Origin of the sequence: Streptomyces sp. NBC_01549, assembly GCF_026339955.1 — a bacterium.
Taxonomy (GTDB): Bacteria; Actinomycetota; Actinomycetes; order Streptomycetales; family Streptomycetaceae; genus Streptomyces.
The window spans coordinates 3812438-3869858 of record NZ_JAPEPW010000001.1 but is presented as its reverse complement, the minus strand read 5'-3'; the positions used below and the strand labels follow the sequence as shown (position 1 = coordinate 3869858).

Below are 57421 nucleotides of genomic sequence, written 5' to 3'. Positions count from 1 at the left end.
GATGTTCGATGAGGAGCGGACCTCGCAGGAGAAGTACGCGCCGGACCTGATCAAGGACCCGGCGATCCGCGCGATCTCGCGTCAGTTCATCTCGTGGACCGTGCTCTCGCTCGCGTTGCCGCCGCTGATCGGCGGTCTGGCGACGATGTCCTGGTGGGGCGCGTTCACGGGTTTCTTCTGGGGCTCGCTCGTCCGGGTGGCGCTGTTGCACCACGTCACCTGGTCGATCAACTCGATCTGTCACGCGGTGGGCAAGCGGCCCTTCAAGTCGCGGGACCGCTCCGGCAACGTGTGGTGGCTGGCCGTGCTCTCCTGCGGTGAGTCCTGGCACAACCTGCACCACGCCGATCCGACCTCGGCGCGGCACGGCGTACAGCGCGGCCAGGTCGACTCCTCGGCGCGGATCATTCGCTGGTGCGAGCAGCTCGGCTGGGCGTACGACGTGCGCTGGCCGTCACGCTCGCGTATCGATTCGAAGCGCAACACGGACGCCTCGGCCTCCCAGCGCAAGACGGAAGCCGCTGACGCGGCATGATTGACGGTGTGGCCACCGACTCCAGCAGCACCCCGAGCAGCAGTGAAAAGCCGCGGCGTGCGCGCCGCACCCGCATGACCGGTGCGGAGCGCCGTCAGCAGCTGCTGGAGATCGGTCGCACCCTGTTCGCGGCGAAGGGCTTCGAGGGGACGTCGGTGGAGGAGATCGCGGCGAAGGCCGGGGTCTCCAAGCCGGTGGTCTACGAGCACTTCGGCGGCAAGGAGGGGCTGTACGCGGTGGTGGTGGACCGCGAGATGCGCCGTCTGCTGGACATGGTGACCGGCTCTCTCACCGCCGGTCACCCTCGTGAGCTGTGCGAACAGGCGGCGTTCGCTCTTTTGGACTACATCGAGGAGTACACGGACGGCTTCCGGATCCTGGTCCGTGACTCGCCCATTCCCCAGTCGACGGGTTCCTTCGCGTCGCTGATCTCGGACATCGCCACCCAGGTGGAGGACATCCTGGGGCGTGAGTTCAAGCTGCGCGGCTTCGACCCGAAGCTGGCTCCCCTGTACGCCCAGGCGCTGGTGGGCATGGTCGCTCTGACGGGTCAGTGGTGGCTGGATGTCCGCAAGCCCCGCAAGGCGGAGGTGGCGGCCCATCTGGTGAACCTGGCCTGGCACGGCCTGGACGGCCTGGAGCCGAAGCCGCGGCTGATAGGGCATCGCAAGTCCTAGGACTCGAGCTGCTCCACGGATCCGAGCTGCTCCACGGATCCGAGTGGCTCCAGGAACTCCAGTCGGTTGCCGACGGGGTCCTCGGAGTAGAAGCGGCGGTGGCCGGGCAGGTCGTCGTCCCAGATAACCTCGGCATTGTGGGACTGGAGGCGGGCGGCGAACGCCTCGGCGCCGGTGACGCGCAAGCCGGGGTGGGCCTTCTTCGCGGGCCGGAAGTCCTTCTCGATCCCCATGTGCAGTCGCACGGTCCCCGCCTGGAACCAGCAGCCGCCGCGGGCGGCGAGGACGGGGGGCTTGCGGATCTCGGTCATACCGAGAATCCCGACGTAGTAGCCGCGCAGGAGGTCCTCCGAGCCGGGCGGGGCCGCGAGCTGGACGTGGTCGATGGCGGCGAGCATCCCCTCACGCTCCCTTGTGTGCCACGGCGAACAGGCGGCGGAAGGGCAGCACCGTGCCGTAGGGGGCTGTCGGATAGGCGTCGCGGAGCAGGTCGCGGTACTCGGTGACGAAGTCGTCCCGGGCCTCCGGGTCGTCGGCCAGGGCCGTCAGTACCGGGCGCAGACCCGTGCCCTTCACCCAGTCCAGGACCGGATCCTCACCCGTGAGGATCTGCTCGTACGTCGTCTCCCAGACGTCCACCGCGCAGCCGAGGCGGGCCAGCCGGTCCAGGTAGACCAGTGGGTCGTGGACGGAGTCCTCGTGCCGCAGGACGTCCGCGAGGCGCTCCTTCCAGCGGGCGGAGGCGGCGAGCTCGCGCATCAGGGCGTGCAGGGGCGCGTCGATGTTGTTGGGGACCTGGAAGGCGAAGGTGCCGCCGGGGGCAAGCGCGGCCACCCAGTCGCGGAACCGCTCCACGTGCCCCGGTACCCACTGCAGCGCCGCGTTGGACACGATCAGGTCATACGTCTGCGTCGGCGCCCAGGTCGTCGCGTCCGCGTGGGCGAAGTCGAGGCGTCCGCCGCCGGCCGTGGGGCCCGCGTACGGCTCGGTCCTGGCGAGCATCTCGGGTGAGTTGTCGTAGCCGGTGATGCGCGCGGTGCGCCAGCGGTCGGCGAGGAGGACGGTCACGTTGCCCGGGCCGCATCCGAGGTCGGCGATGCGGGGAGGGGTGCCGGGGAGGTCGGGGACCCGGGCGAGGAGGTCGGTGAACGGGCGGGCGCGGTGGCCGGCGTGGCGCAGGTACTGGGCGGGATCCCAGGTGGAAGTGGTCATGTCCGTTACTTTCCCCTCACGCTTATCTTGATGTCAAGAGACTTGATATCAAGAGACTTCATGTCGACACAACCACTACACTGATCGTCATGGAGGACGAGGTCGATCGGCTGGTCGCAGCGTGGCGCCGGGAGCGCCCTGACCTCGACGTGGAACCGCTCGAGGTACTCAGCCGGGTGAGCAGGCTCGCCCGGCACCTGGACCGCGCCCGACGGCTGGCGTTCTCCGAGCACAGCCTGGAGCCCTGGGAGTTCGACGTGCTGACCGCGCTGCGGCGCGCGGGCTCCCCCTACCAGCTCTCCCCCGGCCAGCTGCTCACGCAGACGCTCGTCACCTCCGGCACGATGACCAACCGCATCGACCGGTTGACGAAGAAGGGCCTGGTGGAGCGCCTCCCGGACCCGAGCGACCGCCGGGGCGTGCTCGTGCGCCTCACGGACGAGGGACGCGACCGGGCCGACCAGGCGCTCGCCGGACTCCTCGACCAGGAGCGCGCGATCCTGGCCGAACTCAGCAAGGCGCAGCGCGGTGAACTCGCGTCCCTGCTACGCCAGCTGACCGCCCCGTTCGACAACATCCCCGGCTAGGTCGACGGGCCCGACCCCGGCCCGGCGGGCGAGCGCGACCGCGGCGAGCGTCGAGTGGACGCCCAACTTCCCCAGCACGTTCTGCATATGGGTGCGCACGGTGTGCGGGGAGAGGAACAGCCTCTCCGCGACGGCCTTCCTCCCCAGCCCCGCGACCATGCACCGCAGCACCTCCCGCTCGCGCGGCGTGAGCGACTCGACCAGCCGCTCGCTCTCGGTGCGGTGCTTGCGCGCGGCGGTCAACTCCCGCAGGACGCCGGTGAGCAGGGCGGGCGGCAGATGCGTCTCGTCGCGCAGCACACCCCGTATGACGGTCAGGAGCCGCGACAGGGAACAGTCCTTGGCGACCCACCCCGAGGCGCCGGCCTGCAGCGCGAGGGCGGCCCGGCGCGGATCGTCCTTCTCCGCGAGCACGACGATGCGCACGCTCGGTTGCCCCGAACGAACGCCCGCGACCAGCGAGATGCCGTCGACGAGCCCGTCCTCGTTGCCCTCCTGGACCGGTACGGCGGGACGGGCGCCGGGCAGATTGCCGCCCAGATCGGCGTCGACGAGCAGCACGTCGAATCTGCGGCCCTCCGCGGACGCCCGCTCCAGGCAGCGCAGCGCGGCCGGGCCGCTGCCGGCGGCGGACACGTCGACGTCGGGCTCGGCGGCCAGGGCGGCGGCGAGCGACTCGGCGAAGATGCGGTGATCGTCGACGACCAGAACACGGATGCGAACCACTGAAACCCCCACTGGTCGGGGGACGGACCGGCGCAGGTACGACACCCGAAGTGATCCCGAGCCCGCTCGAACTCGGAAGACGGGGTGCCGCAGCCGCACGGCCGCCGCCGTGCTGAAACTGCTACCCCCACTTCGGGCGTCGTACCCGACTGTCTCGCCCCCTGATCAGCACCGGCCCCCACCGGCACTGTTCACAGGGTACGACCGGGGGCGGGCAGCGGAAGGCAATTTGCAGAACTGATTGGCCAGCGCGTTTATGGTGAGCCGTATGTTTCGTATGGAGACAGGAGACGACAAAGACCGGCGTGATCTGCTCCGCCGGCGGCTGCGCGACACCAACACGCAGGCGTCTCCGGTCCTCCGTGCCCTGCGCGGCACCCCTGCCGAACGGGAACTTCCGCTCCACGTCTGGGTCTTGGACGCCGACGGGGTGCTCGCGGGCGGGCTCGTCGGTCACACCTGGACGACGTGGCTGCATGTGACGTACCTGTGGGTGGACGACGTCCACCGCGGTGCGGGCCTCGGCGCCCGCCTCCTCGCCGAGGCCGAGCGTCTCGCTCACGAGGAGCGCGGCTGCCGCAACTCCCGCCTGGAGACCTGGGACTTCCAAGCACCCGAGTTCTACAAGAAACAGGGCTACACGGTGGTGTGCGTGATCCCCGACTATCCGCCGGGGGTCACGGAGTACACCTTGACGAAACGGTTGAGCTGACCGAGGGGTTCCTCGCGGGACGTCAGCTCAGGCGGCGGGCTCCTGCCGACGGCACCGCCGGGAAGACCCGAGGAGCCCGGTAACCGGCGGAGCCGAACGCCTCGGTCACCGCCTTCGTCACCGTGTCCACATCGGCGGACTCCACCAGCACGATCGCCGAGCCACCGAACCCGCCCCCCGTCATCCGCGCCCCCAGCGCCCCCGCGGCGTTCGCCGTGGCAACCACCAGGTCCAGCTCTTCGCAGGAGATCCGCAGGTCGTCCCGGAGCGAGGCGTGCCCGTCCGTGAGGACCGGCCCGATCGCCCGGACGTCCCCGGCGTCCAGCAGGGTGATGACCCGATCGACCCGGTGATCGTCCGAGACGACGTGGCGAACGTATCGGCGTACACGCTCGTCCGAGAGGCGCGCGAGCGCGGCGTCGAGCTCCTCGTACGCGACATCCCGCAGATGCGAGACCCCGAGCTGCCGCGCGCCCTCTTCGCATCCTTCACGCCGCTCGGCGTACGCCCCGTCGCCCAGCGCGTGCTTCACCCGCGTGTCGACGACCAGCAGCGCCAGCCCCTGAGAGGCCAGATCGAAGGGGACCTGACGGATGGACAGGTCACGGCAGTCGAGGTGCAGGGCGTGCCCCTCGGTGCAGCACGCGGACGCCGTCTGGTCCATGATCCCGCAGGGCACGCCGACGAAGTCGTTCTCGGCGCGCTGGGCGAGGCGGGCCAGTTCGGGCCCGGTGAGGCCGAGTTCGTACAGGTCGTTGAGGGCGAGCGCCGTCACGACCTCCAGAGCGGCGGAGGAGGACAGGCCCGCCCCCGTCGGCACGGTCGAGGCGAGGTGCACATCCGCGCCCGTCACCGCGTGCCCCGCCTCGCGCAGCGCCCACACCACGCCCGCCGGGTAGGCGGCCCAGCTGGTGTTGGTCAGCGGCACCAGCTCGTCGACGTGCAGTTCGACGACCGGACCCTCGATGTCGGCGGAGTGCAGTCGCAGCACCCCGTCCGTGCGTCGCGACACCGCCGCCACCGCCGTGTGCGGCAGGGCGAGCGGCATCACGAACCCCTCGTTGAAGTCCGTGTACTCGCCGATCAGGTTGACCCGCCCGGGCGCCGCCCAGACGCCTTCCGGTGCGGTCCCGTACAGCTCCTCGAACCCCTCGCGTACGCCCACCGAATTACCTACCGCTCCCTGTTCTGAGCGAACGCCCACGCGTCCGCGACGATCCCCGCGAGATCCGCGCGGGACGGGTTCCAGCCGAGCCGCTCGCGCGCGGTCGCCGCCGAGGCGACGAGCACGGCCGGGTCTCCGGCCCGGCGCGGGGCCATGACCTCGGGGATCGGGTGTCCCGTGACCTGGCGGACGGTCTCGATGACCTCGCGGACGGAGAAGCCGTTGCCGTTGCCGAGGTTGCAGATGAGGTGTTCACCGGCGGTGGCCGCCTCGACGGCCAGCAGATGCGCCTCCGCCAGGTCCGCCACATGGATGTAGTCGCGGACGCAGGTGCCGTCCGGCGTCGGGTAGTCGTCGCCGAAGACGGAGATCGCCTCCCGCCGTCCCTGCGCGACCTGGAGGACGAGCGGGATGAGGTGCGACTCGGGGTCGTGGCGCTCGCCCTGCGCCCCGTAGGCGCCGGCCACGTTGAAGTAGCGCAGCGACACCGCGCCCAGTCCGTGGGCCGCCGCCTCGCCGGTGATCATGTGGTCGACGGCGAGCTTGGAGGCGCCGTAGGGGTTGGTGGGCTTCGTCGGCGCGGACTCGACGATCGGGCTCTGCTCCGGCTCGCCGTACGTGGCCGCCGTGGAGGAGAAGACCAGCTTGCGCACGCCCGCCTCGCGCATCGCCGCGAGCAGCGCCATGCTGCCGCCGACGTTGTTGTCCCAGTACTTCTCGGGCTTCACGACGGACTCGCCGACCTGCGAGAACGCGGCGAAGTGGAGCACGGCGTCGTAGGAGGAGTCCAGCCACTTGGCGGCGTCGCGGATGTCGCCCTCGATGAAGGCGGCCCCGGCGGGCACGCCCTCGCGGAAGCCCGTCGACAGGTTGTCGAGGACCGTCACCTCGTGACCGGCCTCGATCAGGTGCTGCGCGACCACGCTGCCGACATAGCCCGCGCCACCCGTGACCAGGTACTTCCCACTCATGAACTCGCTACCTCTCGCAGTCGCTGGGCCGCGGATTCCGGCGGCACGTCGTTGATGAACACGTTCATGCCGGACTCGGAACCCGCGAGGAACTTCAGCTTGCCGGAAGTGCGGCGAATGGTGAAAAGCTCGAGGTGAAGCGCGAAGTCGTCCCTGCTCACGCCCTCGAACTCCTCCAGCGCGCCGAACGGCGCCTGGTGCCAGGCGGCGATGTACGGCGTCGGAGGCTCGCCCTCACCTTCTTTCCCACCACCCGGCCCATCGAAGATCCGGTCGAAGCGTCTCAAGAGTTCCAGATAGACCTGGGGGAACTCTGTGCGCGCCTCCTCGTCGAGCCCGAGCAGGTCGGGCACGCGCCGCTTGGGGTAGAGGTGGACCTCGTAGGGCCAGTGCGCGGCGTACGGCACGAAGGCGACCCACTGCTCGGTCTCCAGGACGATCCGGTCGCCCTCGGCGAGTTCGCGTGCGACGACGTCGTCGAAGAGGTTCTCGCCGCCGGTGGCCTCCTTGTGCGCGGCCAGCGAGCGCAGCATCAGGGCCGTACGCGGGGTGGTGAACGGGTAGCCGTAGATCTGCCCGTGCGGGTGGCCGAGGGTGACACCGATCTCGGCACCGCGGTTCTCGAAACAGAAGACCTGTTCGACGGAGGAGAGGTGGGACAGCTCCGCCGTGCGGTCCGTCCACGCCTCCAGGACGAGCCCCGCCTGCTCCTCGGTGAGGTCGGCGAAGGAGGAGTCGTGGTCGGAGGTGAAGCAGACGACCTCGCAGCGCCCGGAGTCGCCGGCGAGCGAGGGGAAACGATTCTCGAAGACGACGACGTCGTACGAGGAGTCCGGGATCTCGCTCAGCCGGTCGCCCTGCGAGGGGCACAGGGGGCACTCGTTCGCCGGGGGGTGGTAGGTGCGCCCCTGGCGGTGCGAGGCGATCGCGACCGAGTCGCCGAGCAGCGGGTCGCGGCGCACCTGGGAGCTGGTGACGGTGGGTTCCAGCGGGCGGCGGTCCACCGCGTCGCGCACCTTGTCGTCGCGCGCGTCGTAGTAGATCAGCTCACGACCGTCGGCGAGCCGGGTCGAGGTCTTCTTCACCGCTGGACTCCTCATCCACACCACACCCAACCATCAAACATAACCGAACACAACAAACCACAAAGCAACAGGAACGTCAATGCCTGCGGGGATTTGGGGGGTCTCGGTGAAGCTTGGGCAGCGTCGTGGGACTCATGGGGCAGGGATACCGGCATGCATGCCCCCACATACCTCGCCGCAGGGCTCCGGCTCCCCACGAACGGGCTCGACTACACGATCCTCGGCATCTACTTCGTGGTCGTGCTCGGCATCGGCTTCGCCGCCAAGGCCTCGGTCAAGACCAGCCTCGACTTCTTCCTCTCCGGCCGCTCACTGCCCGCCTGGATCACCGGCCTCGCCTTCATCTCCGCCAACCTCGGCGCGACCGAGATCCTGGGGATGGCCGCGAACAGCGCGCAGTACGGCGTCTACACCGTGCACTGGTACTGGATCGGCGCCATCCCCGCCATGGTGTTCCTGGGCCTGGTGATGATGCCGTTCTACTACGGCTCGAAGGTCCGCTCGGTCCCGGAGTTCCTGCTCCTGCGCTTCGACAAGGCCGCACACCTGCTGAGTTCGATCCTGTTCGCCTTCGCCGCGATCCTGATCGCGGGCGTCAACCTGTACTCACTGGCGATCGTGGTCGAGGCGCTGCTCGGCTGGCCGCAGTGGGTGGCGATCGTGATCGCCGGGTTCTTCGTCCTGGCGTACATCACGCTCGGCGGTCTGTCCTCGGCGATCTACAACGAGGTGCTGCAGTTCTTCGTGATCCTCGCGGCCCTGATCCCGATCGCCGCGCTCGGCCTGAAGCGGGTCGGCGGCTGGGACGGTCTGACCCACTCGCTCGACAAGACGCACGGCAGCGACTTCACCACCGCCTGGGGCGGTACGGGCATCGGGCATGTGAACCCGCTGGGCGCGAACTGGCTGACCATCGTCCTCGGCCTCGGCTTCGTCCTCTCCTTCGGCTACTGGACGACGAACTTCGCGGAGGTGCAGCGCGCGCTCTCGGCGAAGAACCTGTCGGCGGCCCAGCGCACCCCGCTCATCGCGGCGTTCCCCAAGATCTTCATCGTCTTCCTGGTGATGATCCCGGGCCTGGTGGCGGCCGTCCTGGTGCCCAGGATCGGCACGGGCGGCTCGAACCTCCAGTACAACGACGCGGTCCCATACCTGATGCAGGAACTGCTGCCCAACGGCGTGCTGGGCATCGCGGTGACCGGGCTCCTGGCGGCCTTCATGGCGGGCATGGCGGCCAACGTCTCGTCGTTCAACACGGTGTTCACGTCGGACATCTGGCGGAGGTACGTCGTGACCGACCGGGAGGACTCCTACTACGTCCGCTTCGGCCGTCTGATCACGGTGATCGGCGTGCTGGCGTCGATCGGCACGGCGTTCCTGGCGTCGTCCTTCTCCAACATCATGGCCTACCTGCAGACCCTCTTCTCCTTCTTCAACGTGCCGATGTTCGTGGCCTTCATCGTCGGCATGTTCTGGAAGCGCGCGTCCGCGAAGTCGGGCTTCTGGGGCCTGCTGGCAGGCACGACGGCAGCGATGGTCAACTACTTCGTCATCTACAAGCAGGGGATCATCGCCATCCCCTCCGACCAGGGCGCCAACTTCGTCTCGGCGATCGCGGGCTTCGTGGCCGGCGCGGTGGTGATGGTCGCGGTCTCCCTCTTCACGGCCCCCAAACCGGCGGAGGACCTCCAAGGCCTGGTCTACGGCACCGTCTCCCCCGGCATGGCCGAGCCGCCAGCCGCCGGCGACGACGCGTGGTACCGCAGGCCGGCGCTGCTGGGCTGGGGCGCGCTGATCCTGGCGGCGGCCTGCTACATCCCGTTCTCGTTCTGACGAAGGAGGCCTGAGCAACCATGTCCGACCACGACTCCGACCACTACTCCGATCGCGACGTCCAACGCGAGGTCACGGAGCTGGAGCACCAGTCCGCGACCGCGACCCGCCTCTTCGACATCCGCACCATCATCGGCGGCCTGTTCGTCGTCTACGGCGTCATCGTCACCCTCGCGGGCCTGACCGTCTCCGACGCCGAACTCGCCAAGGCCCAAGGCGTCAACATCAACCTCTGGACCGGCCTGGGCATGCTGGCCCTGGGCATTTTCTTCTTGCTGTGGCTGTGGCTACGGCCGCTGGCTCCGCCGGTGCCACTGCCGGAGGAGAAGCCTCCGTCGGAGTAGCTGGTGTGGGGCGGGGCTGGAGTGCGCGGGGGCCTCCGGCCCCATGCGGCTACGCGGGCCCTTCGGGGATGAAGAGGTCTCCTCAGACCCCGTCGTCATCGAACAGTTCGGTAGCTTCGGTCACGTGGATGGCTCGTTCCGACCAGGCCTTGAGCTGGTCCAGGTCGGAGCACGCACGCACGCGAAGCCGGACGGAGTCGGGAACTTCGATGTCTCGCCACTTCAAGATGTTCAAGATCACCTCGCTCCAATCCTCGACGCGCGTCTCCTCCCTCACCTTCTGCGCGACCGGGTTCTTGAAGAAGTAGTTCACCGGCATCATCAGCTCCTTCCAGATCTTCTTCGCCTGTGCATCGACCAGGCCTGACTCGACAAGCTCCGCGAGCACCACCGCGCTGTCGGGATCCACCGTCTCCAGAACCGTCGCGAGTGGCCCCAGTATCGCAGCGGCATTCGCCCCCTTACCATGCGTAATCGCCGAAAACACCGCCAGGGTGACGTCCCGCGCCGCCTCCGTCTCGTCCGCGATCACCGGCACGTTGTCGGGCCCGAGGACCAGCGGCCGCACGACCAGCGAGGACCACCCCGGCAGACCGAACCGGATGGGCTGGGCTGCCCACCGGGCGGTGGACCGGCTTTGGGTCATGACGATCAGCACCGGCTCACAGCGGTACTTCTCGTAGAGGTACGAGAGGTAGTACGGCCAGCTCCCGCGCTTCCTCTCGTCCTTCTTGCCCTGCGACTCCAGCACGAGCAGAAAGTCACCCTCATCGGTGTCCATCCGGACCAGACTGTCCACGCGGCGCTCGACCGGCTCGATCTCGGTTAAGTCCGTGTTGACCACGGCGATTGCGCGCGGCTCCGGAAACGGCACGTGCAACAGCCGCCGGAAGCTTCGGATCATCCCCTCCGTGTCCTTCTGGCAGATCTGATGCAGCGCCTCATGCGACGAGCTGACCATCGGCCCTCCTTTCTGTACGACGTGATCAACGAGCTACGCCGCGGCCAGGTCACACCACACGTACTTGCCGCGCCGCCCGTTCCTGGTCAGCGGCTGCCACGACCACTCGTCGGCGCAGGCCCGGACCAGGGCGAGGCCGCGGCCCTCCTCGGCGTCGGTGAGCCGGTCCAATGGCAGGGACGGCTCGGGAGGCTGCGGGTCCGCGTCCCAGGCTCCGATGCGCAGGGTCCCGGCCCGCCACTGCACCCGTAGCGCCGCCTGTCCCTTCGTATGCCGTACGGCGTTGGAGACCAGCTCGGCCGCGATCAGCTCGGCGACGTCGGTGAGGCGGATCAGGCCGTGCAGGGTGAGGATCAGGCGGACGGTACGGCGACTGACGGTGACGGCGCGGAGGTCGTGGGGGATGTACATCATGTACTCCCAGGGTTCGGCGACGGTTTCGGGCATGGGTGAACTCCGTTCGTGGGGAGGGGAGTTGAGAATGCCGGGCGGTGGCATTGACGCAGCCGTCATGGCGTGACGGAGCGGTGCGCTTCCGGCGCCCCGGGGTTTCGCAGTGTGTGCGTCGCGTCACTGACGGTAGGTCCCTAAATTAGGACCCCGCAAGTCGTTGCCGTAATCTTCCCCCTGAACGAGTCACTGCTTCCGAGCAGTTGGGGGCGAGGAGGAAGCGATGCCACGCCGACGGCAGCCCACCGCACGCCAGGTACGTCTGGGATCTGAACTGCGCAAACTGCGTGAAGCCGCGGGCTTGAAGGCCCGCGAGGCCGCCGCACTGCTCGGGGCCGACTCCGTCCAGATGAGCCAGATCGAGTCCGCCATCGCGGGTGTGAGCGAGACCCGCGTCCGTCGCCTTGCCGCGCACTACGCCTGCACGGACGAGGAGTTGATCACGGCACTGGTCGCCATGGCCACCGACCGGACGAGCGGCTGGTGGGAGGAGTACCGGGGCGTGCTTCCTGCCTCCTACCTGGACCTGTCCGAGTTGGAGCACCACGCCACGTTCCGTCACGATGTGGCGGTCACCCATGTACCAGGGCTCTTCCAGACCGAGGCCTACGCACGCGCCCTCTTCTCCTACATGAACCCCCAGTTCCCCGAGGGCGAGTTGGAGCATCGGGTGAGCCACAGGATGAAGCGGAAGGTCATCATCGAGGGCCCCGGCCCCATTCCGTACGAGACCGTGATCCACGAAGCGGCACTCCGCATCCGCGTGGCCGGCCGAGCGGCTTCACGGGCTCAACTGGCCCGCATCCTGGAGCTGTCCGCAGCGGAACATGTGACCGTACGGGTGATCCCCTTCGACCTCGACGACTTCCCCGGAGCCGGAAGCGCGATGGTGCACCTGGGCGGAGCCGTGTCCTGCCTGGACACCGTGGTGCGCGACGCTCCGCACGGCACGGCCTTCATCGACTCACAAGCCCAACTGGACCACTTCCGAAAGCTTTTCCGTAGGGTGAAGGAAGCGTCGCTCACCCCCGAGCAGTCACGTGACCTCATCCACCAGTTGGCCAAGGAAGTGTGAGGAACAGCCATGACCATCCCCACTCACTGGCAGAAGTCGTCCTTCTCCGGCGGCGGTGAAGGCAACGACTGCCTCGAACTCGCCACCACCTCCACCTGCACCCCCACCACCATCCACCTCCGCGAAAGCGACACCCCCGCCACCCACCTCACCACCACCCCCACTCCCCTCTCCCACCTCCTCCACCACATAAAGACCGGCAGGCTCGGCACGCCCCTCGTCTGATCGTCGGGCCGTCCGGTCGCCCGGGTTTCGATCCGCGCGGAGAATGAGGAGTCGGCGAGGTGGCGATGATGCCGACGTGGCGACTGCGGGACTTCCGCGACGACGATCTCGACCGTGCCATCCAGATCTGGGACCAGGACCGGCAGACGGACGACTCCCCTCCGGTGTTCCCCGTCTCCGAGGTCATGGCCGTGGCCCGGGCCGGCGGCCCCGCGGTGGTCGCGGTGGTCGGCGACGACCTGGTGGGCATGGCGGTGGCACAGGTCCAGGGTGAACGGGCCTGGATCACGCTGGTGGCGCTCGCGGGGAACTGGCGCAGCCGGGGCATCGGCAGCGCCCTGATCGCCGAGCTGGAGCGGCGCCTGCGCACGCAGGGGATCCGTCGGATCGGTGCGCTGCTCGCCCCCGGGGCCACCGGAACCGCGGCGCTGGAGAACTCCGGCTACCGGACCCGGGCCGGTCTGGTCTTCTACGAGAAGGTCGAGCACCTCGGCGCGAGCGACGCGGGTCTGCTCGCGGAGCTGGGCGGGCGGGTGCAGCCGGGCGGGCTGTGGGCCGCCCTCGCGGGGATGGAGCGGGAGAAGGAGACCATCGAGCGGCGGATCGTGCTGCCGCTGGCCGAGCCCGCGCTGGCCGACCGGTACGGGGTGACGCCGCCGAAGGCGGTCATCCTCTTCGGGCCGCCGGGCACCGGCAAGACCAGCTTCGCGAGGGCCGTCGCCTCCCGGCTGGAGTGGCCGTTCGTGGAGCTCTTCCCGTCCCGGCTCGCGGCGGGCTCCGCCGGGGGCCTGGCCGCCTCGCTCCGGGACACGTTCCACGAGCTGGCCGGGCTGGAGACGGTGCTCCTGTTCATCGACGAGGTCGAGGAGATCGCCGGCGTACGGTCCGGTGTGGCCGTCGACCCCGGCCACGGGGTCACCAACGAGCTGCTCAAGCTGATCCCCGGCTTCCGCGACCACGACGACCGTCTGCTGATCTGCGCCACCAACTCCGTCCGCTCCCTGGATCCGGCGTTCCTGCGCCCCGGCCGGTTCGACTACGTCATCCCGGTCGGCCCCCCCGACGAAGCCGCCCGGGAGGCGATCTGGCGGCGCTACCTGGGCCGCGCCGCCGACGGGGTCCGGCTGCACCGGCTGGTGGAGGCCAGCGAGATGTTCACCCCCGCGGACATCGAGTTCGCCGCCCGCAAGGGCGCCCAGGCCGCCTTCGAACGGGAGGTCACCGACCGCCGGGGCACCCCGGCCGACACCGAGGACTACCTCGCCGCCATCGCCGACACCCGTCCCTCACTCACCGAACAGGCGCTCACCGAGTTCAGGGAGGACATCGAGCGTCACGTGCGCATGTGATGCCGGGTACTCCCGAGCCCGGTCGGCGCCCGTGACGTCGCCGTCCGCCTCAGCCGGCGTCCTCCACGGCGCCCCCGTGAGGCGTCGGCACCGGCCCCGCCCGGTCCAGCAGCCCCGTACGCGCGGCCAGGGCGGCAGCCTCCAGCCGCGACCCCACCCCCAGCTTCATCAGCACCCGCTGGACATGGGTCCGGGCGGTCGACGGGGCTATCCCCATACCGGCCGCGATGAGCCTCGTGTCCTCCCCGTCGGCGACCCTCACCAGGACCTCCACCTCGCGCGGAGTGAGCATCTGCAGAAGCCGCTGGCCCTCGTCGTCCGGTTGGGCGGCGGGGTTCAACAACTCGCTGAAGGCCCCCTGGAGCAGGGCGGGGGCCACCGCGGCCTCGCCCGCCCTCGCCTTCATGATGGCGCGCTCGACTCCCTCTATGCGCTCGTCATGACGTACGTAGCCGGACGCGCCCGCGGCGAACGCGGCGGCGATGCCGCGCGGGTTCGGGACCGGGCCCAGAACCAGGACCGCCACCTGCGGACGCTCCCGTTTGATCCTTGTCACCGGGTCGAAGATTCCCGGCTCGGCGGGTGTCGCCGTGCCTATCAGGCACACCTCCGGTGCCCTGGTGATCACCAGCTCCGCCGCTCCCGCGGCGGGCGCCGCCGCGGCGAGCACCCGGTGCCCCCGCAGTTTCAACGCCGAGGCCAACGCCTCGGCGAGCAGTCGGTGGTCGTCGACCACCATGAGCCGCACTCCCATCGAGCAACCCCCCAGTCCCCCCAAGCATCCCCACTGGTTCCCCGTGGATTAGGAGCCCCCCGGCTCTCCATCCCCCGGAAGCTACACGCTTGTTCGACGTTGCGCTCCCCCTACAGGTGAGAAGTGCCCCGGAATATCGAAATTCCTCGCATTCGGGAGTGATGAGGGGTAAACGAACGGCCCCGTCCCTGAGCTGGGACAGGCCCATGGTCAACAGAAGTTGACCTACTGCGTGCCGAACCGACCTACTTCGGCGGTGGTGGGGGCGGCGGCTGGCTCATGGCGTGTCTACCTCGGATGCGGATGCGGATGCGTTAGGGACGGAGATGCGGGAGAAGGAGATGGCGAACGGGGCGAAGGTGGCGTGAGCGCGCGTCACTTGCCGTAGGCCAGCATCAACTTCTCCTTCGACTGGTCGTTGCCCGTCAGCCGGGTGGTGGAGAGGTAGAAGCGCCCGTCCACATAGTCGACCGCCTTCGAGAAGAAGCCGTTCTCGACCGACGCCGTGCCCTGTGGGTTCTGCAGCAGCTTGGTGGGCTTGTGGTCGCTTCCGGTGGTGGGGATCGACACGATCTGCCCACCGGCGTCATACGACGGCTCGACGTACGCGATCAGCCGCGTGCCGTCCATCTTCAGCGGCAGCATCGACTCGGCGGCCGGGGACTTGACGCGCCACTTCTCCTTGCCGGTCGACAGGTCGAAGGCGACGATCTCGTTGGCGCCGGTCTTCGCGTCGGTCGGCAGATACAGCGTGCTCGCGTCGGCGGCGGTGCCGAAACAGCCCGTCAGATCGCGGTCGAGGATGGCGAAACCGCACTCGGGACTGAAGGTGTCACTGCTCTTGAGCTGCGAGCGGACGGCACCGTTGTCCTTGAACGTGGTGACGTTGACCTTCTTCTCGTCCCTGTTGGTCATGTAGATGATGACGGGGTCGACGGAGTACGTGCGTTCGACCGTCCAGCCCTTGGGGATCTTCGTGGTCCACTTGGCCTTGCCGGTGGCCGGGTCCAGCTCCTGCACCTCGTCGTGCTCGGTGGTGGTCGCGGCACCGCAGGAGGCGACGGTCAGCAGCTTGGCGCCGCCCGCGAACGCGGTCGGGTAGCAGGCCTGGCCGTAGTTCTCCTTGTCCCAGAGCTTCTTGCCGCTGGTGATGTCGTACGCCGTGCCGGACTGCGAGCGGCCGACCATCAGCGTCTTGCCGGTGACCGACAGTTCGATGGTGAGCGTGCTGTCGAAGAGCGCGCCGTCGGCGACCTTGCCGCTCCAGCCCCTGGTACCGGCGTCGAGGTCTATCTGCTGGAGCTGGTTGCACTTGGCGTTGTCGCCTGCGCCGCTCTTGTACGCGACGACGACCTTGTCGTCGGACGTCTTCTGCGGGGTGACCGCACAGATCGGCTGCGGGAACGTGATCGGGGCCCAGGCGGGCTTGCCGTCTTTGACGTCGTACGCGAACACCTGCTTGTACGCGGCCTTCACCGCCGCCTTGTCGGTGATCCACAGGCCGGGGGCGTCGGCGCCGGAACCGGGCGCGTCGGGCGCCTGCTTGTACCAGAGCACCTTCGCCTCACCGGCCTGACGGCCCGCGTTGAGGTTCTCGGGGTCCCCGCCGCCGTTGCCGCTGCCGTCACCGGGGTTGACCGGGTCGGCGGAGGCCTTCCCGCCCTTGCTGTCCTGGGCGACCGGCTTCTTGCCGTCGCCGCCCTCGCCGCTGACGGCCCAGACGGCGGCGCCGACGACGAGCAGCGCGGCCACGGCGGCGCCGATGACCACGGCCGGGCGGCCCTTGAAGGGGTTCCTGGAACCGCCGGGAGGCGGTGGAGGGGTCCCCGGGCCGCCGGGGCCGCCCGGGTACTGCGCCTGGCCCGGATGGCCGTACCCGGAGCCGTATCCAGGCTGCTGACCGTACGGACCGGGCTGGGCATACGGACCGGGCTGCTGACCGTACGCAGGTTGCTGACCGTACGGACCGGGCTGGGCGTACGGACCGGGCTGCTGCGGATATCCGTAGCCGGGCGCCGGCGGACCCGCGGGCGGAGGGGGCGTGCCCTGAGACGTGTCGGGGGGTGCGCCGAACCCGCCCTGCGCCGGTGGCGCCGGTGGAACCGGTGGCGTCGACGGCGTCGGTGGCTGGTCCTGCGGCGCTCCGAAGCCGTCCTGCGGCGGCTCACTCGGCGGCTGACTCATCAGCGCGTTCCCCCTCGTTCACTGATGTGGCGCGCCACCGGCGGCGCGGTCGGCGGCGCCGATTTCGCGCCACACCGGTGGTTCTCAGACTGTTCTCAGACGGACCTTTCTATCACTCAGGAGACCTCGCACAAGGGGCCGGTTCTCCCCCTGTTCCCAAGGGAGGACCGGCCCGTGATGCCCTCGTTACGCGCCTTCCCGCCCCCTTCACGGGACGCGCGCGCCGCCCGCCGGAGGCTTACGCGTCTTCCGCGAGCTCCAGCCAGCGCAGCTCCAGTTCCTCGCGCTCACCGATCAACTGACGCAGTTCGGCGTCGAGTTTGGCGACCTTCTCGAAGTCCGTCGCGTTGTCGGCGATTTGGGCGTGGAGCTTGCTCTCCTTCTCGGAGACCTTGTCGAGCTGACGCTCGATCTTCTGCAGCTCCTTCTTCGCGGCGCGGGCGTCGGCGGCGGAGGCGGTCTTGGCGGACGGCGCGGGCGCGGCGGCGAGTACGGCGGCCGCGGCGACCTCCTCCATGCGCTTGCGCCGCTCCAGGTACTCGTCGATCCCGCGCGGCAGCATCCGCAGGGTGCGGTCGCCGAGAAGCGCGAACACGTTGTCCGTGGTGCGCTCGATGAAGAACCGGTCGTGGGAGATCACGACCATCGAGCCGGGCCAGCCGTCGAGCAGGTCCTCCAGCTGGGTCAGCGTCTCGATGTCGAGGTCGTTGGTGGGCTCGTCGAGGAAGAGGACGTTGGGCTCGTCCATGAGCAGCCGCAGCAACTGCAGCCGTCGCCGCTCACCACCGCTGAGGTCCCCGACGGGCGTCCACTGCTTCTCCTTGTTGAAGCCGAACGTCTCGCAGAGCTGCCCCGCGGTCAGCTCGCGCCCCGTGCCGAGGTCGACCCGGTCGCGGACGGCCTGCACGGCCTGCAGCACCCGCCAGGTCGGGTCGAGTTCGGCGACCTCCTGCGACAGATAGGCGAGCTTGACGGTCTTGCCGGTGCTGATCCGCCCGGCGACGGGCTGCGTCTCCCCCTCGCTGCGGGCGGCCTCGGCCATGGCCCGCAGAAGAGACGTCTTGCCGGCTCCGTTCACACCCACGAGCCCGACCCGGTCACCCGGCCCGAGCTGCCAGGTCAGGTGCTTGAGCAGGACCTTCGGGCCCGCCTGCACCGTCACGTCCTCGAGGTCGAAGACCGTCTTGCCGAGCCGCGAGCTGGCGAACTTCATCAGCTCGCTCTTGTCGCGGGGCGGCGGCACGTCCGCGATCAGTTCGTTGGCGGCCTCGACGCGGAAGCGCGGCTTGGAGGTGCGGGCGGGGGCGCCGCGCCGCAGCCAGGCCAGCTCCTTGCGCACGAGGTTCTGCCGCTTGACCTCTTCAGTGGCCGCGATGCGCTCACGCTCCGCGCGCGCGAAGACGTAGTCGGAGTACCCGCCCTCGTACTCGTACACCGAGCCCTTCTGCACGTCCCACATGCGGGTGCAGACCTGGTCGAGGAACCACCGGTCGTGGGTCACGCACACCAGCGCCGACCGTCGCTCCCGCAGGTGCTGGGCGAGCCAGGCGATGCCCTCCACGTCCAGATGGTTGGTGGGCTCGTCGAGGATGATCAGGTCCTGCTCCTCGATGAGCAGCTTGGCGAGCGCGATACGGCGGCGCTCACCGCCGGAGAGCGGCGCGATGACCGTGTCGAGCCCCTGCGGGAACCCCGGCAGGTCCAGCCCGCCGAACAGTCCCGTCAGTACGTCCCTGATCTTGGCGTTGCCCGCCCACTCGTGGTCGGCGAGGTCCCGGATGACCTCGTGCCGGACGGTGGCGGTCGGGTCGAGGGAGTCGTGCTGCGTCAGCACCCCCAGATGCAGGCCGCCGGAGTGCGTGACGCGGCCGGTGTCGGCCTCCTCCAGCTTGGCGAGCATGCGGATGAGGGTGGTCTTGCCGTCGCCGTTCCGCCCGACCACACCGATCCGGTCGCCCTCGCTGACGCCGAGGGAGACTCCGTCGAGCAGGGCACGGGTGCCGTACACCTTGCTGACGGACTCGACATTGACCAGGTTGACGGCCATTTCTCTCCTGAACAAGGGGGACGATCGACCCTCAAGGGTAGTCCGGCTCCATCACCCCCCGAGCCACACCTCCCGCCCCACCGGCTTCAGGCGTTCGTATGAGCTTCAGCTACTGGCACGACCGTCGCGCCGGGGGCGGGGCCGTCGGTGATCCGTACCGTGCGGCAGGTGCCGGAGGCGCGCAGCGCGTCGGCGACCGACCGCGCGGACTCGGCGTCCGCCGCGAGGAACGCCGTGGTCGGACCGGATCCGGAGACCAGGGCCGCGAGCGCACCGGCGTCCCGCCCCGCGGCGAGCGTGTCGGCGAGGGCCGGGAAGAGGGAGAGGGCGGCGGGCTGGAGGTCGTTGGAGACGGCGCGGGCGAGGGCTCCGGCGTCTCCCTTCGCCAGCGCGTCGAACAGTTCCTGCGAGGCGACCGGCTCCGGGATCCGTACGCCCTCGTTCATCCGGTCGAACTCCCGGAAGACCGCCGGGGTCGACAGCCCGCGCTCGGCGATCGCGAAGACCCAGTGGAAGGTCCCGCCGACCTCGAGCGTCCGCAACTGCTCGCCCCGTCCGACGCCCAGCGCCGCCCCGCCCACCAGGCTGAACGGCACGTCGCTGCCCAACTCGGCGCAGATGTCGAGGAGTTCCTCGCGGGAGGCGTTCGTCCCCCACAGGGCGTCGCAGGCGAGCAGCGCGCCGGCGCCGTCGGCGCTGCCGCCCGCCATGCCGCCCGCGACGGGGATGTCCTTGGCGATGTGGAGGTGGACCCTCGGTTCGATGCCGTGGCGGCGGGCGAGTTCGAGGGCCGCGCGGGCCGCCAGGTTCGTGGTGTCGAGGGGGACCTGGTCGGCGTCCGGGCCCTCGCAGGTGATGCGCAGCTCGTCCGCGGGCGTCACGGTGACCTCGTCGTACAGCCCTACTGCGAGGAAGACGTTGGCCAGGTCGTGGAAGCCGTCGGGGCGGGCGGCGCCGACGGCGAGCTGGACGTTGACCTTGGCGGGGACGCGAACGGTGACGGTGTCCTTCTTCGTCTTCGGCTCCGTCACGGCTGAGCGCTCTCCTTGTTCTCGGCCTTGTTCTCGGCCTTGTTCTCGGCGATTCGGGCGAACTCCTCCACCGTCAGCGACTCCCCGCGGGCCTGCGGCGAGACCCCGGCGGCGACGAGCGCCACCTCGGCGGCGGCCGCGGAACCGGCCCACCCGGCGAGGGCGGCGCGCAGCGTCTTGCGCCGCTGGGCGAAGGCGGCGTCGACGACCGCGAAGACCTCGCGCTTGGAGGCCGTGGTCTTGATGGGCTCCGCGCGCCTGACCAGCGACACGAGGCCACTGTCGACGTTCGGCGCGGGCCAGAAGACGTTCCGCCCGATGGAGCCGGCCCGCTTCACGTCGGCGTACCAGTTGGCCTTGACGCTCGGCACGCCGTACACCTTCGAGCCGGGGTCCGCGGCGAGCCGGTCGGCGACCTCGGCCTGCACCATCACCAGCGTGCGCTCGATGGTCGGGAAGGTGTCGAGCATGTGCAGCAGCACGGGTACGGCGACGTTGTACGGAAGGTTCGCGACGAGAGCGGTGGGGGCGGGGCCCGGAAGCTCGTCCACGTGCATGGCGTCGGAGTGCACGAGTGCGAAGCGGTCGGCGCGGGTCGGCATACGGGCGGCGATGGTCGCGGGGAGCGCCCCCGCGAGCACGTCGTCGATCTCCACCGCGACGACCCGGTCGGCCGCCTCCAGCAGCGCGAGGGTGAGCGAACCGAGGCCGGGGCCGACCTCGACAACCACGTCGTCGTCCCGTACGCCGGCGGTGCGCACGATGCGGCGCACGGTGTTGGCGTCGATCACAAAGTTCTGGCCGCGCTGCTTGGTGGGCCGCACACCGAGGGCACCCGCGAGCTCGCGGACGTCGGCGGGGCCCAGGAGGGCGTCGGGGGTGGGGCTGTTCACGCACCAAGACTACGGGGGTGCGGGCCGCGCCCCGCAGGGGCGCGGGGCGTTGCTGAATATGCGGCTTCGCCGCGTGGGCGCGAGCAACCCCCGCCGGCCCGCGGCCGACGTGCCCGTCAGTCGTGGAGGTGGGCTCCGCAGTGCGGCCAGGGGCTCGCGCCCCGTCGCATGTACAGCTTCTTCGCCCGGCGGGTCTGCTCCGCGGCCGACGCGTCCTGAGGCCGCCCGGTACCGCCGAGTGCGTGCCAGGTGTGCTTGTCGAACTGGTACAGGCCGCCATAGGTACCGGAGGGATCCACGGCATCGGCCCGACCGCCGGACTCACACGTCGCGAGCCCGGCCCAGTTCAGACGGTCCGCGCCCTGCGCGGAATCGGGCCGCGGCATCGTACCGACCCGCACCACCTGCTCCCGGGGCTCCCGCACCACCTCGTCCCCGAGCATCCGCGGCTTCTGCCCGACCCCGTTGACGGTCCGCAGCAGGTAGGTGACCCGCCGGGCCCCGGGCTCCCCGGCCCGGTCGACGACCTCGCTGCCACGGAACAGCAAGGGGTCGGTCACCCGTGTCGTCGGGAAGGGGATCAGCTCCTCGCGGACCTCCCTGGTACCGGTGATCCGCATGACGCTGACCGTCTGTCCGTCCCGGGGGAAGCTCTCGGGCGGGACGGACGTCGTGTCCTGGCCGTGGAGGGTGATCCCGGCCTCCTCGACGGCCTCGCCCACGGTCGCCGCGTTCGTCCGGATCGTCCGCGCCCGCCCGTCCACCATGATCGTCACCGTCCGCTCGGTGCGGACGTCGAGGGCGAGACCCTCCCGGCCGATGCGCCGGGAGCGTGAGGTCGACAGATACGCCCCCTCGGCGCGCACCCCGAGCTGCTGGAGTGCCCCGTCCACCGTGTGCGCCGTCGTCCACACCTCGTGCGGCTGTCCGTCGAGGGTGAGCCGCACGGGCCGCCCGTGGTGGACCGCGATCTCGTCGCCGCTGCTCAGCGCGGTGCCGGGGGCGGGCGCGACGACGTCGTGCTCGCCGACCCGTACGCCCTCCTCGGCGAGCAGTTCGGTCACGTCGTCGGCGAAGGTGTGCAGCGTGCGCGTCTTCCCGTCGACGCTGAGCTCGATGGCTTTGTCGCTGGCGACGAAGGCGGAGGCGCCACCGGCGAGGAAGGCGACGACCAGCGCCTGGGGCAGCAGCCGACGCAGCGGGTCGGGACGCTCGGCGGCGCGCCGACGCCGGGCGGCGCGCCGGGCAGCGGCCCGCCCGCCGGGCCGGGGCTCCCCCGCCGGATCCCCGAACACCCGCGTCTGCATCTGCGTCTGCACCAACGTCGGCGTCTGCCGGGGCAGTATCGGCTCGGTCGGCGCCTGGGATGCCGCCAGTGCCTCGTACGCAGGCCGGTAGGTGTCCATGTAGCCGCCGCGGTCCGGGCTTGGGGCACCGTACGGCGGCTGCTCGTGGCCCTCGAACGACGTTCCAGTCAGGCCATACATCTCGTACTGCGACTTGGGCGACTTGGGCGAGTTGCTCACGACGACATGCTCCTGGGGATCCAGATCGGGCGACCAGAACCTAGCGGAGCGGTCGTCACTCTCCCAAGCAACGCGGCTACGCTGTGTCGCGACACTGCCCTGAGGTGGGACCTCGGGAAATGGCCGGAAGCGTTATCCCTCAGTAACCGAAGGCGCGCGCCGTGTTCGCCGCGAGCGCCGTTGCCAGCGCGTCCTCGTCGATGCCCCGCACGGCCGCCATGGCGCGAACCGTGACCGGAATGAGATACGGCGCGTTAGGCCGTCCGCGGTACGGGGCGGGGGTCAGGAAGGGGGCGTCGGTCTCGACGAGGACGAGCTCCAGGGGGGCCACGGCCAGCGCGTCGCGCAGTGGCTGGGCGTTCTTGAAGGTCATGTTTCCGGCGAAGGACATGTAGTACCCGGCGTGGGCGCAGATTTCGGCCATCGCCGCGTCGCCGGAGTAGCAGTGGAAGACGGTCCGCTCGGGCGCGCCCTCCTCCTTCAGGACGCGCAGCACGTCGGCGTGGGCGTCGCGGTCGTGGATGACCAGGGCTTTTCCGTGCCGCTTGGCGATCTCTATGTGGGCGCGGAAGGAGCGCTCCTGGGCGGCCTTGCCTTCGGGGCCCGTACGGAAGTAGTCGAGCCCGGTCTCGCCGACGCCCTTGACCTGGGGAAGGGCGGCGAGGCGGTCGATCTCGGCCAGGGCCTCGTCCAGGGCGCCGTCGCCGCCGGGCTTCCGTGCGCCCTGGCGGGACCAGCCGTCGGGGTCGCCGTGCACGATACGGGGTGCCTCGTTGGGGTGCAGGGCGACGGTGGCGTGGACGGCCTCGTGCGCGGCGGCGGTCTCGGCCGCCCAGCGGGAGCCCTTCAGGTCGCAGCCGACCTGCACGACCGTGGTCACGCCGACCGAGGCGGCCTTGGCGAGGCCTTCGTCGACAGTGCCGGACTGCATGTCGAGGTGGGTGTGCGAGTCGGCGACGGGGACGCGCAGTGGATCGGGGAGCGGTGGCGCTTCGGTCTTGTCGGAGGGCATGCCCCGATCCTACGAAAGGAGGGCATGCCCCCGATCCCGCGAAGGGTGCGGGCCGGACCTCACCCGAGCGAGGTCACCGCGCTCCCGCTCCCGCGATCAGCCCGCCTTGCGGTGGTGGAAGGGGTGCAGCAGGTCCGAGAGGTGCCAGTGGTGGGGCTCCCCGGGCACGGCCGGCTGGCCGACGGCCTCGTCGTGGACCTGTTCGTCGCGGGCCTGCTCGGGGTGGGCGGCCACCGGGCGGTGCGCATGCTGGTGCATGGAGTTCTGCACGGAGGACACCTGTCCGGCACGCATGATGCGCACCACGTGTCCGTCGCAGTTCTGGCAGGAGGGCCGGCTCAGCGGCGACGGCACGACATGGCCGTCCGCCACGTACGTCACGAACTCGCCGCCCTCGGCGTCGCGGTGGTGCTCTATCTCGAACGACTGCTCCCAGCCGTGCCCGCAGCGCATGCAAGCGAAGGAATACGACTCGTTGACGACGGCGGTCGCCGCGCTGCGGTTGCCGGTCTGCCCTGCGATCTCACTCATGCCAGCTCCTGCTGTTCCGCTGGACAAGCGCCCCCGGTCGGCGGGGGCGAGGGACGGGTACGTCCCTTCAACCAGTGGACGCTTCTCCGCGCGGGAACGCATCAGGCCTGTCGACTATTGGAGTCGTTTTGGCCTTTCCTTGTCGGAATGCCTCAAAGACACGGCCTGAGCTTTGCTTTCCGTGCCGGCCCTTTGCTCTTCTATGGGGCGCTGTGCGCCGCGTTCTTTGCCGCGACCACCGCATCGAAGACATCGCGCTTGGGAATCCCCGCCTCGGCCGCGACCGCCGCGATAGCCTCCTTGCGGCGCTCTCCCGCCTCTTCGCGCACCCGCACCCTGCGCACCAGTTCGGCCGCGTCCAGTTCCTCGGCACCCTTGTCCGGCGCGCCCTCGACCACCACCGTGATCTCCCCGCGTACGCCCTCGGCGGCCCAGGCCGCCAGCTCGCCCAGCGGGCCGCGCTTGATCTCCTCGTACGTCTTGGTCAGCTCGCGGCAGACGGCGGCCCGCCGCCCGTCGCCGAAGACCTCGGCCATCGCGGCGAGGGTGTCGTCGAGGCGGTGGGGGGCCTCGAAGTAGACCATCGTGCGGCGCTCGCCCTCGACCTCCCGCAGCCGGGACAACCGCTCGCCCGCCTTCCTCGGCAGGAACCCCTCGAAGCAGAAGCGGTCGACGGGCAGCCCGGACAGCGCGAGCGCGGTGAGCACGGCGGACGGGCCGGGTACGGCGGTGACCTTGATGTCCTTCTCGACGGCCGCGGCGACCAGCCGGTACCCGGGGTCGGAGACGGACGGCATCCCGGCGTCGGTCACCAGCAGCACGCGCGCCCCGCCGGCCAGCGCCTCGACGAGTTCGGGCGTGCGGGCGGCCTCGTTCCCCTCGAAGTACGACACCACGCGCCCGGTGGGCTGAACGCCCAGCGCCTGGGTGAGCCGGCGCAGCCTGCGGGTGTCCTCGGCTGCGACGACGTCCGCGCCCGCCAGCTCCTGGGCGAGCCGGGGCGGGGCGTCGGCCACGTCGCCGATGGGGGTGCCGGCCAAAACAAGGGTTCCTGTCACACTTCCATCCTCGCAGGGGCATTCGGCGGCAGCCGCATCCACCCATTAGGCCCGTGCACGGGACTCCCACAGACCTGTTCCCTACGATGGCGCGGTGACCAGTACCGCGTCCTCCACGGACACCCGGCAGGGCCAGGCAGCCGAAGAACGGCGGCCGTCGTGGCAGCAGCGGCTGCGCCGCTTCGGATATACCGCGCCGCCCAGAAGCGATGTGCGTGATCGGCTCGTGCCGCCGTACGCCGAGCCCAGTCCCAGGATCTGGGCGGCGTTCGGGATGCGTCAGGAGGTCGCTGAGCGCATCACGCGCTGGTCGGGCTGGGGCGGCCCGCTGCTCGTGACCCTGATGGCGGGGCTGATGCGGTTCTGGAACCTGGGCAGCCCGAAGGCGGTGATATTCGACGAGACCTACTACGCCAAGGACGCCTGGGCGCTGATCCACCGCGGGTACGAGGTCAACTGGGACAAGAACGCCAACGACCTGATCCTGCAGAACAACGGGCACGTCGGCATCCCCTCCGACGCCGCCTACGTGGTGCATCCCCCGGTCGGCAAGTACGTCATCGGGCTCGGCGAATGGATGTTCGGCTTCAATCCGTTCGGCTGGCGTTTCATGACGGCGCTGCTCGGCACCCTGTCGGTGCTGCTGCTGTGCCGGATCGGGCGCCGGATGTTCCGCTCGACGTTCCTGGGCTGTCTGGCCGGCGCGCTGATGGCGGTGGACGGGCTGCACTTCGTGATGAGCCGCACCTCGCTGCTCGACGGTGTGCTGATGTTCTTCGTGCTGGCGGCCTTCGGCTGTCTGATCGTGGACCGCGACCGCGCGCGTGCCCGACTGGCGGCCGCCCTGCCCCCGGACGCGGACGGCGTCGTACGCCCCGACGCGCACGTCGCCGAGACCACCCGGCTCGGCTGGCGCCCCTGGCGCTGGACGGCCGGTCTGATGCTGGGCCTGGCCCTCGGCACCAAGTGGAGCGGCCTGTACATCCTCTTCGCGTTCTGTCTGATGGCGGTCCTGTGGGACGTCGGCGCGCGCCGGGTCGCGGGCGCCCGTCACCCGTATCTGGCGGCCCTCAAGCACGACACCGGCATCACGTTCCTCGCGACGGTCCCGGTGGCGATCGCCACGTACTTCATCTCCTGGACCGGCTGGATCCTCTCCCCCGCCAACGGCAAGGGCGGCTACTTCCGCAACTGGGCGGCGACCGACGGCAAGGGCGGCAGCTGGACCTTCCTGCCCGACTGGCTGCGCAGCCTGTGGCACTACGAGCACGAGGTGTACGAGTTCCACGTCGGCCTCTCGTCCCCGCACACCTACCAGTCGAACCCGTGGAGCTGGCTCGTCCTGGGCCGCCCGGTCTCGTACTTCTACGAGTCCCCGCTGCCCGGCAAGGACGGCTGCCCGGTCGACGCGGGCGGCAAGTGCGCCCGCGAGGTCCTGGCCCTGGGCACGCCCCTCCTCTGGTGGGCCGCCTGCTTCGCGATCGTCTACGTCCTGTGGCGCTGGGCGTTCCGCCGTGACTGGCGGGCGGGCGCGATCACCTGCGGCATCGCGGCCGGCTACCTGCCCTGGTTCATGTACCAGGAGCGGACGATCTTCTTCTTCTACGCGATCATCTTCGTCCCGTTCCTGTGCCTGGCGGTCGCCATGATGATCGGCGCGATCCTCGGCCCACCCGGCTCCACGGAACGCCGCCGCGTCATCGGCGCCGCGAGCGCGGGCGTCCTGGTCCTCCTGATCGCCTGGAACTTCATCTACTTCTGGCCCCTGTACACGGGCACGTCGATCCCGATAGAGCAATGGCGCTCCCGGATGTGGCTGGACACCTGGGTCTAGCGCGGCGGACGGACAACGACGGCGACGTCGGCGCGGCGGAAAGCCGCGCCGACGTCGCCGTCGCCGTTGTCGGTGGTCGTCGGGCGGTCAGCCCACCGGGTGGACGCCGTAGTCGCCGAGGAGGTCGGCGTAGACGTCGACAGAGGTGGAGCCCGCGTTGTACAGGTCGATCTCGCCGTCGGCGCCCACCTTGACCAGCGCGCGGTTGGCCACGGTGTGTCCGCTCGTGAAGTCGAGGGAGTGCACGCCGGGGCGGGAGGTGCCGTCGGCGTAGGCGACGAGGTAGCCGGTGCCGGACGGCGAGGGCACCGTGAGATTGAGATCGACGGCGCTCACCCCGCTCGCAGGGACCCCGTGCGCACCGGTGACCTTGAGCTTCAGCGTGGCGTGGGCACCGAGCTTGGCGATCTTTCCGCTTCCGGCGCCAGTGTGGGTGTTGAGGATCCGCACCGGGCTGACCGGCTGGAACTGCGAACCGCTCGCGGTGGGGCCGTACCAGCCGACGAGGTCCGCGACCAGGTTCGCCGACGACCTGCTGGTGTTGCGCAGGACGACCTTGCCGTCCATCAGCGGGAGCACGATCTGGGCGGAGGCGGTCTGCCCGGTGGTCCAGTACGGGCCCGTCACGCTGGAGCCGGAGTCGCCGTGGGTGGAGACGGTGAGGCTGCCGGACGCCTTGGTGGTGGTCGCCGCGACGTTGAGCACCACGGCGCTCACCCCGGCCGGGACGCCGTGGGTGCCGGCGGCCGTCAGCGTGACCGAGTGGCCACCGGCGACCGGGCCGGTGACGCCGCCGGTGCCGCCCCGTGTGTCAAGCAGCCGGACCGGCGTGGCCGGGTGGTAGGTGTCGGCGAACTGGGCGTGCGATTGAAGGCCGACGGTGGCTACGTTGACGGTCACCGCGCCGGAGCTGCCGTTGTAGATGTCGACCGAACGGGTCGGGGTGACCTTGACGGTCGCCTCATTGGTGGCCGGCCGGCCGGGCTCGAAGTTGATGCTGGAGGTGCCCGGGCGGGTGGTTCCGTCGGTGTAGAGGGTCAGGGAGCCGCTCGCCTTGGCCTCGCTGGTGACGATCTGCAGCTGAGCCGCGTCCACGCCGTCGGAGTCGGCCCGCACGGTGGCCGCCGAGAGCTTCAGGACGCCGTGCGCGGCGATCGTCTTCTCGGTGTCGAACTGCGGGGTCATGGCCACGAAGGCGTCCGCGGCGTGGAAGGTCGCCTTGGCGGTGGTGGTCCGGCCGAGCTGGTCCGTCTGCGTCAGCGTGGCGGTGTACGTGCCGGGTGCGGGGTACTGGTGCGGCACCTCCTGCGCCCCGTTGGCCAGGTTCTGCTCGCCGCCGTCGCCGAACGTCAGGGACCGGTACGCGACCTCCCACACGTCCGCCGGTTCCGGAACGGTGAACCGCGCGTACCCCGCGTTGACCTCCCCGTCGCTCGTGGTCTCCGCAACGCCGGACAGCGACGCGGCGGGCGGTGTGGCCGTAGCCGCTACGACCGGGACGAACTGCCCTGTCCGGCTCGACCCGTCGGTATCGGTCACCGTGATGCTCGGGGTGTACCTGCCCGGCGTGGTGTAGGTGTGGGTGACCGGGGCGCCCGCGGCGCCGGTGACCGGGGCGCCGCCGTCGCCGAAGTCGACCGAGTACGTGAATGCCTCGCCCCACGAACTGGTGGCGCCATCCGTCCTCAGCGAGGTGACGAACGGTGCGAGCCCGCTCGTCGGCGACGGCGTGTCGCCGACCCGGAGGTAGATGGTGTCCTGCCGCTCGATGGCGCCCCGGTCGGGGCGGGTGCTCGCGCTGATGCCGGTGTCGGTGACGAGCGGGTCGTCGACGCGCGAGGCGCCGTTGATGTCGGTGGTGAGCTCGCCGGGTGCGTCGGCGTCGGCCGAGTCGATGAGAACGGAGTGTTCGTACGGTGCCGTCAGGGACGGCGCGTTGAGCCCGTCGATGTCGTGGGCCCCCTGCCCGGTCGCGTCCCGCAGCGCCGCTGTGGTGGCGTAGGAAGCGCCCGCCCAGGAGTACTCGGGGCGCGGCCGGGTGGCACCGGGCGCACCGTTCGCCGCCACGTTGTAGTCACCGGTGACCTGGGCCGCCGAGTCGGCCGACACCGTGTAGAGCGGAGCGGTGGGTGCCGGGCACATGGCGCTCTGCTGCGCCGGCGTGGAGGCGACCACGTTGTTCTCCACCGTCCCGGAGCTCCCGCCGTCCAGCGAGATTCCGGGGGCGCAGGGCGCGATGACCGTATTGCTCGTCACGTTCGCGCCGGACGTCCCCGTCACCGCGATCCCGCCCAGCCGCGGGGTGGTCACCACGTTGGTCGTCGCGGTGACCCGCGCCGCTCCTGGCTCCACCCGTACGCCGTAGGCGTATCCGTCGCCGATCCAGTTCCGCGACACGGTCACGTCCGAGGACGCGCCGTCCACGGTCACCGCGGTCCCTGCGCCGAGAGCCCGCACCGCGGGGCGGGGGAACGACAGCCGGTCGAGGTCGACGCCTTCGGAGCCCGTCACCGCCACCCCGTCTCCGCCTCGATACCAGACCCCCAGGTATTCGACCCGTACGTCGTGCACCGCCTTGAGCGTCAGCGCCGGCGCGGAGCCGGTGGACGAGAGCTCCGCCCACGAGCCGCCCGCTCTGATGGGCGCCCCGGTGAACGTGATCGGGGCGTCCTTGGTGCCCGACCTGGTCAAGGTCACCGACTCCGAGTACGTCTGATCGTCCACCGACTCGATCCGGACCGTCTGCCCCGGTTCCACCACGTCCGCCGCCGCCTGCACGGTGCAGAAAGGCGCGCTCTGTGTGCCCGCGCCCGTGTCGCTGCACGCCACGTCGTGGTTCACGTACAACGTCCCGGCCGAACCCGGATCCGCCGACGCCCTGCCGGTACCCCCGCCGCTCATCACCCCCGCCACGATGAGCACGGCCACGGACACCCCGACAGCGGGGCGAGGTCTATGCATGAGGTCTCCACGAAGCGTTCGCGGTGAGGGCGGTGAGCCCCTGGGCGGCGAGCTGGGGGTGCAGTGCTGAGGTGCAGTGCTGAGTCGTCGACCGACGTCGACCGGCCGAGCGCGCGACGAGAATGTCGGTTGAGGGCGAACGGTCCCTGGAGGTCCACCAGTTGGCCGTCGCAGGTCGTTCACTACAGCGCTGACACGCAGCCGTCATCGTGTCAGCCCCACTCTCAAGAAACGGCCATGATCCACTCTTGCCTTGCCCAAGGACCGTCTGTCCAGGGCGCGTTGGGGCGGACCCGTTCATCCCGGTCACAGCGGGTCGGTCCCCGTGGCCCACCTCTCCGGCCACGAGCAGATCGCACCAGTCCGTCCTGGTCATTGACCGGCGTTCACGGATGCGACCGGGTATCCGGTCTAACGATTCGGAGAATCTCCGCCCCATGTGTCACTCCTCCCGCATACAGTGCCCTGCAGACCGGCTTTTCTGAACGCGTTCAGAAGTTCGGGGAGGGGTCCACGGGGAGGGTTTCGCGCGATGCGCAAGGGGGCAAAGGTCGCCGTCATCGGCAGTGTGTTCGCCGTGATGGTGGGGGGTGCCGGATACGGCGCTTTCAATGTGATGTCGGCGCTCGACGGGAGCGGCGGCTCGGGGACCGGCGGGCCCGCGGCCGTGAAGACCGGGCCGCCGAGCAGCGCGGAGGTCAAGGAGGCCTCGTCGAAGTTCTTCGCGGCCTGGGAGCAGGGAGATACCACCAAGGCCGCCGCGTACACCAACTTCGCCCAGAAGGCGCGGGAGTTGCTGGCCGGCTACCGCGACGACGCGCACGTCACCGGCGTGAAGATCACGCCGGGGACCGCGACGGGGGCCACCGTGCCGTTCTCCGTCAAGGCGACGGTGTCGTTCGAGGGGAAGTCCAAGCCCTTCGCGTACGACTCCCGGCTGACCGTCGTACGCGGGGAGACCACCGGAAAGGCGCTGGTCGACTGGAAGCCGTCCGTCGTGCATCCCGAGCTGCAGGACGGCGACACCCTGGTGACGGGCGCGTCGGCGAACCCGCCCATCGAGGCCGTGGACCGGAACAACGTTGTCCTGACGAAGGAGAAGTACCCCTCGCTGGGTCCGATCCTGGACGCGCTGCGGGAGAAGTACGGCGACACGGCGGGCGGTACGGCCGGGGTCGAGCTGGCGATCCACCACGCGGCCGAGGGCGCGGGGGACACCGCCCTGGTGACCCTCACCAAGGGCAAGGCCGGCAAGCTGCACACCACCCTCAGCGCGAGCGTGCAGGCGGCGGCGGAGAAGGCGGTCGCCCGGTACGCCGAGTCGTCCGTGGTGGCGGTGCAGCCGAGCAGCGGTGAGGTGCTGGCGGTCGCCAACCACCGTGTGGACGGATTCAACGCGGCCTTCCAGGGCACCCTGGCCCCCGGCTCCACCATGAAGATCATCACCTCGGCGATGCTCATCGACAACGGTGTGACCACCATGAACGGCTCGGCACCCTGCCCGCAGACCGCGACCTGGCAGAGCGAGACCTTCCACAACCTCACCGGCCTCGCGCCGAACGAGAAGGCGAGCCTCGCCAACAGCTTCATGCGGTCCTGCAACACGGCCTTCGTGAAACTGATCGACGAGAAGCCGCTCACGGACGAGTCCCTCACCACCGAGGCACAGACGCGGTTCGGCCTCGGCCAGAACAACTGGAAGACCGGCATCCCCTCCTTTGACGGCAGGGTCCCCGCCTCCGGCGGCCCGAACCGCGCGGCGAACGCGATCGGCCAGGGCCAGGTCCAGATGAGCCCGCTGAACATGGCGTCGGTCACGGCGACGGCGATGACGGGTACCTTCCGGCAGCCGGTCATCGTCTCACCCAAGCTCGACGACCGGGAGCTGGCGACGGCGAAGGGCCTGCCCAGCGGTACGTCCGCGCAGCTGCGCGCGATGATGAATCTCACCGCGACCAGCGGCACCGCCGCCCAGGTGATGGCGGGGCTCAGGGGCGACATCGGCGCCAAGACCGGCTCCGCCGAGGTCGACGCCCAGTCCAAGTCGAACAGCTGGTTCACCGGTTATCGGAACAACATCGCGGCCGCCGCGATGACCCAGCAAGGCGGTCACGGCGTGGACGCGGCCGGTCCGATCGTCGCAGCTGTGCTACGAACGGGCGGCTGAAGTCACCCTTGTCGGAGCGGGACCCTAGGGTGGGGGCTCTCGTTGAGGAGCATGAGGGTACCGGGGGACTTGGGGAACAGGCGGAGGATCAAGAGCTGTGGGGAACAGAAGGCGCGTCGCCGAGCGACGAAAGACGAAGCCCGCCGTGGTCGGCGGCCTGATCGCGGTGGTCGTGGGCGGCGGGGCGTTCGGCGCCTACAGCCTGTTCGGCGGCGGTGCGTCGGCCGAGGACCGGACGTCGGACACCGCCGCCCACAAGTCCGTGAAGACCGGTCCGCCGTCGGCCGCCGAGGTCACGGCGCTGTCCACCCGGTTCCTGACCGCCTGGCAGAGCGGTGACGTCACGAAGGCGGCCGCCGCCACCGACGACTCGGCGGCCGCGAAGACCTTGCTGACCGGCTACGGCAAGGACGCCCACATCACCGGCGTCAAGCTCACGCCGGGCACGGCGTCCGGAGCCTCCGTCCCGTTCTCCGTCAAGGCCACCGTCACCTACAAGGGCAAGAGCAAGCCCCTCGCCTACGCGTCGAAGCTGACCGTCGTGCGCCGCGCCAAGGACGGTGCGGCGCTGGTCGGCTGGAAGGCGTCGGTCGTACACCCCGACCTCCAGGACGGCGACCGGCTGCTCACCGGTCCGGCGGGCACACCCCCCATCACCGCCCTCGACCGCGACGGCGGCGAGATCACCACGGCCAAGTACCCGTCGCTGGGCACGGTGCTGGACGGGCTGCGCGAGAAGTACGGCAAGACCGCCGGCGGCAAGGCGGGCATCGAACTGCGGGTGGTCCGCAAGGCCGCCACCAAGGGCACCCAGAAGACCCCCGACAAGACGCTGGTGACCCTCAGCGAGGGCACCCCGGGGACCGTGAAGACCACGCTCAGCCCCACCCTCCAGGCGGACGCCGAGCAGCAGGTCGCCAAGAAGGACAAGGCGTCGGTGGTCCTGATGCGCCCCTCGACGGGTGAGATCCTCGCGGTCGCCAACACGAGCCACGGCTTCAACACGGCCTTCCAGGGTTCCCTGGCCCCCGGCTCCACCATGAAGATCATCACGTCGTCGCTGCTCATCGACAAGGGGCTCGCCTCGGCCGACAAGCAGCACCCCTGCCCCAAGACGGTGACGTACGGCGGCTGGAAGTTCCACAACGACGACGACTTCGAGATCAAGGGCGGCACGTTCAAGGCGAGCTTCGCGCGCTCCTGCAACACCGCCTTCATCAGCCAGGCCAAGAAGCTGTCGAACTCCGACCTGACGAACCAGGCCCAGCAGTACTTCGGCCTGTCCATGAACAACTGGGCCATCGGCGTCCCGACCTTCGACGGCTCGGTCCCGGTCCAGTCGGCGGCCCAGATGGCGGCCTCGCTGATCGGCCAGGGCGGGGTCCGCATGAACCCGCTGAACATGGCCTCGGTCGCCTCCACGGTCAAGTCGGGCGTCTTCCACCAGCCGTACCTGGTGTCTCCGACGGTCGACCACCGCAAGCTGGCGACGGCCTCCCACACCCTCCCCGCCGCCACCCTCTCCCAGCTCCGCGAACTCATGCGGTACACGGCGGCGTACGGCACCGCCGCCGAGGCGATGTCCGGCCTCGGCGGCGACTACGGCGCGAAGACCGGCTCCGCGGAGGTCGACGGCCAGAAGAAGCCCAACGGCTGGTTCACCGCGTGGAAGGGCGACCTGGCCGCGGCGGGCGTCGTCCAGCAGGGCGGCCACGGCGGCGACACGGCGGGCCCGATCGTGGCGGCACTGCTGAAGGCGGGAAGCTAGGGCCTGTCCGGGCCAGGAGCCAGAGCCTGTCCGGGCGGGGACCGGGCGGCCTCGCGTCCTCGGGCGTCGGCCCCTACGAGACCCCGCACCCGGCGCACCGCAACTCGCTCGCATGCCTTCTACACCGACCGATAGCGTGCCGCGTATGACGACCGACGCCACCGCCGAAGAGTCCGGAGCCCACCCCCGTTTCGCCGAGGCTCTGGAGGAGCTGGGTCTCGCTGATCTGCTGCCGCGCGTCCGCCGCTTCCCGGACGCGACCCGTACCGCCGCCGAGGCCGCCGCCGCGATCGGGTGCGAGCTGAGCCAGATCTGCAAGTCGTTGATCTTCGCGGCGGACGGGGTGCCGGTGCTGGTGCTGATGGACGGGGCGTCGCGCGTGGATGTAGAGCTCGTGCGGCAAGAGCTCGGGGTCGAGAAGGTGACGCGGGCCAAGACCGAGGTCGTACGGGAGACGACCGGGTACGCGATCGGCGGGGTGCCGCCCTTCGGTCACCGTACGAGGACGCGGGTGCTCGCGGACCGTTCGCTGCTCGACCACGACGTGGTGTGGGCCGCGGCCGGCACCCCGTACACCGTGTTCCCCATGGACCCCAAGACGCTGGTCGCGCACGCGGGCGGCACGCTGGTGGACGTGCGCGAGCAGCACCTGTGACCCCCCTGGTCACCACGGCGGTCCTGCTCGCCGCGGTCACCCACGCCTGCTGGAACGCGATCGCGCACCGCATCACCGACAAGCTCGTCGGGTTCGCGCTGATCGCGGGCGGCGGGATGCTGATCGGGCTGGCGCTGATGCCGTTCGTGGCGGTGCCGGCGGCCGGTGCGTGGCCGTATCTGCTCGTGTCGGCCGTGATCCATGTCCTGTACTACGGCCTGCTGATGCGCTCCTTCCGGCTGGGCGACTTCGGGCAGGCCTACCCGATCGCCCGCGGGAGCGCCCCGTTGGTCGTCACCGTGCTGGCGGCCGTGTTCGCGCACGAGGTGCCGGACGCGTGGGCGGCGGCGGGGGTCGCGGTGTCGTGCGCGGGGCTGATGGGGGTCGCCCTGTGGGGGATGCGCGGGCGGCGCCCCAACTGGGCCGCCATCGGCGCGGCGTTGGCCACCGGCCTGTCGATCGCCGCGTACACCGTCGTGGACGGGCTCGGCGTACGGGCCTCCGGTTCCTCCCTCGGGTACATCGCCTGGCTGATGGCGATACAGGGGGTCGTGATCCCGGCGTACGCCGCCCACCGCCTGCGTTCCCGGTTCGTCGCCGTCCTACGGCCCTTCGCCGCCCTGGGGCTGCTCGGTTCGGTGCTGTCCGTGGCGGCGTACGCGCTGGTGCTATGGGCCCAGACGCGCGCGGAACTGGCCCCCATCGCCGCGCTGCGCGAGTCCTCGGTCATCGTCGGCGCGGCGATCGGGGCGTTGTTCTTCAAGGAGAGGTTCGGGGCGCCCCGGATCGCGGCGGCGGGGCTGTTGGTGGTGGGGATCGGGCTGATGCTGCACGCGGGGTAGGCCGGTCGGCGGCTGGTCAGCGAGCCACCGGAGCCGCCGCCGTGTACGTACGGCGCAGGAAGCGGATCAGGGCCTTGGAGTCGAACTGGACGACCGCGACGCCGCCGTGGGCGGAGTGGAACTCCATGACCGCCTGCACGCGACCGCACGGCCACACGCTCACCTCTCCGCTGCTGACCGGGACCCGCAGCCCCTGCTCCAGCAGTTCGCGGGCGAAGGCCCACTCATGGTGGCCGGGCAGCGTGACGTGTACCTGGCGGGGGTCGTCCTCGGGGTCGTAGCGGAGGGCGACGGGGACGGCCTGGTGCTCGTCCTCCGGCGAATCGGCCGAGTCGGTGACGATGTGGGCGCGTGCGTACTGTTCGACGGCGGACATGAACCGGCTCCTCACGCTGCGTTACCTGTGCGGAATCTATGAAACCGTCACCTATCCAATGTCGCACATTCCGGAGATTTCGCCCGTGGACCTCGCCTGTCGATCGGGCTTCCAGACCTGTTGACCGGGTTCCCGGACCAGCCCGCACCATGCATCGGCGCCTCACCACCCTCAGCCGTCACCACCCCGCCGCCTTCGCCACTATTCAAGGGCACCTCGCTCTTGCAAGCCGTTCGCAACAAGGCACTATCATCGAACGGTGCATGTGCCTGACGGATTCATCAACGCCCCGGTCTCCGCGGCCACCGGAGTAGTCGCCGCCGGTGCCGTCGCCGTGAGCCTGCGCGGCGCCCGCCGCGAGCTCGACGAGAAGACCGCACCGCTCGCCGGCCTGGTCGCCGCCTTCATCTTCGCCGTGCAGATGCTGAACTTCCCGGTCGCGGCCGGGACCAGCGGACATCTGCTCGGCGGCGCGCTCGCGGCGATACTCGTCGGCCCCTTCACCGGGGTCCTCTGCGTCTCCGTGGTCCTGCTGATGCAGGGCATCCTCTTCGCCGACGGCGGCCTGACCGCACTCGGCGTGAACATCACGGACATGGCGATCGTCACGACGGTCGTCTCGTACGCCGTCTTCCGGGGCCTGCTGAAGGTCCTGCCGCGCAAGAAGCGCTCCGTCACCGTGGCGGCCTTCGTCTCCGCGCTCCTTTCCGTCCCGGGTGCCGCCGTCGCCTTCACCCTCATCTACGCCCTCGGCGGCACCACCGACGTCCCGATCAGCAAGGTCGCCACCGCAATGATCGGCGTGCACGTCCTCATCGGCATCGGCGAGGCCACGATCACCGCTCTCACGGTCGGCGCGGTCATCGCCGTACGACCGGACCTCGTCTACGGGGCGCGCGGTCTGCAGCAGCGGCTGAAGCTGCGCGTCGGCGGCGAACTGGTCGACGCGCCCGCACCCGCCGTTCCCGTGGCCGCCCGGACCTCCCGCCGCAAGGTGTGGGCGGTCGGCCTCGTGGCCTCTCTCGTCCTCGCGGGCTTCGTCAGCTTCTACGCGTCCGCGAGCCCCGACGGCCTGGAGAAGGTCGCCAAGGACCAGGGCATCGACAAGAACACCAAGAAGCACCACACCGAGGACTCCCCGCTCGCCGGGTACGGCGTCAAGGACATCTCCGACGCCCGGATCTCCGGCGGCCTCGCAGGTGTGATCGGCGTCGGGGTGACCGTCGTCGCGGGCACGGGGATCTTCTGGACGGTACGCAGGCGCCGCAGCGCCGACGTCTCCCCCTCGCAGGTGGCCTGAGGTGGGCGCGGGTCACGCACACCGGCTCTACCGGCACGGGCACTCCCCCGTGCACGCCCTGCCGCCGCACACCAAACTCGCCGCGGCCTTCGCCTTCGTCGTCGTGGTCGTCTCCACCCCGCGCGAGGCGATGTGGGCCTTCGCGCTGTACGCCGCGCTCCTGGCGACGGTGGCGTACCAGGCCCGGGTACCGGCCGGCTTCCTCCTCAAGCGGCTGCTGATCGAGATCCCGTTCGTCGCCTTCGCCGTGCTCATGCCGTTCGTGGCGGAGGGCGAACGGGTGGACGTCCTCGGTCTGTCGCTCAGCGTGAACGGCCTGTGGGGCGCCTGGAACGTCCTCGCCAAGGGCACCCTGGGCGTCGCCGCCTCCGTACTCCTCGCCTCGACGACCGAACTGCGCGAACTGCTGCTGGGACTCCAGCGGTTGAAGCTGCCCCCGCTCCTCGTGCAGATCGCCTCCTTCATGATCCGCTACGGCGATGTCATCACGGACGAGATGCGGCGGATGCGGATCGCGCGGGAGTCGCGGGGCTTCGAGGCCCGGGGTGTGCGGCACTGGGGCGTCCTCGCGAAGTCGGCGGGCGCCCTGTTCATCCGCTCCTACGAGCGCGGCGAGCGCGTCCATCTCGCCATGGTGAGCCGGGGGTACGCCGGTTCGATGCCGGTCATCGACGAGGTGACCGCGTCCCGGGCGCAGTGGTCGTACGCCCTCGCCCTCCCGTTCGCCGCCCTTGTCGTCTGCCTGCTGGGATGGACCCTGTGACCCCCTCTCTGGAAGTGGCCGGACTGGCCTTCGCCTACCCCGACGGGCACCAGGCCCTCTTCGGCGTGGACTTCACCATCGGCCGGGGCGAGCGCGTCGCGCTGCTCGGCCCGAACGGCGCCGGCAAGACCACCCTCGTCCTCCATCTCAACGGCATCCTGACCGGCGGCGCCGGAACCGTGACAGTGGCCGGACTCCCGGTCGGCAAGCGGCACATGGCGGAGATCCGGCGCAAGGTCGGCATCGTCTTCCAGGACCCGGACGACCAGCTCTTCATGCCGACCGTGCGCGAGGACGTGGCCTTCGGGCCCGCGGCCGCCGGACTGAAGGGCGCCGAGCTGGAGGAGCGCGTCCATGCGACCCTGGAGCGGGTCGGCATGGCGGACTTCGCCGACCGTCCCCCGCACCATCTGTCGTTCGGGCAGCGACGCCGGGTGGCCGTCGCGACCGTCCTCGCTATGGAGCCGGAGATCCTCGTCCTCGACGAGCCGTCCTCCAACCTCGACCCGGCCTCACGCCGCGAACTCGCCGACATCCTACGGTCGTTGGACGTCACCGTCCTCATGGTCACGCACGACCTGCCCTACGCCCTCGAACTGTGCCCCCGGGCGCTCATCCTGAGCGACGGCGCGATCGCCGCGGACGGGAGGACCGGCGAACTGCTCTCCGACGACGAGCTGATGCGCACCCACCGCCTGGAGCTGCCCTTCGGTTTCGACCCGCGCTCGACAGCTGCGCGTACTCCGTGACAATGGGCGCGTGACGAAACAAGGGGACCAAGAGGACTTCGGATCGGCCGGGTCGCTGTTCCTCGACGACCAGCTGTGCTTCGCGCTGTACGCGGCCCAGCGCGCGGTGACCGCCGCGTACCGGCCGCTGCTGGAGGAGCTCGGCGTCACCTACCCGCAGTACCTCGTCCTGCTGTTCCTCTGGGAGCGCGGCGAGACCACGGTCAAGGAGCTGGCGGGCGCGCTGCGGCTGGACTACGGCACGGTGTCGCCGCTGCTCAAGCGCCTGGAGTCGGCCGGTCTGGTCCGCCGTGAGCGCTCCGCGCGCGACGAACGGTCGGTGCTGGTGGCGGTCACCGGGCGCGGTGAGGCGCTGCGGGAGCGCGCGGCGGGCGTACCGCGGGCTCTGCGTGCGGCGACCGGGCTGAGCGAGGACGACGTGGCCAGGATGCGCCAGGAGCTGTGGGGGCTGGCCGAGCGGGCGGAGGGTGCGGCGGGGCGCGGGCACTGACCTGCCCACCCGGGGCGGGACGGGGCCCGCCGGGCGGGAAAGACCGGGAAAGACCGGGACAGGCCGGGGCGGGATCGGGGTTACCGACGGTTTCTACCCCCTGGTGATCAACCTCTCGTACTGGCGGGTACCTTGTGCACGATGTACTTGCACACTCCCGTGTTCTGTACGCGCGCGCTTCTCTGCGTTCCGTTCGTCTCCATAGTCCGTTCGCCCTGGGGGAGGTCCCGCCATGATCGATGGCACCGCTCTTGATGACACCGTCGTCGACACGCGCCCGACGAAGATCATGTACGTCGCCGAGGCCACCGCGCACGGCGGCCGGGACGGCTATGTCACCAGCCAGGACGGCCAGATCGAGCTGAAGGTCGCGATGCCGCCCGCGCTCGGCGGTGACGGCAACGGCACCAACCCCGAGCAGCTCTTCGCCGCCGGGTACAGCGCCTGCTTCCACAACGCGCTGGTGCTGGTGGGCCGCCGCGCCGGACTGGACCTGACCGGCTCCACCGTCGCCGCGAAGGTCGGCATCGGGCCCAACAAACAGCGCGGCTACGGTCTCGCGGTCGCCCTGAGCGTCTCGCTGCCCGTCCTCGACCAGGGCGTCGCGACCAAGCTCGTGGACGCGGCGCACGAGGTCTGCCCGTACTCGAACGCGACCCGGAACAACATCGAGGTCACGATCCTGCTCGGTTAGGAATCGAGCCTTCCGCGTGTGTGTTGCATCCACTGTTGACGGTGGCCGGGCGACAGGGAGTACGGACGTGAACGTGAACGGCACAGTCGCCGAGGGCTTCGAGCCGGTCAGGGAAGCGTTCGTACGCAACTTCGACGCACTCGGGGAACGGGGCGCGGCGGTCTCCGTGTACCGGCACGGGCGCAAGGTCGTCGACCTGTGGGGCGGCGCGCGGGACGTGGACGGTACGACGGACTCGGCGCCCTGGGAGCACGACACCGCCCACGTCATGCACTCCGCGACCAAGGGCGTCGGGGCCGCCGTACTCCTGATGCTGCACGAGCGCGGCAAGCTGGACCTGGACGCACCGGTCGGGCAGTACTGGCCCGAGTTCAAGGCCCGGGGCAAGGAGCGGCTCCTGGTGCGGCATGTGCTGTCGCACCAGGCGGGCGTGCCCGTGGTCGACGTGCCGCTGACCCCGGCCGAGGCCGCGGACCCGGACCGTACGGCCGCGTCGATCGCGGCGCAGACCCCCCTCTGGGAGCCGGGCACGGACCACGGCTACCACCCCCACACCTTCGGCTGGATGCTCTGCGAACTCGTCCGCCGTGTCACCGGCGGCCGGGGCGTGAGCGAGTTCATCGCGACGGAGATCTCCGCCCCGCTCGGCCTGGACCTCTGGGTCGGACTGCCGCAGGCCGAGGCCCACCGGGTGGGCCGCGCGGGCCGAGTCGATCCGCCCGAGCCCTCCAGCGCCCTGCGCACCCGCCCGAAGCGGTCGGTGGCCGAGGCCTACAAGGACCCGGACTCGACGACCGTCCGCGCCTTCGCCGCGATCACCCCGCCGCCCGACGACAACGACCCCGCCTACCGCGCGGCGGCCCTCCCCGCCTCCAACGGCATCGCCACGGCCGACGGCCTCGCCCGTTTCTACGCCGCCCTGATCGGCGAGCTGGACGGCACCCGCCTGTTCGCCCCGGCCACGGTCGAGCTGGCCCGCGCCGAGGAGTCAGCGGGACCGGACCGCACCCTGATCGTCAACACCCGTTTCAGCCTCGGCTACATGCTCCACGGCACCGCCTCCCCGCTGCTGGGCCCGGCCTCGTTCGGCCACCCCGGCCGCGGCGGCCCACTGGGCTTCGCGGACCCCGAGTCGGGCATCGCCTTCGGCTACGTCACGAACGGCTTCCGCAAGACGGTGACGGCCGATCCACGGGCGCAGGCGCTGGTGCGGGCGGTACGGGCGGCACTGCCGTCGTAACCGGTCCACGGACGGCCGGCCGTCGGTAGCCGGTCCACGCGTGGCACTGTCCTCGTAGCCGGTCCACGGGCGGCTGTCCTCGTAGCCGACCGGGCCGGGGCCGTGCCAGGACTCCCCCACGGTCCTGGCGCCGCCCCTTCCGGACCGCCCGTCCCTCGCCGCGCGGCGATCACCAGAATGCGGGGCCGACGTCCCGTCTGTCGTTGGCGGACAGTCCCCACTTACTTGGCGGAGAGTCCACGGCCTTCCGCGCGTGCCGCGCGGTCCTCTGCCGCCGCCCGCGCGCGCAGTTCGCTCGGCGGGACGCCATGGGCGGTGCGAAAGGCCCGCGTGAACTCGGCGGCGCGAGGGAAGCCCCAGCGGGCGGCGACGGTATGGACCGGCATCGCGCGCAGTGCCGGGTCGGCGAGATCGCGGCGGGCGTTCTCCAGCCGCTGATCGCGGATGTAGGAGGCCACGGTGAGGCCCTCGGCCTGGAAGAGGCGGTACAGATGGCTGCGCGAGATGTGGTGCGCGGCGGCGATCCGGGCGGGGGTCAGCTCCTGGTCGCCCAGATGCCGGCGGATGAACGCCTTGATGCGCAGGGTCAGCGTCCGGCCATGGGTCTCCGGCGGCAGCAGACGGTCGGCGTCCAGAGCGTGCGCGAAGACGGCCGTGACCAGATCGGTCAGGACCGTTCCCAGCCGGGGCGCGTCCGACGGCTGGTACGAACCGGTGTCCGAGGCCAACTGGACGAGGAACTGCGCCAGGAGCGCGCCGAGCCCCTCGCTGCCCGAGATCCGGCCGCCGATCACCTGGTCGGCCCGGTTCGCGGGCAGCGCCACCAGCGACCGCGGGATCTCGACTCCCACGAGGCTGACCGGGTCGGCGCCGGTGTGTATCTCGTACGACCGTGAGGAACAGTTGGTGTGGATGTCGTTGACCCGGTAGGCGGCCTGCTGTCTGTCCCAGGCGGCCGCTCCCTCTCCCCGCAGCAGGAGGGAGAGGTGGTACACCTCGGGATCGGACTGGCGGATCAGCTTCGGCGTCCGACGGAAGACCAGGTGGTCGAAGGTCGCCGGCCACACGGTGACCTCCCCCAGCCCGATCATGCGCTGGTGCGCGCGGTAGTCCGCCGCACGGTCGCTGGCCAGCTGCATCGGCGCGTGCGTACGGCCCATGCGCTGTGTCCACGCCTCGAACCGGTCGGCGACCGGCAGGTCCGCGGTTTTGAAGACCGACTCGTACAACACGGTCAGCGGTCGGACACGTGCGTCACGAATCGCCTCCACGTGGCGGGGGCGACAGCCGAAGTGCTCACAGCTCTCCCGGAATTGCTCGACGAAGGCCGACGACTCCCCAGGTGAGAGAGCCTGCGACCGGACAATCGCCTAGCGTAGTTCGAGATTCCGCAACTGTGTCAGGGCCGGGACCGGGTTCCCCGTGGACGGCGAGGGGCACCCCGCCGTGACGCGGGGTGCCCCTCTTCAGCCTCAGCAGGTCGAGAGACCTGGGCTCAGGCCCGGACTCAGACCTTGACCAGCTCCCGGTCCTCGTCCCGGCCCGCGTCACCGGGGCCCTGGCCCTTCTCCTCCGCCGAGCGCAGACCCTCGCCCTCGACGTCCACGTTGGGAAGCGCCCGGTCCAGCCACTTCGGCAGCCACCAGGCCTTCTTCCCGAGCAGGGCCAGCACCGCCGGGACGATCGCCATGCGGACCACGAACGCGTCGAAGAAGACCGCGATCGCGAGGCCGAAGCCGATCATCTTGATCATCGACTCGCTGGAGCCGATGAAGCCGGAGAACACGGCGATCATGATGACCGCGGCCGCCGTGACGACCCGCGCCCCGTGCCTGAAGCCGGTCACGATCGCCTGGTGGGGCTTCTCCCCGTGGACGTACGCCTCACGCATCCGGGTCACGAGGAACACCTCGTAGTCCATCGCGAGCCCGAAGACGACACCCACCATGAAGATCGGCATCATCGACATGATCGGGCCGGTCTCCTCGACGCCCAGGAGTCCGGACAGCCAGCCCCACTGGAAGACGGCGACGACCGCGCCGAGCGCCGCCATCACGCTCAGCAGGAAGCCGAGCGCCGCCTTCAGCGGGACCAGGACCGAGCGGAAGACCACGATCAGGAGGAGGAAGGCGAGGCCGACGACCAGCGCGAGATACGGGATCAGCGCGTCGTTGAGCTTCTGCGAGAAGTCGATGTTCATGGCCGTCGTGCCGGTGACCAGGACCTTCGCGTCGGTCGTCGTCGTGATGGTGCCGCCCGCGTCACGGATGGCGTGCACCAGGTCCTCGGTCTTGACGGAGGACGGCTTCGAGTCGGGGATGACCGTGATCGTCGCGGTGTCCCCGGCCTTGTTGAACGCCGCCGGGCTGACCGACACGACGTCCTTCATGTCCTTGACGGTGTTGGTGACCTTGGTCGCCGCGGCCTTGGGGTCGTCGCTGGACTTGCCGTCCACGACGAGCATGAGCGGGCCGTTGAAGCCGGGCCCGAAGCCGTCGGACAGCAGGTCGTACGCCCGGCGCTGGGTGGTCGACGTGGGCTGCGAACCGTCGTCGGGCAGGCCGAGTTCGAGCGAGGTCGCCGGGAGCGCGGCGGCGCCCAGGCCGAGCACACCGAGCACCAGCACGGCGAGCGGCCGGCGCACGACGAAGCTCGCCCAGCGGGTGCCCATGTTGGGCTTGCCCTCCTTCTTCGCGGCACGCCCGCCGCCGAGCAGCTTGCTCTTCTTGCCGGCGGGCTGGACCTTGCGGCCCGCGTAGCCCAGCAGGGCCGGAATCAGCGACAGCGCGATCAGTACGGCGATGGCGACCGTGCCCGCCGCCGCGACGCCCATCTTCGTCAGCATCGGGATGTTGACGACCGACAGGCCGACCAGCGCGATCACGACGGTCAGACCGGCGAAGACGACTGCCGAGCCCGCCGTGCCGACGGCCCGTCCGGCCGCCTCCTCGCGCTCCCGGCCCTCGGCCAGTTCGGCCCGGTAACGGGAGACGATGAAGAGGGCGTAGTCGATACCGACCGCGAGGCCGATCATCATCGCCAGGGTGGAGGTGGTGGTGCCCAGGTCCAGCGCGTTCGCCAGCGCCGTGATCGTCGAGACACCGATACCGACGCCGATCAGCGCGGTCAGCAGCGGCAGCCCGGCCGCGATCAGCGAGCCGAAGGTGATGACGAGGACGACCGCGGCGACCGCGATACCGATGACCTCGGTCGAGCCGGTCTCGGGCGTCGCCTGGAGCGCGTCACCGCCGACCTCGACGCTCAGCCCGGCGTCCCTCGCCTGCTGCGCGGCCTCCTCCAGGGCGGTCTTCGAGGAGTCCTTCAACTCCATGCCGGACACCTCGTACTTCACCGAGGCGTAGGCGACCGACCCGTTCTTGCTCACCGCGTGGGACTTGAAGGGATCGGAGACGGAGGTGACCTCGGAGCCGTCGCCGAGCGCCTTGACGGTCTTCTCGACGGTCGCCTTGTTGGTCTTGTCGCCCATCTTCTCGCCGGCGGGCGCCTTGAAGACCACGCGGGCGGTCGCGCCGTCGGCGCTCATCCCGGGGAAGCGCTGTTCCAGCAGGTCGAAAGCTTTCTGCGCTTCGGTGCCGGGGATCGAGAAAGAGGACGCGCCCGCAGTGGGCGCGGAGGCGGCGCCGACACCCGCCAGCGTCAGCAGGGCCACCCATATCAGGGCGACGAAATGGCGTCGCCTGAAGGCGAGTCGGCCGAGTTTGTAGAGGAATGTGGCCACGAGGGCGTACTCCCGGTCAGGTCGTTTGCTGGCAACTGGGCAGGGGAGATCAGCCCGACGACGTGAGCGGTCGCGTCAGGTGCAGGGCGTTGCTGAAGATCGGGGAGGGTCAGGCGCCGAGAGCGGGGAGGATCACGGCGTCCATGTACGAGGTGAGGAAGTCCTGGGTGGGTGGCAGCTCGTCGACGATGCCGCGCACCGCGAAGGCGCCGATCATCATGTGCAGCACGTAGTCCTGGGCGGGGTTGTCCGCCCGGATCTCGCCCCGGCCGACGGCGCGCCGCAGGATCTCGCGGAGCATCTCGGCCTCCGGCTCGATGATCCACTCGCGGAAGGCGCGCAGGAGATCGGGGTTCCCGTGCAGTGCCGTGGCCAGACCCCGCATCAGCGCGGAGTTCTGCTCCATGTGACAGTCGTCCTCACGCCTCACCATGGCGTGGAAGTCGCCCCGCAGGGATCCGGTGTCGATGTCGCTGGTGATCGGCTTCTCGTGCCGCAGCGCCTTCACGACGAGCTCGGCCTTGCCGCCCCACTGGCGGTAGAGCGTGGCCTTGCTGGACCGGGTGCGGGCAGCCACGGCGTCCATGGTCAGGGCGTCGTAGCCGACCTCCCGGAGCAGTTCGAGCACGGCCGCGTACAGCTCGGCCTCACGCTCGGGGGTGATCCGACTGCGACGCACCGTTGCGGCTTCAGTCATCCCACTCACCTTCTCTGCTCCGGACTACACGGTTTCGTACACCTATGAAGATACCCTGCGATTGAAAGAAACGAAACCGTTTCGTACGTGTGCTGGGTCACGCCCGCCCGAAAAGACACCTACCCACAAGTTGCCAGGGGCCTCCGGGAGTAAAAGCATGGGTAGGTGAGCGACGCGTATGAGAAGGCGACCACGGACCAGGCGCGCCCCGGGAACAACGCGAGCAACGGGGACAACGCACCCGGCTACCTCCGCTTCCCCCATCTCAACGGCGACCGTCTGTGCTTCGCGGCCGAGGACGACCTGTGGATGGCCCCCCTCGACGGGCCGGGCCGCGCCTGGCGGCTCACCGTCGACCGGACCAAGGTCGGCCACCCCCGCTTCTCCCCCGACGGCCGGTACATCGCGTACACGAGCTGGCGCAGCTTCGTGCCGGAGATCCATCTGGCCCCCGTGGACGGCGGTCCCTCCCGGCGGCTCACCTACTGGGGCAGCGCGGACACCCAGGTCTGCGGCTGGTCGCCGCCCGACAAGGACGGGCACAGCGACATCCTCGCCGTCGCCTCCCACGGCCAGCCCTTCTCCTACTTCACCTGGGCCTACAAGGTCCCCACCGACGGCGACCCCGGTGGCGCGCTCCCCTGGGGCCCGGTCGCCGCCATCCAGGTCGCCGACCTCGACGGCGAACACAAGACGCTCCTGCTCACCGGTACCCCGCCCCACGAGCCCGCCGCCTGGAAGCGCTACCGGGGCGGCGCCACCGGCCGGCTCTGGCTGCACGGACGACGGCTGCTCGCCGACCTCGACGGCCACCTCGACTCCCCCATGTTCGTCGGCTCCCGTATCGCCTTCCTCTCCGACCACGAAGGGATCGGGAACCTGTACTCGTGCGCGCACGACGGTTCCGACCTGCGCCGCCACACCGACCACGACGCCTTCTACGCCCGGCACGCCTCCAGCGACGGCACCCGGGTCGTCTACCAGTGCGCCGGGGACCTGTGGATCGTCGACGACCTGTCCCCGGGCTCGGTCCCGCGCCGCCTCGACGTCCGCCTCGGCGGTCCGCGCGCGGGACGGCGTACGTACCAGGTGCCCGCGGCGCAGCACGTGGACGGCATCTCGGTCGACGAGACGGGCCGCGCCGGCGCCGTCGTCGTACGCGGCAGCCTGCACTGGCTCACCCACCGCGACGGCCCCGCGCGCACCATCGCGGACACTCCCGGCGTACGCGTCCGGCTCCCCGAGATGCTCGGCTCCGGTGGCCGGATCGCCTACGTCACAGACGCGGACGGCGAGGACGCCGTCGAGATCGCCTTCCTCCCCCGGGCCTCCGGCCAGCGCGAGCCGCGCCGCCTTGCCTCCGGTGAACTCGGCCGCGTACTGGAGATGGTCTCCGACCCGCAGGGCGAACGCCTCGCGATCGCCTCGAACGACGGACGGCTGCTACTCCTGGACACGACGGAGGAGGCCGAGGAAACCTCCCCGGCGGAGGGGGCCGCGACGGAGGACTCCGGAGGCAGCCCCCCGACGGAGGAGGCCGGGGACACCTCCCCGACGGAGTCCGAGGCCGCCTCCCCGACAGAGCCCGAGGGCACCTCCCCCACGGAGTCCCGCGGAGGCGAGGTCACAGAGCTGATCACCTCGATCAACGGACCGGTGCGCGACCTCGCCTTCTCCCCGGACGGGGCCTGGCTGGCCTGGTCGCACCCGGGAATCGGCCGCTCCCTGCGCCAGATCAAGATCGCGCGCATAAAGGACCGGCTCATCGTCGACGTCACCAACGGCCGTTTCGAGGACGAGAACCCCGTCTTCACCCGCGACGGCCGCTACCTCGCCTTCCTCTCCTGGCGCGGCTTCGACCCGGTGTACGACGTCCACACCGGCGACCTCTCCTTCCCGCTCGGCTGCCGCCCCTACCTCGTCCCGCTGTCCTCCGCCACCCCCTCCCCCTTCGCCCTCAACCCCGACGGGCGGCCGGTCGCCGGGGGCCTGGACCCGATCGAGGACGAGGGCGCGGACGGCGCGGTGAGCGTCGAACTGGAAGGCCTGGAGAGCCGGGTGACCCCCTTCCCGGTCACCGCCTCCAAGTACTCGGCGCTGTACCCGGTCGCGGGCGGCGGTCTGGTCTGGCTGCGCTGGCCGATCTCCGGCGCACTCGGCGAGACCTTCGTCAACCCCGACGACACCTCCGGCCGGCCGACCCTGGAGTTCTTCAACATCAGCAAGGCGAAGAAGTCCGAACTCGTCCAGCACCTGGACTGGTTCGCGGTCAGCGGCGACGGCTCCCGGCTGGTCGTCGTGGACGAGGGCGATCTGCGGGCGGTCCCCTCGACCGAGGTCGGTGACTCCGACTCGACGGTCTGGATCGACCTGCGCCGCATCATCCACGAGGTGGACCCGCCCGCCGAGTGGCGCCAGGCCTACGAGGAGGCGGGCCGCCTCACCCGCGCCTACTTCTGGGAACCCCACATGTGCGGCATCGACTGGGACGGTGTGCTCGCCCAGTACCGTCCGCTCGTCGAACGGATCGCCTCCCCCGACGACTTCGCCGACCTCCTGCGCGAGGTCCTCGGCGAACTCGGCACCTCCCATGCGTACGTCGCCGCCGCCCGCCGCAACGAGGGCCCGGCCCACTACCAGCGCTGGCAGGGCCTGCTCGGCGCCAACTTCCTCCGTCGCAACGGCAGTTGGATACTGAAGCGGATCCTTCCCGGCGACTCCTCCGACTCCAAGGCCCGCTCCCCGCTCGCCGGCACCGGCATCCGGGAGGGCGCGGCCCTCACCCACGTCGACGGCCGCCCGGTCGACCCGGTCACCGGCCCCTACCCTCTGCTCGCGGGCGCGGGCGGCACGACGGTGGAGCTCACGTTCGCCCCGGCGACGGGCGAGGGCGCCTCGCGCCGGGTGGCCGTCATCCCCCTGATCGACGAGCGCCCCCTGCGCTACCAGGACTGGGTGGCCAAACGCCGCGAGGTCGTACGGGAGTTGAGCGGGGGCCGCTGCGGCTACCTCCACATCCCCGACATGGGCGGCTCGGGCTGGGCCCAGTTCAACCGCGACCTGCGCCTGGAGGTCTCACGCCCCGCACTGATCGTCGACGTACGCGGCAACGCGGGCGGCCACATCAGCGAACTCGTCGTGGAGAAGCTCACCCGCACGATCCTCGGCTGGGACCTGACACGCAACGCCCAGCCGGTGTCGTACGCCTCGAACGCCCCACGCGGCCCGATCGTGGCCCTCGCCGACGAAGCGACCGCCTCCGACGGCGACATGATCACCGCCGCGTTCAAGCTGTTGAAGCTCGGCCCGGTCGTCGGCCAGCGCACCTGGGGCGGGGTCGTCGGCATGACCGGCCGCCACCGCCTCGGCGACGGCACGGTGATCACGGTGCCGATGAACGCCGCCTGGTTCGACGCGTACGGCTGGTCCGTCGAGAACCAGGGCGTCCCCCCGGACCTGGCGGTCCTGCGCACCCCGCTGGACTGGGCCGAGGGCCACCACACCGAAATGGACACCGCCATCCAACTGGCCCTGGACCTCCTGACCACCCACCACGCGGCCTCCCCACCCGACTACTCGAACGCCCCCGACAGATCAAGACCAAAACTCCCCCCAAGATCTCAATAGAGGCCGGGGGAGAAGCGCACCTGCAAGGGGCGCGGGGAACTGCGCGACAAGCCCCCACCGCCCCGCACCCAACAACGCACCCCCGACGCCGACCAAAAGCGTGGGGCGCCCCCAACAAGCAGGGGCGCCCCACAACTCGGCCTAAGCCAGCCCAGCGAACCGTCAGACGTCGTAGTCCTGGTCGAACCGCTCCTTCGCCTCACGCTGCGTGCGCTCGGCCTCCGGAATCGACCGGTCACGCCCCTGCGGGGAGCGCTCGCCCGTCTGCGGGGTACGCGCACCCGGCTGCGGGGAGTGCTCGCCAGGACGGCCCTTCTCGTGGCCCATCTCCTGGCCCATCTTCTTCTTGCCCTGCTGCTTCATCTGCTCGGCCTTGTTCTGCATCTGGTCCTTCTTGCCCATGAGGTTTCACTCCCATTTGTGGGTGAGGGGGATCGGGCTCGACCAGACTTACACGCACGGACTACGCACGCATTTCGATCAGTCACTCACGGTGAGATCCCCTGCTGGCGCTGCTCGTCGGCCGCCCCACCGGCACCCACAAGCCCCTTACCCACGCCCTTGAGCCGCGGCTCGAACCGCCTCATCTCCCGCTGTCCTACCGCCCCGATGATCCCGGGGAGGTAGCCCCGGACACCCTGCATCCCGCGCAGCCACCACTGCGCGTACACATGGCCGGACCGCCGTTCGATCCCCGCGACGATACGGTCGACGGCCGGCCCCAGCGGATACGTCTTGTTGGACGGCCATGGCAGCCGCTGCCTCAACTCCCGCATCACCTCGTCCTGATCGGCCCCGCGCACCATGTCGGTGTCGGTCCAGGACAGGTAACCGACCCCGACCCGCACGCCCTTGTGGCCGACCTCGGCGCGCAGGCTGTGCGCGTACGCCTCCACGCCCGACTTGGACGCGCAGTACGCCGTCATCATCGGCGCCGGGGTGATGGCCGCGAGCGAGGCGATCTGGAGCAGGTACCCCCGGCTCTCCATCAGCACGGGCAGGAACGCCCGCGCGGTGACCGCCGATCCGATGAGGTTGACCTCGATGACCCGCCGCCAGGCGACGGGATCGGACTCCACGAAGGGGCCGCCGTTCGCCACACCGGCGTTGGCGACGACGATGTCGACCTTCCCGAACCGTTCCTTCACCTCGGCCGCGACCTGGGCCATCGCCTCGTGGTCGGTGACATCGGCGTACCAGAAGCCGCTTTCGCCGTGCAGCCGCTCCGAGACCTCCTTGAGCGCCTCCGGTTCCAGGCCGACCAGCGCGACCTTGGCGCCGCGCGCGGAGAGCTTGCGGGCGAGGAGTTCGCCGACGCCCCGCGCGGCCCCCGTGACGACCGCGACCTGCCCTTCCAGGCTCACCTTGGTCATGCGCTGCCCTCCTTGATCTCTGCGTAGGTGGAGACGAGTTCGCGTATGCGGGAGGTGACCAGCTCCGGCGCCTCCACCGGTGTCATGTGCCCGAGCCCGGCCAGTTCGGTGATGCCGACACAGTTCGGCAGGGTCGCGACCAGGGCGCGCGCGTGCACCACGGGCGTCAGCCGGTCCGCCGTACCCACCAGCACGGCCGTCGGCACCGCCAACTCCCGTACGCCGTGGTCGAGATCCAGCACATCGAGCACCTTCGACCAGGCATGCCGCACCGTGCGGGGACAGGCGTGCACGATCCGCGCGCACGCCTCCACCATGCCCGGCGACGAACCGGCGCCCATGGTCGCGTACTTGAGGATCCACCGGGCGACCGGCGTGACGGGCCCGAGCGGTGCGGCAGACCCGAGGATCCTCTTGGTCACCCGGGTCCGCAGCCGCCCGGCCGGCATCGGCACCACCCGCGCCTCGGCCACCAGCCGCGAACTGCCCGTGCTGCACAGCAGGGCCGCCACCGCGTGCTCCCGGAAACGCGGCCGCGCCGAGGCGGCCATCAGCGTCATCCCGCCCATGGAGTGCCCGACGAGCACGGCCTTCTCGCCCGGCGCGAGGGTGGCCGCGAGGACGGCTTCCAGGTCGTCGGCGAGCGCGTCCGTAGTGCACGCCCGGCTCGCGGGGCTGCGTCCGTGTCCACGCTGGTCGTAGGCGATCACCCGGTGGTCGACGGCGAGGTCCCGTACCTGCGCGGCCCAGAAGGCGGTCGAACAGGTCCAGCCGTGCGCGAGGACGACGGTGGGCGCGGCCGGATTGTCCGCGGGTCCGTGCACCTCCACGTGCAACCGGGCGCCGTCGGCGGAGACGGCGGTCAGTTCGCGCGCGGGCGCGGGCGGCGCGTACGGCCCGTGTTCGGCATGCGTCAGTCGACTCACGCTCCCGCCTCCACCCTCTTGGCGCCCTTTGTACCGGAGTTCTTGGTGCGCGACGCGGGTGTGCGCGGACCGGTTCCGCTCGGCCCGGGGGCGCGCAGCACCTCGTACTCTCCCAGGTCCACCCGCCGCGTGGCGCTACGGAACTCGGTCGTCGTACCCGGCCAGATGGTGGTGTTGCGGCCGCTCGCGTCGAGGTACCAACTGGTGCAGCCGCCGGTGTTCCACACCGTGCGCCGCATCCGCTCCTGGACCTTATCGTTCCAGTCCTCCACGGCGTCGGGGCGGGCGTCGAGGGCCGCCCGTCCACCCAGCACGTCCAACTGCCGCACATAGTCGGCCATGTAGTTCAGCTGGGACTCGATCACCAGGATCATGCTGGAGTTCCCGAGCCCGGTGTTCGGACCGATGATCGTCATCCAGTTGGGGAACCCGGCCGCGGTGGCCCCACGCAGCGACTTCATGCCGCCGCGCCACACCTCCGCGAGCGTCCTGCCCTCCGCTCCGACGACCCGGTCCGCGATCGGCATGTCGGTGACGTGGAAGCCCGTACCGAAGATGATCGCGTCGACCTCGGCCGTGCTGCCGTCGGCCGCGACGAGGGTGGAGCCGTCGATCTTGGCGAGCCCGGAGGCCACGACGTCGACATTGGCCCGGGTGAGCGCCGGATAGTAGGTGTTGGAGAGCAGGATCCGCTTGCACCCGATCCGGTAGTCGGGGGTCAGCTTGGCCCGCAGCACCGGATCCTTGACGGCCCGTGCCATGTTCCGCCCGGCCAGCCGCTCGACGAGGCCGAGTTCGCCTGGGCGCTTGGTGAACGCATGGACCTGCAACTCCCTGATCCCCCACAGCAGTCCGCGCCGGGCCTGGGTGGTGAAGGGCAACTGCTTGTGCAGCCACCGTTCGGCACCGGTGATGGCCCGGTCGACCCGGGGCATCACCCAGGGCGGAGTGCGCTGGAAGAGGGTCAGCCGGGCCACCTCCGGCTGGATGGCGGGCACGATCTGGATGGCCGAGGCGCCCGTGCCGATCATGGCTACGCGCTTGCCGCGCAGGTCGTAGTCGTGGTCCCAGCGGGCCGAGTGGAAGACCTTGCCGGGGAAGGAGTCGATCCCCGGTATGTCGGGGACCTTGGGATCGGAGAGCGGCCCGGTGGCGGACACGACCACATCGGCGGTGAGGAACCCACGGCTGGTCTCGATCCCCCACCGGAGCTTCTCCTTGTCCCACGCCATCCTCTTCACCTCGGAGTCGAAGCGCAGATGCGGGCGCAGCCCGAAGACGTCGGTGACGTGCTCCAGATAGGCCCGGATGTGCTCCTGCCCGGAGAAGGTGCGCGGCCAGTCGGGGTGGGGCGCGAAGGAGAACGAGTAAAGGTGCGAGGGCACATCACAGGCGCACCCGGGATAACTGTTGTCCCGCCACGTACCCCCGACGCTCCCGGCCCGTTCCAGGACGACGAAGTCGGTGATCCCTTCGCGGCGCAGCCGCACCGCGGCCCCCAGGCCGCCGAACCCGGACCCGATCACCGCGACGCGCACATGCTCGTGCTCGGTCATCCCGACCATCCCACGTCTCCCTAGCGCCCGACCCTGCCAGTGAACACTGGCACAATGGGAGACTAGAGCAGCTCCGTACTGATGGGTAGGGTCGCGACCACGAAAGTTACCGACGGTACGACGTAGGGTTTCGCACGTGGCGGAGAAGCGTGAGTACCGGATGGAGGAGCTGGCCGAGGAGGCCGGCATCACCGTGCGCACCCTGCGCTTCTACCGGGAGCGCAAGCTGATACCGCCACCCCGCCGCGAGGGCCGTATCGCCTGGTACGACCACACGCACCTGGCCCGTCTGCGCACGATCTCGGCGCTGCTCGAACGCGGCCACACCCTCAGCGGCATCGCGGAGCTGGCCGAGGCCTTCGACCACGGCCGTGACGTCGGTGAACTCCTCGGGCTGGGCGCGCCCACCGAGGAGACCCCCGTCCGCCTCTCCCCCGAGGAGCTCGCCGACGTCTTCGCCGGCCAGGCCACCCCGGAGAACCTCGCCGCGGCCCTCGACCTCGGCTATCTCGCCACCGACGGCGGCGAGATCGTCCACATCAGCCGCCGCCTGCTCGACGTCTCGGCGGCCCTGGTCCGCGAGGGCATCACCCTGGCCGACGTCCTCACCGCCGCCCGCCGCGTCCGCGACCACGCCGACGCCCTCGCCGACCTCTTCGCCGGCATCGTCCTCACGGAAAACCGCACGGCGGAAGACCTCAAACGCCTGCGCCCCCTGGCGAAGAGCGTGGTGGAGGCAGAGGTGTCGATGGCTCTGGACCGGCGACTGCGGGACTACAGCTCGTAGACGACCGTCACCGGCGCATGGTCGGACCAGCGCTCCCCGTGCGTCGCCGCCCGCTCCACGAACCCCTTCACGGCCTTGCCCGCGAGCCCCGGGGACGCGACGTGGTAGTCGATCCTCCACCCTGAATCATTGTCGAAGGCCCGCCCCCGGTACGACCACCACGAGTACGGCCCCTCAGCGTCCGGGTGCAGCGCCCGTACGACGTCGACGTACCCGCCGTCGTCCGCGTCCAGGACCCGTCCCAGCCACGCGCGCTCCTCGGGCAGGAAGCCGGAGTTCTTCTTGTTGGCGCGCCAGTTCTTGAGGTCGGCCTCCTGGTGGGCGATGTTCCAGTCGCCGCAGACCACGACCTCGCGCCCGTCGGCGGCGGCGCGCTCGCGCAGCTCCTTCAGGTGGGCGAGGAACTCGTCCATGAACCGGACCTTCTCGTCCTGCCGTTCGGTGCCGACCTCACCGGAGGGCAGGTAGAGGCTGGCAACGGTGACACCGGGCAGGTCGGCCTCGACATAGCGTCCACTGGAGTCGAACTCCTCGGACCCGAACCCGATCCCCACCCGGTCGGGCTCGCGCCGGGTGTACAGGGAGACGCCCGCGCGCCCCTTGGCGGCCGCGGGGGCGTGCACGACGTGCCACCCCTCCGGCGCCCGGACGTCCTCGGGCAGCTGCCCGGGCTCGGCCCGCACCTCCTGAAGGCACAGCACGTCCGCGGAGGTCTCCGCGAGCCACTCCACGAAGCCCTTCTTGGCGGCGGCCCGGAGCCCGTTCACATTCACCGAGGTAACAGTCAGCACCCGGGCACGATACTTAATCCATTCCACCCAGCGGGCGCATAGATGTACGATACTCCGCATGTATATCCGCCCGGTCCCGTACGACCACCCCGACGCCGTCAAGCTCAACGACCAGGTGCAGGCCGAATACGCCGAGCGCTACGGCGATGAGGGCGATGTCACACCGCTCGACGCGTCGATGTTCAAGCCGCCGCTCGGCCTGTACCTCCTCGCCTACGACGAGCGGGACCGCCCGATCGCTTCCGGCGGCTGGCGCGGCCAGGACAAGAACGAAGAGGGCTACTCGGACGGCGACGCCGAGCTCAAGCGCATGTACGTGACCCCACAGGCCCGCGGTCTCGGCCTCGCCCGACGGATCCTGGCCGCCCTGGAGGACGATGCCCGCGCGGCCGGCCGCACCCGCATGGTCCTGGAGACCGGCGCCAAGCAGCCCGAGGCGGTCGCCCTCTACCTCTCCAGCGGCTACGAGCCCTGCACCAAGTTCGGCTATTACCGCTTCCACGAACTGAGCCTCTGCTACGCCAAGCCGCTGACCACTCGGTGAACGAGAGAATGTGGCCGAACAGGCAAGAACCCCGCCGGACGAATCCGACGGGGTTCTGAATTGCAGTGGACCTGAGGGGATTTGAACCCCTGGCCCCCTCGATGCGAACGAGGTGCGCTACCGGACTGCGCCACAGGCCCTTGCAACGAGTGAAACTCTAGCATCCCCGTCGGGGTGCTTGGAAATCCGTTCCTGGCTGGTCAGCCGGGGCTCCCGAGCGCCTGGTCATTCGTTGGCGGCGCGCGGCCGTTCACCGTCCTCGTACTGGTCGAACAGCGGAGTGCGACCGCGCTCGCGGGCCCGCCGGGCGGACGCGGCGCGCCGGGCGTCGCTACGACCGTCGTCGGCGGCCTCGGCCGTCTCGGCGGCTTCGGGGCCCTCCTCGGCGGCGGGCTCCTCGTCACACGGCTCGACGGTGCTGGAGCGCGCGGAGCTCCACGCGTCCGGCGCTCCGAGGTCGACGCTGGACGTGGCCCGGGGCGCGACCGGCGCGGTCACGTACGTCGGCAGCGGAACCGGCACCGGGTCCCAGCTGTCGCCCCGGCCGGGGCCCTGCTGACGCTCACGCTGCTGGTCGACCCACTCGGCGTGGTCGGTCTGCTCGACGAGCGCGCGACGGTCGGCCGCGAGCGCGGACAGACCGGGGTCGGTCTCCGGCTCGGGGCTGTCGTCGGGCTCGTCGGCGCCGGGGTCGAGGGTGGGCCGCCGACGCGGCTGCCGCTCCCGCAACCGCTGCGCCGCGGCCTCGGCCCGGCGCCGGTCCATGGTGTACGTGAAGCGCCGGCGCTCCTGGGCACGCAGATACACGATGTACGAGCTCAGCATCACGGCGGGCACGCCGGGTGCCCACAGGAACGCGAGCCCCCCGACCGCCGCCACGATCGCGCCCAGCGTGAACGCGAGGAAGAGCATCACGGTCGTACGCCGTCGGCGCGCGAGAACCTTCGAGCGCCGGGCGCGCGCCGCGGCCTCCGCCGCGGAGACCCGCCGCGCGGCCGGAACCCTGGAGGCCTCGGAGTTGGCCGAATCCGATCCCGAGCCCGAGCCCGAAGCCGAACTCGACGTCGAACCCGACGACGGTGCCGACCCTGATCCCACCCCCGACCCTGCCCCCTGTCCCGACCCCGGTTCCGGCGCCGACGACTTCGGCGCGGGTGGGGCCGACTGCTGTGGCACCGCCCGGCCGGCCGCGGAGGAGCCCTGTGGGGCACCCTGGCGGGTGGCGGCCTGCGGCGCCTGCTGCGGTTCGGGCTGGGCGGACGGCGGGAGTTGGGCCTTGGTCTGCTGCCGGACCGGAGGCATGGCGAAGGCCCGGACGTCCACCGAGTCGGTGACCGCGTCCGGATCGGCGCTGGGCTCCCCCTCTTCGGCGGAGCGCGCCCGCAGGTCCCTGGCGTACCGACGCTCCATTCCCGCCCGTCCGGACAGCAGCCGGATGGCGGTGCTGAAGCGTTCCGTCGGACGGGCTTCGTTCAGCTCGTCCTGCCTACGGAGCCACATCGGCACCAAGTAGGCGGCCCAGGCCCCGACGATGACTGCGTAGATGAGGCCGCTGCTGCTCACGTCTCACACGGTAGAGGGGTTTGCGTGAGGCCATCTGCCAATTCGGCCGGTGTGTCGCACGATCCGGCTGATATTTCGAGCCTTTTTTGTGACCGATGCGATCAGCAGGCCACAGGGAGCGCGAATTTAATGCCCTCAGCCGATCGCGCAACGATCAATTTCGAACATACATTTCATTTACTGAGTACCGGGCTTGCTCTGGTTCTCCGAGCGGCCCCGCATCGATCGTGCCCGCCGCCAACGCCCCAGCAACCCCTCCGGCACCTCTTCCGCGGTGAGAGCGAAGACGAGATGGTCCCGCCAGGCCCCGTCGATGTGGAGATAACGCGGCCGGAGCCCTTCCTCGCGGAATCCGAGTTTCTCCACGACCCGGCGGCTCGGTCCGTTCTCCGGGCGAATGCAGACTTCGATGCGGTGCAGTCCGACCGTGCGGAAGCAGTGGTCGGTCACCAGCGCCACGGCCGTCGGCATCACTCCGCGCCCCGCCACCGACTGGTCCACCCAGTAGCCGATGTGCCCGGAGCACATCGATCCCCAGGTGATCCCGGCGACGGTCAGCTGCCCGACCAGACGGCCCTGGTACTCGATGACGAAGGGCAGCATCCGGCCCGCGTTGGCCTCGGCGCGCAGATGCCGGACCATCTGGCGGTAGGTCGGCCGGTGCGCTATCGGACCGCTGGGCGTGGGCGGCGGAATCGTCGCCTCCCAGGGCCGCAGCCAGTCCCGGTTGCGCCGGTTCACCTCGCGCCAGGCCCGCTGGTCACGCACCTTTATCGGCCGGAGGACGACATCGCCGTCCACCAGTTCGACGGGCCAGGATGGGCTGTTCAGCTCGCACCCCCACTGCCGCTGGGTCCGGGGTGGTCGCCGCCGCGGATCTGGTCGACGGCGTGGATCAGAAGGGGCTCCAGGACGGCCAGGCCGTCCTTCACCCCGCCGGTGGAACCCGGCAGGTTGACAATCAGCGTCCGTCCCGCGACTCCCGCGAGCCCCCGGGACAGCGCCGCCGTGGGCACCTTCTCTCTTCCGAACGCCC

At 70.4% G+C, this 57421-nt stretch carries 53 protein-coding genes and 1 tRNA gene (2 of these 54 cut by a window edge); 23 read left to right on the top strand and 31 right to left on the bottom strand.

Annotation, left to right across the window (positions count from 1 at the left end; genetic code table 11):
- Positions 1-535, top strand: the 3' portion of a protein-coding gene (locus OG819_RS17345) for a fatty acid desaturase (RefSeq protein ID WP_266650242.1). It extends 476 nt beyond the left edge of the window; 535 of the gene's 1011 nt are visible here — the last part of the coding sequence; its start codon lies beyond the left edge, outside the window; the stop codon is at positions 533-535.
- Complete coding sequence (locus OG819_RS17340; protein ID WP_054233024.1) at positions 532-1212, top strand: TetR/AcrR family transcriptional regulator; 681 nt, start codon at positions 532-534, stop codon at positions 1210-1212. The genes OG819_RS17345 and OG819_RS17340 overlap by 4 nt, the downstream gene beginning before the upstream one ends.
- Here OG819_RS17340 and OG819_RS17335 read toward each other — a convergent pair.
- Both OG819_RS17335 and OG819_RS17330 read right to left on the bottom strand, forming a co-directional pair.
- Entirely contained in the window at positions 1209-1610 is a 402-nt protein-coding gene (locus OG819_RS17335) for a glyoxalase (protein ID WP_266650241.1), read from the bottom strand. The two genes, OG819_RS17340 and OG819_RS17335, sit on opposite strands and share 4 nt — an antisense overlap.
- A 4-nt stretch (positions 1611-1614) precedes the next feature.
- Positions 1615-2424 (bottom strand): trans-aconitate 2-methyltransferase, encoded by an 810-nt coding sequence (locus OG819_RS17330; RefSeq protein WP_266650240.1) that lies wholly within the window; start codon positions 2422-2424, stop codon positions 1615-1617.
- Positions 2425-2513: 89 nt separating this feature from the next.
- On the opposite strand from OG819_RS17330, the gene tamR reads away from it, so the two are divergent.
- Positions 2514-3011 (top strand): MarR family transcriptional regulator TamR, encoded by a 498-nt coding sequence (gene tamR, locus OG819_RS17325; RefSeq protein ID WP_054233026.1) that lies wholly within the window; start codon positions 2514-2516, stop codon positions 3009-3011.
- Here the strand turns inward: tamR and OG819_RS17320 are convergent.
- The gene (locus OG819_RS17320; protein ID WP_054233027.1) at positions 2970-3737 is read right to left on the bottom strand and encodes a response regulator transcription factor; all 768 of its coding nucleotides are present in this window, start codon (positions 3735-3737) and stop codon (positions 2970-2972) included. The two genes, tamR and OG819_RS17320, sit on opposite strands and share 42 nt — an antisense overlap.
- 256 nt (positions 3738-3993) lie before the next feature.
- On the opposite strand from OG819_RS17320, the gene OG819_RS17315 reads away from it, so the two are divergent.
- Positions 3994-4449: a GNAT family N-acetyltransferase gene (locus OG819_RS17315; protein ID WP_266625283.1), complete on the top strand. Its 456-nt coding sequence runs from the start codon at positions 3994-3996 to the stop codon at positions 4447-4449.
- Between the two features lie 22 nt (positions 4450-4471).
- On the opposite strand, the gene galK is transcribed toward OG819_RS17315, so the two are convergent.
- The 3 genes from galK to galT are packed head-to-tail and all read right to left on the bottom strand — an operon-like array spanning position 4472 to position 7670.
- Positions 4472-5614, bottom strand: a complete 1143-nt coding sequence (galK, locus tag OG819_RS17310) for a galactokinase (RefSeq protein WP_266625284.1) — start codon at positions 5612-5614, stop codon at positions 4472-4474.
- A gap of 8 nt (positions 5615-5622) precedes the next feature.
- Positions 5623-6585 carry a UDP-glucose 4-epimerase GalE gene (galE, locus tag OG819_RS17305; RefSeq protein ID WP_266433868.1) on the bottom strand — a complete coding sequence of 321 codons (963 nt, stop codon included), beginning with the start codon at positions 6583-6585 and terminating at the stop codon, positions 5623-5625.
- Positions 6582-7670: a galactose-1-phosphate uridylyltransferase gene (gene galT, locus OG819_RS17300; protein WP_266625285.1), complete on the bottom strand. Its 1089-nt coding sequence runs from the start codon at positions 7668-7670 to the stop codon at positions 6582-6584. The genes galE and galT overlap by 4 nt, the downstream gene beginning before the upstream one ends.
- 153 nt (positions 7671-7823) lie before the next feature.
- Here galT and OG819_RS17295 point away from each other — a divergent pair, with 153 nt between their 5' ends.
- Positions 7824-9503: a sodium:solute symporter family protein gene (locus OG819_RS17295; protein ID WP_266650238.1), complete on the top strand. Its 1680-nt coding sequence runs from the start codon at positions 7824-7826 to the stop codon at positions 9501-9503.
- 20 nt (positions 9504-9523) lie between these two features.
- Positions 9524-9847, top strand: a complete 324-nt coding sequence (locus OG819_RS17290; protein ID WP_266625289.1) for a hypothetical protein — start codon at positions 9524-9526, stop codon at positions 9845-9847.
- 82 nt (positions 9848-9929) lie between these two features.
- Here the strand turns inward: OG819_RS17290 and OG819_RS17285 are convergent, their stop codons facing one another.
- Positions 9930-10808 carry a hypothetical protein gene (locus tag OG819_RS17285; protein ID WP_266650236.1) on the bottom strand — a complete coding sequence of 293 codons (879 nt, stop codon included), beginning with the start codon at positions 10806-10808 and terminating at the stop codon, positions 9930-9932.
- Between the two features lie 33 nt (positions 10809-10841).
- Positions 10842-11255: an ATP-binding protein gene (locus OG819_RS17280; RefSeq protein ID WP_266650234.1), complete on the bottom strand. Its 414-nt coding sequence runs from the start codon at positions 11253-11255 to the stop codon at positions 10842-10844.
- 226 nt (positions 11256-11481) lie between these two features.
- Between OG819_RS17280 and OG819_RS17275 the strand changes: the two genes are divergently transcribed.
- From OG819_RS17275 to OG819_RS17265, 3 genes are all read left to right on the top strand, one after another.
- Positions 11482-12333, top strand: coding sequence for a helix-turn-helix transcriptional regulator (locus OG819_RS17275; protein ID WP_266625295.1), 852 nt, complete (start codon positions 11482-11484; stop codon positions 12331-12333).
- A gap of 9 nt (positions 12334-12342) precedes the next feature.
- Positions 12343-12558, top strand: a complete 216-nt coding sequence (locus OG819_RS17270; RefSeq protein WP_266625297.1) for a DUF397 domain-containing protein — start codon at positions 12343-12345, stop codon at positions 12556-12558.
- Between the two features lie 68 nt (positions 12559-12626).
- Positions 12627-13907 carry an ATP-binding protein gene (locus OG819_RS17265; RefSeq protein ID WP_266634395.1) on the top strand — a complete coding sequence of 427 codons (1281 nt, stop codon included), beginning with the start codon at positions 12627-12629 and terminating at the stop codon, positions 13905-13907.
- 49 nt (positions 13908-13956) lie between these two features.
- Here the strand turns inward: OG819_RS17265 and OG819_RS17260 are convergent, their stop codons facing one another.
- The 9 genes from OG819_RS17260 to rsmI all read right to left on the bottom strand — a co-directional run bounded on the left by OG819_RS17260 (position 13957) and on the right by rsmI (position 24943).
- Positions 13957-14661 carry a response regulator transcription factor gene (locus OG819_RS17260; RefSeq protein WP_266625299.1) on the bottom strand — a complete coding sequence of 235 codons (705 nt, stop codon included), beginning with the start codon at positions 14659-14661 and terminating at the stop codon, positions 13957-13959.
- Positions 14662-15036: 375 nt separating this feature from the next.
- Positions 15037-16845 (bottom strand): PQQ-binding-like beta-propeller repeat protein, encoded by a 1809-nt coding sequence (locus OG819_RS17255; protein WP_266650232.1) that lies wholly within the window; start codon positions 16843-16845, stop codon positions 15037-15039.
- A 238-nt stretch (positions 16846-17083) separates the two neighbouring features.
- Complete coding sequence (locus tag OG819_RS17250) at positions 17084-18892, bottom strand: ABC-F family ATP-binding cassette domain-containing protein (protein ID WP_266625303.1); 1809 nt, start codon at positions 18890-18892, stop codon at positions 17084-17086.
- Positions 18893-18978: 86 nt separating this feature from the next.
- Positions 18979-19923: a 4-(cytidine 5'-diphospho)-2-C-methyl-D-erythritol kinase gene (locus tag OG819_RS17245; protein ID WP_266625305.1), complete on the bottom strand. Its 945-nt coding sequence runs from the start codon at positions 19921-19923 to the stop codon at positions 18979-18981.
- A complete protein-coding gene (gene rsmA, locus OG819_RS17240) occupies positions 19920-20816 on the bottom strand; it encodes a 16S rRNA (adenine(1518)-N(6)/adenine(1519)-N(6))-dimethyltransferase RsmA (protein WP_266625307.1) in 897 nt (298 codons plus the stop codon). Before rsmA ends, OG819_RS17245 begins: the two co-directional genes overlap by 4 nt.
- A 116-nt stretch (positions 20817-20932) precedes the next feature.
- Positions 20933-22342, bottom strand: coding sequence for a ubiquitin-like domain-containing protein (locus tag OG819_RS17235; protein WP_323139350.1), 1410 nt, complete (start codon positions 22340-22342; stop codon positions 20933-20935).
- A gap of 139 nt (positions 22343-22481) precedes the next feature.
- A complete protein-coding gene (locus OG819_RS17230; RefSeq protein ID WP_266650230.1) occupies positions 22482-23354 on the bottom strand; it encodes a TatD family hydrolase in 873 nt (290 codons plus the stop codon).
- Positions 23355-23450: 96 nt separating this feature from the next.
- Complete coding sequence (locus OG819_RS17225; RefSeq protein WP_266433835.1) at positions 23451-23885, bottom strand: hypothetical protein; 435 nt, start codon at positions 23883-23885, stop codon at positions 23451-23453.
- Between the two features lie 200 nt (positions 23886-24085).
- Entirely contained in the window at positions 24086-24943 is an 858-nt protein-coding gene (gene rsmI / locus OG819_RS17220) for a 16S rRNA (cytidine(1402)-2'-O)-methyltransferase (RefSeq protein WP_266625313.1), read from the bottom strand.
- Between the two features lie 94 nt (positions 24944-25037).
- On the opposite strand from rsmI, the gene OG819_RS17215 reads away from it, so the two are divergent.
- Positions 25038-26777: a dolichyl-phosphate-mannose--protein mannosyltransferase gene (locus tag OG819_RS17215; RefSeq protein WP_266625315.1), complete on the top strand. Its 1740-nt coding sequence runs from the start codon at positions 25038-25040 to the stop codon at positions 26775-26777.
- Between the two features lie 87 nt (positions 26778-26864).
- Here the strand turns inward: OG819_RS17215 and OG819_RS17210 are convergent, their stop codons facing one another.
- Positions 26865-29738: a PKD domain-containing protein gene (locus OG819_RS17210; RefSeq protein ID WP_266650227.1), complete on the bottom strand. Its 2874-nt coding sequence runs from the start codon at positions 29736-29738 to the stop codon at positions 26865-26867.
- Positions 29739-30270: 532 nt separating this feature from the next.
- On the opposite strand from OG819_RS17210, the gene OG819_RS17205 reads away from it, so the two are divergent.
- The 4 genes from OG819_RS17205 (at position 30271) to OG819_RS17190 (ending at position 35170) form a co-directional block, all read left to right on the top strand.
- Positions 30271-31905, top strand: a complete 1635-nt coding sequence (locus tag OG819_RS17205; protein ID WP_266650226.1) for a penicillin-binding transpeptidase domain-containing protein — start codon at positions 30271-30273, stop codon at positions 31903-31905.
- A 97-nt stretch (positions 31906-32002) separates the two neighbouring features.
- Positions 32003-33673 (top strand): penicillin-binding transpeptidase domain-containing protein, encoded by a 1671-nt coding sequence (locus tag OG819_RS17200; RefSeq protein WP_266650225.1) that lies wholly within the window; start codon positions 32003-32005, stop codon positions 33671-33673.
- Positions 33674-33818: 145 nt separating this feature from the next.
- Positions 33819-34328, top strand: coding sequence for a YbaK/EbsC family protein (locus tag OG819_RS17195; RefSeq protein WP_266650223.1), 510 nt, complete (start codon positions 33819-33821; stop codon positions 34326-34328).
- Positions 34325-35170, top strand: a complete 846-nt coding sequence (locus OG819_RS17190) for a DMT family transporter (protein ID WP_266650219.1) — start codon at positions 34325-34327, stop codon at positions 35168-35170. Before OG819_RS17195 ends, OG819_RS17190 begins: the two co-directional genes overlap by 4 nt.
- A 16-nt stretch (positions 35171-35186) precedes the next feature.
- Here OG819_RS17190 and OG819_RS17185 read toward each other — a convergent pair whose 3' ends face one another.
- Positions 35187-35546, bottom strand: coding sequence for an SsgA family sporulation/cell division regulator (locus OG819_RS17185; protein WP_266650217.1), 360 nt, complete (start codon positions 35544-35546; stop codon positions 35187-35189).
- A gap of 259 nt (positions 35547-35805) precedes the next feature.
- Here OG819_RS17185 and OG819_RS17180 point away from each other — a divergent pair, with 259 nt between their 5' ends.
- The 6 genes from OG819_RS17180 (at position 35806) to OG819_RS17155 (ending at position 40782) form a co-directional block, all read left to right on the top strand.
- Positions 35806-36846 (top strand): energy-coupling factor ABC transporter permease, encoded by a 1041-nt coding sequence (locus OG819_RS17180; protein ID WP_266625329.1) that lies wholly within the window; start codon positions 35806-35808, stop codon positions 36844-36846.
- A gap of 1 nt (position 36847) precedes the next feature.
- Positions 36848-37609, top strand: a complete 762-nt coding sequence (gene cbiQ / locus OG819_RS17175) for a cobalt ECF transporter T component CbiQ (protein ID WP_266433813.1) — start codon at positions 36848-36850, stop codon at positions 37607-37609.
- Positions 37597-38358 (top strand): ABC transporter ATP-binding protein, encoded by a 762-nt coding sequence (locus tag OG819_RS17170; protein WP_266650215.1) that lies wholly within the window; start codon positions 37597-37599, stop codon positions 38356-38358. The genes cbiQ and OG819_RS17170 overlap by 13 nt, the downstream gene beginning before the upstream one ends.
- Positions 38359-38368: 10 nt before the next feature.
- The gene (locus tag OG819_RS17165) at positions 38369-38848 is read left to right on the top strand and encodes a MarR family winged helix-turn-helix transcriptional regulator (RefSeq protein WP_266625333.1); all 480 of its coding nucleotides are present in this window, start codon (positions 38369-38371) and stop codon (positions 38846-38848) included.
- Between the two features lie 232 nt (positions 38849-39080).
- Positions 39081-39542: an organic hydroperoxide resistance protein gene (locus OG819_RS17160; protein ID WP_266433807.1), complete on the top strand. Its 462-nt coding sequence runs from the start codon at positions 39081-39083 to the stop codon at positions 39540-39542.
- Positions 39543-39609: 67 nt separating this feature from the next.
- Positions 39610-40782: a serine hydrolase domain-containing protein gene (locus OG819_RS17155; RefSeq protein ID WP_266650213.1), complete on the top strand. Its 1173-nt coding sequence runs from the start codon at positions 39610-39612 to the stop codon at positions 40780-40782.
- 221 nt (positions 40783-41003) lie between these two features.
- Here OG819_RS17155 and OG819_RS17150 read toward each other — a convergent pair whose 3' ends face one another.
- The 3 genes from OG819_RS17150 to OG819_RS17140 form a co-directional block, all read right to left on the bottom strand.
- A complete protein-coding gene (locus OG819_RS17150) occupies positions 41004-42053 on the bottom strand; it encodes a helix-turn-helix domain-containing protein (protein ID WP_323138139.1) in 1050 nt (349 codons plus the stop codon).
- A 236-nt stretch (positions 42054-42289) separates the two neighbouring features.
- Positions 42290-44521 (bottom strand): MMPL family transporter, encoded by a 2232-nt coding sequence (locus OG819_RS17145; protein ID WP_266650211.1) that lies wholly within the window; start codon positions 44519-44521, stop codon positions 42290-42292.
- Between the two features lie 109 nt (positions 44522-44630).
- Positions 44631-45218, bottom strand: a complete 588-nt coding sequence (locus OG819_RS17140) for a TetR/AcrR family transcriptional regulator (protein WP_266625339.1) — start codon at positions 45216-45218, stop codon at positions 44631-44633.
- Positions 45219-45497: 279 nt separating this feature from the next.
- Between OG819_RS17140 and OG819_RS17135 the strand changes: the two genes are divergently transcribed.
- The gene (locus tag OG819_RS17135) at positions 45498-48845 is read left to right on the top strand and encodes a S41 family peptidase (RefSeq protein ID WP_266652711.1); all 3348 of its coding nucleotides are present in this window, start codon (positions 45498-45500) and stop codon (positions 48843-48845) included.
- A 162-nt stretch (positions 48846-49007) separates the two neighbouring features.
- Here OG819_RS17135 and OG819_RS17130 read toward each other — a convergent pair whose 3' ends face one another.
- The 4 genes from OG819_RS17130 to OG819_RS17115 form a co-directional block, all read right to left on the bottom strand.
- Complete coding sequence (locus OG819_RS17130; RefSeq protein WP_266433799.1) at positions 49008-49247, bottom strand: hypothetical protein; 240 nt, start codon at positions 49245-49247, stop codon at positions 49008-49010.
- 86 nt (positions 49248-49333) lie between these two features.
- On the bottom strand, positions 49334-50218 hold the full coding sequence (locus tag OG819_RS17125; RefSeq protein WP_266582987.1) for an SDR family oxidoreductase: 885 nt from the start codon (positions 50216-50218) through the stop codon (positions 49334-49336).
- Positions 50215-51144 carry an alpha/beta fold hydrolase gene (locus OG819_RS17120; protein ID WP_266625342.1) on the bottom strand — a complete coding sequence of 310 codons (930 nt, stop codon included), beginning with the start codon at positions 51142-51144 and terminating at the stop codon, positions 50215-50217. The genes OG819_RS17125 and OG819_RS17120 overlap by 4 nt, the downstream gene beginning before the upstream one ends.
- A complete protein-coding gene (locus tag OG819_RS17115) occupies positions 51141-52700 on the bottom strand; it encodes an NAD(P)/FAD-dependent oxidoreductase (protein WP_266634401.1) in 1560 nt (519 codons plus the stop codon). Before OG819_RS17115 ends, OG819_RS17120 begins: the two co-directional genes overlap by 4 nt.
- Positions 52701-52860: 160 nt before the next feature.
- Here OG819_RS17115 and OG819_RS17110 point away from each other — a divergent pair, with 160 nt between their 5' ends.
- On the top strand, positions 52861-53487 hold the full coding sequence (locus OG819_RS17110) for a MerR family transcriptional regulator (RefSeq protein ID WP_266652709.1): 627 nt from the start codon (positions 52861-52863) through the stop codon (positions 53485-53487).
- Here the strand turns inward: OG819_RS17110 and OG819_RS17105 are convergent.
- Positions 53475-54278: an exodeoxyribonuclease III gene (locus OG819_RS17105; RefSeq protein ID WP_266650209.1), complete on the bottom strand. Its 804-nt coding sequence runs from the start codon at positions 54276-54278 to the stop codon at positions 53475-53477. The genes OG819_RS17110 and OG819_RS17105 overlap by 13 nt on opposite strands.
- A gap of 58 nt (positions 54279-54336) precedes the next feature.
- Between OG819_RS17105 and OG819_RS17100 the strand changes: the two genes are divergently transcribed.
- Positions 54337-54822 carry a GNAT family N-acetyltransferase gene (locus OG819_RS17100; protein ID WP_266650207.1) on the top strand — a complete coding sequence of 162 codons (486 nt, stop codon included), beginning with the start codon at positions 54337-54339 and terminating at the stop codon, positions 54820-54822.
- Positions 54823-54888: 66 nt separating this feature from the next.
- Here the strand turns inward: OG819_RS17100 and OG819_RS17095 are convergent.
- From OG819_RS17095 to OG819_RS17080, 4 genes are all read right to left on the bottom strand, one after another.
- Positions 54889-54962, bottom strand: a tRNA-Ala gene (locus OG819_RS17095).
- 85 nt (positions 54963-55047) lie between these two features.
- Entirely contained in the window at positions 55048-56385 is a 1338-nt protein-coding gene (glpR, locus tag OG819_RS17090; protein WP_266650205.1) for a gephyrin-like molybdotransferase receptor GlpR, read from the bottom strand.
- A gap of 177 nt (positions 56386-56562) precedes the next feature.
- Positions 56563-57189 carry a GNAT family N-acetyltransferase gene (locus OG819_RS17085; protein WP_266434132.1) on the bottom strand — a complete coding sequence of 209 codons (627 nt, stop codon included), beginning with the start codon at positions 57187-57189 and terminating at the stop codon, positions 56563-56565.
- Positions 57190-57212: 23 nt separating this feature from the next.
- Positions 57213-57421, bottom strand: partial view of a molybdenum cofactor biosynthesis protein B gene (locus OG819_RS17080; RefSeq protein WP_266433790.1) — the 3' portion only. Its footprint extends 304 nt past the window's final position; the window shows 209 of its 513 coding nt (coding positions 305-513); its start codon lies off the right edge, out of view — the gene reads right to left on this strand; its stop codon occupies positions 57213-57215.

Bases quoted from the DNA above. Each gene is read 5' to 3' on its own strand.
- OG819_RS17295 (WP_266650238.1), top strand. From the start codon at position 7,824: ATGCATGCCCCCACATACCTCGCCGCAGGGCTCCGGCTCCCCACGAAC.
- OG819_RS17260 (WP_266625299.1), bottom strand. From the start codon at position 14,661: ATGGGAGTGCGGCTCATGGTGGTCGACGACCACCGACTGCTCGCCGAG.
- OG819_RS17330 (WP_266650240.1), bottom strand. From the start codon at position 2,424: ATGACCACTTCCACCTGGGATCCCGCCCAGTACCTGCGCCACGCCGGC.
- tamR (WP_054233026.1), top strand. From the start codon at position 2,514: ATGGAGGACGAGGTCGATCGGCTGGTCGCAGCGTGGCGCCGGGAGCGC.
- OG819_RS17335 (WP_266650241.1), bottom strand. From the start codon at position 1,610: ATGCTCGCCGCCATCGACCACGTCCAGCTCGCGGCCCCGCCCGGCTCG.
- OG819_RS17185 (WP_266650217.1), bottom strand. From the start codon at position 35,546: ATGTCCGCCGTCGAACAGTACGCACGCGCCCACATCGTCACCGACTCG.
- galE (WP_266433868.1), bottom strand. From the start codon at position 6,585: ATGAGTGGGAAGTACCTGGTCACGGGTGGCGCGGGCTATGTCGGCAGC.
- OG819_RS17340 (WP_054233024.1), top strand. From the start codon at position 532: ATGATTGACGGTGTGGCCACCGACTCCAGCAGCACCCCGAGCAGCAGT.
- OG819_RS17160 (WP_266433807.1), top strand. From the start codon at position 39,081: ATGATCGATGGCACCGCTCTTGATGACACCGTCGTCGACACGCGCCCG.
- OG819_RS17280 (WP_266650234.1), bottom strand. From the start codon at position 11,255: ATGCCCGAAACCGTCGCCGAACCCTGGGAGTACATGATGTACATCCCC.
- OG819_RS17140 (WP_266625339.1), bottom strand. From the start codon at position 45,218: ATGACTGAAGCCGCAACGGTGCGTCGCAGTCGGATCACCCCCGAGCGT.
- OG819_RS17225 (WP_266433835.1), bottom strand. From the start codon at position 23,885: ATGAGTGAGATCGCAGGGCAGACCGGCAACCGCAGCGCGGCGACCGCC.
- OG819_RS17270 (WP_266625297.1), top strand. From the start codon at position 12,343: ATGACCATCCCCACTCACTGGCAGAAGTCGTCCTTCTCCGGCGGCGGT.
- OG819_RS17110 (WP_266652709.1), top strand. From the start codon at position 52,861: ATGGAGGAGCTGGCCGAGGAGGCCGGCATCACCGTGCGCACCCTGCGC.
- OG819_RS17230 (WP_266650230.1), bottom strand. From the start codon at position 23,354: ATGCCCTCCGACAAGACCGAAGCGCCACCGCTCCCCGATCCACTGCGC.
- OG819_RS17315 (WP_266625283.1), top strand. From the start codon at position 3,994: ATGGTGAGCCGTATGTTTCGTATGGAGACAGGAGACGACAAAGACCGG.
- OG819_RS17275 (WP_266625295.1), top strand. From the start codon at position 11,482: ATGCCACGCCGACGGCAGCCCACCGCACGCCAGGTACGTCTGGGATCT.
- OG819_RS17250 (WP_266625303.1), bottom strand. From the start codon at position 18,892: ATGGCCGTCAACCTGGTCAATGTCGAGTCCGTCAGCAAGGTGTACGGC.
- OG819_RS17170 (WP_266650215.1), top strand. From the start codon at position 37,597: ATGGACCCTGTGACCCCCTCTCTGGAAGTGGCCGGACTGGCCTTCGCC.
- OG819_RS17205 (WP_266650226.1), top strand. From the start codon at position 30,271: ATGCGCAAGGGGGCAAAGGTCGCCGTCATCGGCAGTGTGTTCGCCGTG.
- OG819_RS17285 (WP_266650236.1), bottom strand. From the start codon at position 10,808: ATGGTCAGCTCGTCGCATGAGGCGCTGCATCAGATCTGCCAGAAGGAC.
- OG819_RS17100 (WP_266650207.1), top strand. From the start codon at position 54,337: ATGTATATCCGCCCGGTCCCGTACGACCACCCCGACGCCGTCAAGCTC.
- OG819_RS17210 (WP_266650227.1), bottom strand. From the start codon at position 29,738: ATGCATAGACCTCGCCCCGCTGTCGGGGTGTCCGTGGCCGTGCTCATC.
- OG819_RS17195 (WP_266650223.1), top strand. From the start codon at position 33,819: ATGACGACCGACGCCACCGCCGAAGAGTCCGGAGCCCACCCCCGTTTC.
- OG819_RS17125 (WP_266582987.1), bottom strand. From the start codon at position 50,218: ATGACCAAGGTGAGCCTGGAAGGGCAGGTCGCGGTCGTCACGGGGGCC.
- OG819_RS17255 (WP_266650232.1), bottom strand. From the start codon at position 16,845: ATGAGTCAGCCGCCGAGTGAGCCGCCGCAGGACGGCTTCGGAGCGCCG.
- OG819_RS17130 (WP_266433799.1), bottom strand. From the start codon at position 49,247: ATGGGCAAGAAGGACCAGATGCAGAACAAGGCCGAGCAGATGAAGCAG.
- OG819_RS17265 (WP_266634395.1), top strand. From the start codon at position 12,627: ATGCCGACGTGGCGACTGCGGGACTTCCGCGACGACGATCTCGACCGT.
- OG819_RS17290 (WP_266625289.1), top strand. From the start codon at position 9,524: ATGTCCGACCACGACTCCGACCACTACTCCGATCGCGACGTCCAACGC.
- OG819_RS17115 (WP_266634401.1), bottom strand. From the start codon at position 52,700: ATGACCGAGCACGAGCATGTGCGCGTCGCGGTGATCGGGTCCGGGTTC.